Origin of the sequence: Mycoplasma sp. NEAQ87857 (genome assembly GCF_009792315.1) — a bacterium.
GTDB lineage: Bacteria > Bacillota_I > Bacilli_A > Mycoplasmatales > Metamycoplasmataceae > Mycoplasmopsis.
Genome location: NZ_CP045542.1, coordinates 173,015 through 230,685 on the forward strand (window position 1 = coordinate 173,015; position 57,671 = coordinate 230,685).

Genomic DNA, 57,671 nt, shown 5'->3' on the forward strand with positions numbered 1-57,671 from the left:
ATTAACATCTGATAGTTGTTTAACAGTATCACTTATACCTTGTCCTTCATTTCCCATAACCACTATGATTTGTTCTTTTTCAAAAGCTACATCATTTAATTTTTTAGCATTAAGATCTAATATAGTACTATAAACTTTAAAACCTTTGGTTTTTAAGCTAATTAAATAACTTGCTAAATCCTTAGTTTCAATTAAATTAAGATTAAAAAATGCACCTTGACTTGAACGAATAATTTTAGAATTATAAATATCAGTGTTTTCAACCACTACTGTATCAAATCCAAAAGCATAAGCTAAACGAATCATAGTTCCAATGTTTCCTGGATCTTGAACATTATTTAATGCTAGCACTTTATTAAGTTTATTATTAGCTTGCATTTTTTTACATCTAGCAACTATTGGTTGAGGAGTTTTGGTTGAAGAAAGCTTTTTAATAATATCTTGCGATACTTGAATAGAATCAGGATATTTTAAGCTTTCATTAGCTTCAAATATTTCTAATACAATATCTTTTTTAATCGCTTCTTCAACTAAGTGATATCCTTCAATTAAAAATTCATTAGTTAATTTACGATATTTAGTTTCTTTTAACTTAGATAATTCTTTAATTTTGCTATTTTGCTTACTTGTTAAAATCATTATCTTTTAAAAAGTACTTTCCTTTTTCAACTTCAAATTTTGATAAATCCTCAAAATCTAATTGTCTCATTACTTCAAAACCTAAAATTGAAACACAATTAGCTAAATTAATTGAACGCATTGCTGATACCATAGGAATTCTAATGCATTGATCTAAATTACCTTGGAGTATTTTTTTATCTATTCCTGTGCTTTCTCTTCCAAACATTAATCAAATCTCTTGGTTTTGTTGATATTCTTGTTTATAATCAACATCTGTATATAACTTAAGTCCATATCTTGTGACATAATTAATCTTTTTATCGTGATATTTAGCATAAAAATCTTCATATGAAGCATGTACTTCATGCTGAATATCAGATAGCATTCTTCCTGCACCATATCTTCTTAATCACTTAGGATGTAAATCAAAACCAATTGGTTTAATAATGTGTAATTTAGCCCCTAAAGCAAAACAAGTACGAATGATATTTCCTGTATTAGGACATATTTCTGGTTGATATAAAACAATATTTAACATAGTTAAATTATATTATATTACTTAATATTCAATAACGCTAATTAGATTGATCTACTGCGATCAAGTTAAATTAAAAGAGTGATAAAAATCACTCTTTTAATTTAAATTTCTAAATTTTCTCCAACTTGATCAAAAGTTAGATTTTCTTTAGCCAATTGTTGTTTTAAGATTCAATAATTAGCTAAAATTCAAAGCATCATTAATCCAATTAATGATCAAAAGATATAAACATCATATTTAATCAATCATTGATTATTAGCATATAAAATTCCACTACCACTAATTTTATTAGCATTAGTAATTAATAAATAAATATCTTTATAAAATAATTCATATCCCATAATCACCATTATAGCAACTATAGCTATAATGGTGATTGGTACAAAGAATTTAATTACTGGTTTTTTAGGATTTTTAAATTTATCAATTAAAGCTAATAACATTGTATAAGCATAAATCATAAAAAAGGTTAATACTGGAATATTAGTTGCTGTATCTAATAATGAATCACCATTAACTATAATTGAAGGAACAATTAATAAAATAAAATAAAATAAAGCTAAGATAAAATATAAAACCAATCCTCCAAGATCTTTTTTATATTTATTTAAACTATTTAATTGTTTATAAAAAATAATTTGTTTCTGTTCAACTAAACCTTGAGCACTTCTTAATGACACCATTGAAATAGAATTTACTACAAAAAATCCACCTAAAGCTATAGTTAAATAAGTTAAGATTTTTAAAGTCTTTTTAAGGTTAACATTTGCTTTTGGTACTATGCTTTCAAAAATTTGACCAATAGAACCATAACCAGTTAAACCTACTCCTATAGAAATAAAAACATATAAAATAGCAGCTATAACAATAGTTAATATTGAAATCAAAGGAATTCAAGAAGGTTTTTTAACATCTTTAGCCATATTTCCAATACTTAAAAATGCATCAAAACTAAACAAAATAGCAGGTAAAGAAATAAATAATCCACTAAGATTAAAATAATTCATTTTAGCTATTCCTATAGCACCTGGATTAATTTGATCAACATTCATACCTTTTGTACCTGTAGTTATAAAACTAATAACTACAGCTGCAAATAGCGGGATTAACTTAAAAAAGAAAGCAAAGGTTTGGATTTTAGCACTAAAATTAATTGCAAAATAGTTAATTAAACTAAAAATAATTCAAATTATTATTCCTGTAAGTACCACATATCCAATATGAATATCACTTAAGGAAATACCTTTATATTCTGCAATAGCAGCAAATAGCATCTCACAAGAAATTACAGGTAATACAATATTGATTAAAGCATAATAAAAGGTACAGTGTAATACTTTAACAATAAATCCTTGTTTTTTACCACCTAATACTTCAACTCAAGCAGCTAAACCACTTTTAGAATCTTTAGCTTTAGATATTTGGCTAAAGCTATAAGCAGTAAATAAAGCAACCATTCCACCAACAATTCAAGCAGCTATAAAGCTTCAAAAACTAAAATATCCAAAATTTGAATTAAAAATTTGATTCTTTAAAACACTTGTGTTTTTAAAGAAGATTCCGATTCCTATAACTGTGCTTATACTAATAGATAAAGCTGCAAAAAAGCCAATTTTCCTAGTAAGATTTTTCATTGTGTTATTATACAAAAAAATCACTATTCCCTTAAAAACTTATTTAAAATTGTGTTTTTACATTCTTACTTATGATTAAGTTGTTTAGTTTTACTAAGAACTAGATTTTGCCTTTAACTATTTAAGCTCCATTAAACTAAAGCTCTAAAATCATATAAAAAAACATCCTCTAAAGGATGTTTTTGTTATTTAAAAGATTATTTATCTTTCTTTTTTCTTCTTTTTATAGCAGCAATAATTCCACCAGCTACAAAAGTAAATGTACCAACAATTGAAGTAATAATTAATCACAAGTAATTTTTATGATCTTTGCCATCAAATAAATTCATTGCATCATTTAATCTATCAATTGCTTCTAGTACTTGATCTTTATCCAATGAATTACCTCTATTAGTATTACCTAATAGTTGATTATCATCAATATTGCTTAAAGCATCATTTAATGCATCTTGTTTATCACTAGTAGATTTAGCAAATAAATTACTATTAGCTAAATCTTTAGCAACTAATACTGTAGCTATTAAATCACCACTATGATCATCTAAAGATTTAGTATTTTTTACTAAATCTTTAAGATCTTGATCATCATAAAGTTTATTAGCTTGGTCAGTTAATTTATTAATAATTTCATCTTCTAAGAACTTAGATTTTTTAATTTCTTCTATTGCTTTATTGATTCTTTTATCTCAATCATTTAATAAATAATCTATTGAATCTTTAACAGCTTTAGTTGAATTAGCTAATTTTTCTCTAGTTTGATCTAATAAACTTGTATTGGCATCAGAATCTAGAACTTTCTTAGCATCTAAAATATCATTGTATAAACGATCTAGAATTTGATCAATGATATTTCTTGGTACATTTTTAAGTCTTGGATTGTTATTAATATCATTAATTAATTTTTCAGCTTGTTTAATTTGATTAATTAATTTAGCTTTAGCTAAATCTTTAATTAAACTATTAGCTAAATCATTAGTAGCTTTTGTATTATTAGTAATTGAATCTTTATTTTTAAGAGCTTTATTTAGTTTATCTTTTAAGATCTCTTTAGTATTATTATCTGTATCTTTGTTATTGATAAAATCTTTGATTTGGTTAATAACATCATCTAATTTAGCTTTAGCAATAGCATCTTTGATTTGATCTATTGTTTTATTAGTTTGATCTAATAAATTATTTAATTGATCTTCATCAATTAAATCTTTATGAATAACATTATTAATTTGATTAATTAAATCAGTAGTTTTGTTGTTCAAGTTAACTTTAGTTGATTTATCAACTAAAGAATCTATAAGATCTTTAATTGCTTCTTTAGCATTATTAATAACTTGTTTTGCCTTAGTTTTATTTATAACTTTATTTAAGTTTTTTACTGAATCATTAACCTTATTTGTATCATTATGATCTACATTATTAGCATCTTTGATAGCTTTAATTAAATTATTAATTTCTTTAATGTATTTAGGATTTTCTTGATTTAACTTTTTAATTAAATCATTTGCATCAACATTAGCTTTAGCTAATTTGCTATTAGCTAAATCATTAAGCAATTGGTCTTTTGCTTTAATTAATTGATCTAGATCTTTATTATCTTTATCTTCTAAAGCTTTATCTATTGCTTTAATAATATTATCTTTAATTGAACTATATTTTGAATCAGATAATTTATTAGCTCAATCTTTAGCATCTATTGCTTCTTTTTCTAATGCAATTCTTGCAGTATTTTTAGCAATTTCTTTAGCTAAATTAGTTTGTTTATCTCTTAGGTCTTTAGATACAGAAGCGGTATTAGCTACTTTATCTAATAAACTATTTCCTTGATCAATTAAATTATTTAATTGATCAACTAGATCTTGATATTTAGTATTATTAATCAATTTATCTCTTACAATAGTAGTTTTTTCAACTTCATTTTTAAGCATAATATTAGCTAAATCATTAGCTAATTTATTATTAGCCTTATCAATTACATCTCCGTCATCATTATTTAATACCGCTTGAGCTTGTTTAATATTATTTAATAATTGATCAATTAAACTTGATCCAGGAGTTATATTTTTAATGTAATCTTTTGCTTGTTTAATTAATTGATTAATACTATCAAGATTAGAATGTAATCTATTAGCTCTATTTTTAGCATCTATTAAAGCATTTTGTAATTTATCAAATTGATCATTTGAAGCATTATTATCATTAGTTAAATCTAATAAATGATTTAATGATTCATCAATGATAGCTGGTAAATTACCTCTAAGCACTGTTTGGTTACTTGAAGTATTATTATTTAATCAATGATTTGCTTGATTGATTAAATCTTTCAATCTATTTTTGCTTCTAGCATTAGTTAATGCATTTAGATATTGATCTTTGATAGCATTAATTTGATTTTGCTTATCATTAATTGCTTGGTTTAATTTAGCTTTAGCATCAACATCAGTTGTACTTGCATATTGCTTTTTAAGATCCAATAATTCATTTTCTAAAGCTTTAGCTTTAGTAATTTCACTATCAATAATATCTTTTAAGATTGCTTTATAACCATCATTTAACTCAGTTAAATCTTCATTAGATACTTTATCTTCATCTAAAGCAGTATTAAATAAGCTATCAATAATTTCATTACTTTTAGCAATAGTATTATTTCAACCATTTAATCCATTAGAATTATCATTATTTTCATTTAATAATGATCTTAGTTGATTGATATTATCATTAATTGCTGTTAAATTATCAATATTACCTAAATGATTAGGCATTAAACCATTATTATCTAAAACGTTATTGATCATTTGATCAATAACATCTTTAAGATTTTGATCATCTTTAGCATTAGTATTATTGATTCAATGGTTGGTATTAGCAATAATATCTTTGAGTTTTAATAAATTATTTAATTCAATATATTTATCATTTAACTCTTTTGCATGATTAACTATATCATCTACTAAAGGATTAGATTCTACAGTATTAACTTGATTAATTAATTCTTGTTTTAATTTATTAGATAAATTAGTTAAAGAATTAATTATATTAGTTGCATTAACTCTAGCTGTTTCAAGAATTTCTTCTCCATCTAATGCATTAGTTTTAGTCACTAAATCACTTGATAAATCATTTAATTCACTATTAATTGATTTAGTTTCATTGTCATTAGTATTTTCAATTCCTCCAGCAGTAAATAAATTATCATCACTTATATTAGGAATTGATATAACTAAATTATTTGGTTTATTTACTTGATCATCAACATTTTCATTAACTAAATCTTTAGTATGAGCTAAAGCATTAGCTAAACTATGATCAAAATTAATTCTATTAGTACTATCTACTATAGGATCACTTGTATAATCTTTAGCATTTAAGTAATCTACTGTGGTTTTTGCGTTATTTGCTAGATTAATTTTGTTGATTAAATTACTTGTAGTAGCGTTTAATTTATCTAAATTCAATTCAGCATTAATTAATTTTTGTTTAGAAGTGTTAAATAAATCACTTGGATCATTTTTAACTAATTCTTTAGTATTAGTTGATTTAAACGCTTCATTGATTAAATCATTAATTTTAGTTTCAATTAAATCCTTAGTTGCGTTATCAACATTTTTAATAGCTAATTTAGCTTTATTAGCTAAGTTTAATAATTCTGCTTTTTTAACAATAGATTCAATATTGTAATCTAATGATTGATCATTAGCGGTTAAATCAATATTAGCATCTTTAATTTCATTAATGAAGTTAGTAATTTCATTATCTGAAAGATATTTGAAATTATCTTTGTTGATTAAACTTGAAGCATATTCTTTAGATTCAGTATTAAATATTTCAGTTAATCTATTGTTTAATTTAGCTTTTAATCCTGGTTCTTGAAGTTTCTTGATTAAGTTAGCTTTAGCTTCTACACCAACCATATTAACACTAGTATTTCCTAAAACTTTCTTAACTTCTTTCTTAATAGCATCTTTATCATTGAAATCTGTTAAATTTAATGATTTAGCTAATTCTTTAATTCATTCTGAATCAGTATTATTGTCAATAATATTATTTGCTGATGTTTCATTAATAGTATTAGGATCTTCTGGAGTTATATCTAATACTGATTTAACTAAAGTTTTAAAGATATTGTTATCTAAAATGCTATTAGCTAATTTCGCTTTAACTTCATCAATAGTATTAGTTGAATTTAATCCTAATTTAGTTTTTAAGTTATTAAGCAATTGATCATTATCTTTAATAAGATCAATTGCTTTAGCAATATTATCTCCAATAGATAAACTATTTAATGATTTAAGTTGTTCATCATTTAAGATATCTTTTAAAGTTTCTTTTAAAGCTTTATTTTTAGCATAATCAAAAATAATATTTGATTTAACTACTTTATTAGTAGCATTAAGGTTTAAATCATTAATGCTATCTATTTTTTCATTTAATTTCTTATCAGCTAAAGTAGCTGTTGCTGCTGTAAGATCAATATTAACTTTAGAATCAAGGTTGATTTTAACTATATCATCATTTTCTAATTTAGATCCTGAACCTTGTTTTCAGTTATCAATAATCTTATCTACATTATCTTTAAGTTTAGCTATTTCATCTTTAATTTCTTTAGCAATTGAATTAAATCTATTATCTTCAAAGATAGGATTTTTATTAACAGTTTTATCTAGATCTTTAATCTTAGAATCAATAAAACTTACAGTATTAATAATACCTATTGCTTGAGATTTAGCTTCAGTAGCATTATCTCTAGTATCTGTATTTAAAATAGCTTTTTGAATATTATTTTTTAATGATTCTTTAACATCATTATCAGTAATTAATGAATCATTTAAATGATTATCAATGTTATTGATTAATCCATCTATAAATCTTTTTGATGAATCTTCTAATTTAGTTTTAGCATCTTTTAATGATGCTAAAACTCCATCAACATTAGTAATATCTAAATTGGTTCCACTATCTTTATCTAATAAATTAGTTGCATCTAATACTGCATTATCAAATGCTTGTTGTTTTTCAGAAGATGCTAGTTTATAACTAGGATCAGAATGATCTTTTAAACTATTAGATATACCATTAGTTTTATCATTGGGATCATTAGGGTTTAAAAATGCATTTAATTCAGCCATTTTATTGTTCAATTTAATAGCTTTATCTAAAATTGAACCGTCATTAGCATTAGTTATATCTTGATTTATTCCTACAATATCATCAATGAAATTACTTGTAGTAATTTCATTTTCTAAAGCAGTTTTTTGAGCGTTATTTAAGCTTGATAAAGTATTTAATTTAGCTATAGCATCAGCTTTATATTTAGCTAATCGATCTATTCCATCTAATGCATTAATTGCATTAGTTAAATCATCTAATTTAGTAGTAATATCAGTATCATCTAAACTTGTACCTAATAAATCATTAGCATTATTAACTAAGCTAATAGCTTCATTATAAGCATCTTTAACATCTGTTTGAAGTGATTTAGTAGAGTTTTTAAACAATACATCATTATTAATTGCAATATTGTAGTCTGCAATTTTATCTTTTAGACGTTTATAAAGGTTATTTAAATCATTTGCATGATTTACTATTGAATCAATATCAGCATCGCTAATAGCTTTAGCTACTTGAGCTTTTAAGTTATCTTTAACAGTATCACTTAATTGATCTAAAGCATTAATTGCTACATTAGCTTTAGCTTTTGAAGTTTCTAACTTAATAGCGATTAATTTATCTTTAATTTCTTTAGCTTTTTCTACTATAGCAACATTGTTAGTAGTGTTGTCATTGATTGAAGTATCAAAATTAGTTTTATCAGTAACTAAATCATCTAATTTAGATTTGATAGTATCAAATTCAGTATTTTTATACTTATCTAAATCATATTCACCATTAGCATTGTGTTTAGCTTTTTCGTTAGTAACTTTATTAAATTCTTGATCTAAGATTGCAACTGAAGCGTCTTTAGCTCTTTTATCTAATTTAATACTATCATTAACTAATTTGTCATATTTATCAACAGTATTAATTTCTAAAGTGATATTAGAATCATTGAATTTAGATTTATCATCTAAATCACCAATAGTTTTAAGATTTTCATTAGTATCTTTATTAGTTAATTTAGTATATAAATCATCTAAATCACTATTATTATCAAATCCATTATCCTGAATAGCTTTTTTAGTATCAAAAGCGTTTTCTAATGACTTAATAAATGTTTTTGTTGCTTTATCTACTTTATCATTACCTTCAAGATCATTTCATTTAGCTTCAATAGAATCTTTAGCACTATTCAATTTATCAATATAGTTGTTAAAGTTTGTATCATCTGTTACTACATTTTCATTCTCTGTAGTAATATTAGATTTTAAATAATCTCTTAGATCTTTAGCTAATGAAATAGAATTATCAAATTGATCTTTTTTAGATTTATCACTTAAATCATAATTAATATTATTAGTTGTTTTAAGATCTTGATATTTAGTAATTTGATCATTAAGATCTTTATCTACCATATCTAATTTATTTAACTTATCTAATGCTTTTAAAGCATTAGATAAGTTAGTAGTTGGATCTTTAATATATTCTTTAAATTTATTTAATAATATTGCAGGAACATTAGTTTTACTATTAACATCAATATCTAATTGATCATTAACAACTTGAAGTTTTTTATTTAATTCTTCAATTTTATCTTTAATATCTTGTTCATTATCTGTATTTAAAGAAGTAATTAATTCGTTTTTAGCAGTATTTAATTCATTGATCTTAGTTACTAAATCATTGTGATTTGTTGCATCAGTAATTGCTAAATTATCTGATCAATTAGTTTTATTATTAATCTTATTTAATAATTTAGCAGCGTTAGATTTAGTTTTATCTAAACTTGTACCTGATTTAAGATCATTAATGTCAGTTTTAATCTCATTAATAGTTGTTGCTTTTGATGATTTATCTTTAAGATCTTGAACTTTTTTAGCTAATGCATCAGCTTTATCATTATCACCTAAATTAGTTAATTCATCAATTACTTTCTTAGCATCATCTTCTATTTGTTTTACGTTAATATCAATGATTTTTCTATCTAGATCTTTTTTAGCTTTTATTAAAGCATCTGAATCTTCTTTAGAATTATTTAATGCTTCTTTAGCTTCATTTATAGCATTGATAATATTTGCTAAATTATCATCTTTAAGATCATTATCAGTTTTAGTACTTTCTGCAAGAGCTATAGTATCATTTAAATCTTTAACAGCTTTATCAATTTTTAATGCTTTGTCTAATTGATTTAACTTATTAGTTAAATCAGTATTATTGTCATCGATTTTTGCAATGATATCGTTTTTAACAGTTGGATCTATATTTGTTAAACCAGATATTATTTCTTTAATTTTATCTTTTGCTTTATCTACAGCGTTAGTTAATGCTGTAGATTTACTATCTATATCAGCTTTAGATGTAGAAGGATTATCTAAAGCATTAGTTAATTCTTTTTTAGCATTATTTACTTCATCAATAATGTTGTTTAACTCATTATTTGAAGGATCGGTTGATATAACATCATTTGTTCAATTGGTTTTATCACTAATTTTATTTAAAGTGCTTGCAGCATCTGCTTTTGATTTATCTAAATCAATTAAATTCTTAATTGTGGTTAAATCTGCTTCAATATCTTTAATTTCTTTAGCTATAGGTGCTTTAGTTTTTAACTCATCTAATTTAGTTTTTAAATCATTTGCTACTGTGTCTAAATTAGCATCTTTTAACTCGTCGATAACTTTGGTTACATTATCTTCAATTTGTTTTACATTGATATCGATAATTTTTCTATCTAATGCCTCTTTAGCTGTTTTTAATGCATCAGCATTATCTTTAGATCTTTCTAAAGCATCTATAGCATCATTTATAGCTGTATCAATATCTGTTAAATTAGTATCTTTTAAACCATTATCAGTTTTTGTTTTTTTAGCTAACTCAATAGTATCTTTTAAGTCTTTAAATGCTTTATCAATATCTTTTGCTTTTTCTAATTGTTTAAGTTTTGCATCAAGGTTGGTGCTTTCTTTATTGATTTCTGTTTTTATAGTTTCCTTAACATCGGTATCAATATTTGGTAAATTATTAAGCACCTTAAGAATTTCTTCTTTAACCTTTGCAACAGAATCATTTAAAGTTTTTGTTTTTGCATCAATATCAGTTTTATTAGGATTAGTATTTACAGCATCTATTACATTCTTTTTATCACTATTTAATTTCTTAATTGCTACATCTAAATCACTATGGTTAGCTTGATCTTTAATACTTAAATCATTATTAATATTTGTTTTATTATTAACTTTATTTAAAGCTTTTTCAGCTTCAATTTTAGATTTATCTAAATCTATTAAGTTTTTAACATTATCTAATTCAGATTTAATACCTTCTAAATTCTTAGCATTTTTTGCTGCTTCTTTAAGTTCTTTAAGTTTATTGTTTAATTCTGTACTTTCATTAGTTAAACCTAAACCATCTAATTCAGCAATAACTTTATTAGCTTCTTTTTCAACTTCTTTAACATTAGTATCAATGATCACTTTATTTAAATCATCATTTGCTTTAATTAATTTTGTAGCATCAGCTTTATCATTGGTTAAAGATTTGTTTGCTTCAGTAATTGCATTTTCTAAATCACTTAAATTAGTTCCTGTAAGCACATTACTATCTTTATTTTCTTTTGCTTCAGCTATAGTTGTTTTTAGATTCTTAACTGCTTCATCAATTGATTTTGCTTTTTCTAGTTCTTTTAATTTATTTGCTAAATCAGTACTTTCATCTTTAATAGTATTAATGATGTTAGTTTTAACATCATTATCAATATTAGTTAGTTTATTAACTTCATCAACTATTTTATTTTTAGCAGTTTCTAATGCATTTTTTAAAGTTTCTGTTTTGCTATTAATAGTATCTTTTGTTTTTGAACTAGAAGCAATTTCTGTTTCTAGTTCTTTTTTGGCGTTATCTACAGATTTTAAAGTGTTTTTAAGATCATTTTCTTCGGTAACAGAATCTGCAGTGTTAGTTGAAGGATTAGTAGGATTTATCTTATTAATAACATCTTTTGCATTTGCAATAGCTTTAGCCAATTCTAGTTCTTTATTTAAATCATCTTTTGCATTATCAATACTATTATTGTTAGGTGAATCAATAGTAATTAACGAATTTAAAGCATCTTTTTTCTTATTAAGTTCTGTTAAATCTACACCTTTATTAGTTAAATCGTCTCTAGCGTTTTCAGCATCTTTAATGGCTTGTTTTGCCTTAATAACTGTTAAACCTTTTTCTAAGGTATCTTTAGCATTATTCAATTCTGTTTCAATGGCATTAGATTTATTTTTTGCTGTAGTTGCTTCATTTATTTTGGTTTCTAATTCTCTTTTTAAAGTAGGATCAGTTATACCATCTTTATCTGCAGTAGCTTTTTCTATGATTTTTCTTAACTTTTCTTTAGCGATATCTATTTTAGCTTTTTCAACAGCGTTTGTTATTTCGGTTAATTTAGTTTCTAAATTAGATTTTCTAGTATCTAAAGTATTTTTATCGGTAGAACTTGTAACTGTATTAACATAATTATTAACTTCAGTTATTTTATTTGTTAAAGCAGTTTTATCATCACCTACTAAGTCATCATTATTTTTTAAAGTATTTGCCTCAGCTATTTTTTTAAGAATTTCATCTTTTAATAAAGCATCTTCAATACCTTTAGCAACTACTTCTAAAGCACTATCTTTAGTTGTTAAATCATTAACTATATTATCAGTTGATGTTGATTTAGTAGTTGTTGCATGAGATTTTAAAGTATTTAACATCGATTTAACAGAATCATCTAATGCTGGATTAGTTTCAGCTAAATGACCATCAATAATTCCATTTTGCTTGTCAAGTAAATTATTAACAAACTCATTTGCTTTTTCCTTTAATGAATTCAATTTTAGTTCAATAGAGGAATTATCTAAATTACTATAGTTATTATTAGAATTATTATTTAATTCAGTAGTAATTTCTGATAATTTATCTGAAGGATATTTTGTAGTATTGTTATTAACCTTATTTTTAATTTCTGTAACTTTAGTAATTAAAGCTTTTAAATCTTCAATTTTCTTGTATTTGATATCTGCAGCAGCTTTATCCATAGCTGCTTTTTTATTTTCTTTTTCTAATTTATCAAGTTTATCTTTTATATCAGTAACAGAACTACTATCATTCATAGTATTAGCATTACTTATTGATGTTTCAAGGTGTCTTTTGATATCGTTATAATCTTTTTTATTGTATTCATTTTTATTTAATTCAACAATAATATTATTAGCAAGTTCTTTTTGTTTGTTCAACATATCAACTAAAGCTTTTTTATAAGCTTCTTTTAGTTTAGTTGTTTTTGATTTTAAATCTTCTATATTTTCTTTGGTTCATTCACCATTTGTTTTAGAAGGTTTAGGGTTATTGCTAATAGCTTTAGTTAGTTCTGTAATAATATCGTTATATTCAGTTTTATTTTTATTAGCTTCTTTTAATTTATTAATTTCAGCTAGTGCTTTATCATATGATTTTTCAGCATCATCACCTTTAGCCTTTAATAATTCTTTTAAAGCTTTATCTACTTTATCATTTGTATCATTAACATTTGTTATAGGATTTCTAATACTTTTTAAATCATTATTTTTTGAATTTAAATCTCTTGTATCTAAATCACTATTTTCTTTATCTCTTTGGAATTTTTCAATAGCAAATTTAGCAAATTCAAGTTTAATAGAAGCAAATTCTTTTTCTAAATCATCAGAAGTTGTGTTTAATTTGTTTGCATTATTTTCATTTGTTGATCTTGAAGAAGTTCCTTTTGAAATTAAACTATCGATTTTTTTAAGAATTTCTCCATCTGGATTATTATCGGTTTTAAATTTATTTATTTCACGAAGAATTCCATCCAATCTTGCTAGAGCAGCTGTTAAACGCTTATCTCCATCTAGTGAACTTAAATATATTTCAATATTATTTTTTCTTGTTTCAAGGTTTGAAGCTATTGTTGCTAGACTTGATAATTTTATATCCTTTAAATTAGAATTCGCACTAATACCAGCACCTGATAACACACCGCTTGTCCCAAATAGTAAACTAACTTCATTGTCTAAATTATTTTTATGAGTTGCGTTTAAATAATTATTAGTATTTAAGACATCTTTATATCTTATTAAAGTAGTAATAAGGTTTGAAGTTTTGGTATCTAAATCTCTTCAGGTATAAACAACTTTGGTGGTTAAATCACCAAAATCTGGACTTTCTATATTTACATCGTATAATTGTTTTCTTGCTTCTGTTTTAACATTATCTGCTAAGTGTGTTAAATTTTCAATTTCCTGAATTTTTGATGCTAGCGGATTTAGCTTATTTCAATATTTTAAGAATGTTGATACATTGTTATTATCGCTAGCATTTCCATCAACTTTGTTTTTTCAAATTCAATCTAAAATCTCTTCATAAATAGATTTTAGTTTTTCTTTATCGCTTCTTTCTCCAATTAAGTTAGGTATTATTTTCTTTTTAGTGTCTAAATATTGTTTATAAACTTCAGTATATATATAATGATAATTATTATTAATTGAAGGTGTATCAACAGTAAAGTTAGAGCTATTCAACACAGATACAACTTTATACTTCTTGTTTAAATTTACGTTACTAAATTTTGTTTCTGATGTTGCTTCAAGTTTTCCAGCAAGTTTACTAAACGGAAGTGGTATTTGATTGGTATTAAGTATTATTTTAGTATCATCACCATTAAAATATTTAATTTTTTTATTACCAGAAATAACTTTATAAACAAATTGTGGCTTTAATCCATCATCAATTAGATTTTTAAGCTCTTTTTGATCTTGACTCTCACTGATTTCATCCGCAACCTTAGTGTAATTTACACTAATAACTCTTTCACTTGATGCTTTAACATCATATGAAGAACTAAATGTCTCACCTGGATTGTCTCTATTTATTAAGCGAGCGACTATGAAATTGTTAGGTTGTGAACCAGAGTAATAATTATCATTTATTTTTGTTTTAAATTTTAGTTGAATCCTTGCTAATTTATAGTATTCTTTTCTGTTACCATCTTCTGCAAGATCTAAGTCAAAAACTATTTTTTTATTACTTCCTCTATCTTCTTGTTGGATATTTCTTATTTTAGCTCTATCATTTCTCTGTGCTCTAAGATCATTACGTAAGTATTTTTCTCTATTGGGGTCATCAAGGTGTCCATAACTACCTGGACCTTGTGTATCTCAATATCTACCTCAGCTTCTTCCACCGTGCGGGAAGTATGATGGGTAAGAGTTATCTCAAACTCCATCATCACCAAAGTTTATATAGTTACCACCTCTTGTAGCACCAATAAAACCATCGTTTTGGCGTCCTGGTATATCGTGAAAATTACTTGCTCCATCATATATGTATTTTTTAGATGCTTTATTATAAGTAAATTTTAGGTTATCATTTTGATGATCTCCACCCCATTTGGAAACCCCTGAAATATCTGGTCAATTTTCATATATTGAATTTACACTAAAATATATCGGATCATCATCAGAAAATGAAATTGGTAAATCTTTTGGTATTTCTACTTCTATTTTTAATCTAGTAGCTGTAATAAGTCCGCTATCTTTATCTGCTAGATTAGTTAATTTTTTTCCCATTGTATTATTGATAGTAACAGACCAATCTTGTTTTGCATTGGTTAACTTATATTCTCTTTTTTGATCAATATCCGCATCTCATTCTTTATACATTTGTCAATGGAAAGGTGTTAAGTTAATAATGTTTGCGTATGCTCTTTTATCAGGAATCGGACTAGTATCGTTTGATCTTGTATTGTTATTATGTGTTAGATCTATATATTCATAATCACTTTTTTGTTTGACTTCACTTGTACCATTAGTAGAAATACCTATTAAAGGAATAGTCGCTGGAGCAACTATTAGTAATCTCTTTAGATGTTTTTTCATGAGTACTCCTTCATATCAATAAGTTACTCATATATTTCTAACCTAATTTGCAAAGTGTATAAAATCTTAAACTTTTCACAGTTTAAGATTTTGTATATTACGTATGAAAAGTTAATAATTAATAAAAAAAGAACAGTACACATACACACATATATAGGCAAACCTATATATATATATATATATATATCGTTCATAGTAAAATAATCTAATAGATAATTATTAAATTCTCTTAGTTTTTATTGTTAATTATTATTTGTTAAATGAATTAATTGCATATTCTACTAAAGTAGCAATTAATTCCCCTTGAGGTTCACCATCTTTGTCTGCAGTTCCTGCAACATCACAGTGAATAAAATCAGTGTCTTTAGTGAATTCTTTTAAAAACATAGCTGCTTGAGAAGAATCAGGTCTAACTTTTGAACTTCAATTGGCTAAATCAGCAACTTTAGAACCTTTATTCCCTTTATTATAGTCCTCGTGTAAAGGCATTCTTCATACCTTTTCCATTGCTTGTTTAGCACTGTTATTAAACACTTGATATTTATCATCATTAGTTGATCAAATACCTGTATAGCTATTCCCTAAAGCTACAAGCATTGATCCAGTTAATGTTGCAACATCGATAATAGTTGTTGCATTTAATTTATCTGCAGCATAGTAAATACCATCAGCTAAAACTAATCTTCCTTCAGCATCTGTATCAACTACTTCTACTCATTTACCACTCATTGATTGATATACATTTTCTGGTAAAGAAGCATCGTTATTAATTCTATTGTCAGTAATACACATTACACAAGCAACATTTACTTTAGCATTTATCATTGCTAAAGATTTTACTGCATAAGCTGCAATTACTGATCCAGACATATCATATTTCATTCCTTCCATATGATATCCTTTAGTATTAACTCCTCCAGTATCAAAAGTAATACCTTTACCTACAATAACAATTTTTTCTTTGCTTGAAGGATCTCCAAGGTATTGTGCAATAACTACTCTTGGTTCATGTGTTGAACCTTGATTAACTGAAAGTAGTAATCCCATATTTAAATTAGTTATTTCTTTTTTGGTTAATACTGTAAGTTTTAAATTATTAATACCAGCAAAGTCATTAACGATGTTTGAAGCTAGGTTTTCAGAATTTAAGAAATTCTCTGGCATAATTTGAAAATTTCTTGCTTTGTTTATTGCGTTAGCTACTATATTAAGTTTAGTAATTAAATCTAATATGTCTTGTGAATCATTGTTTAAGTATAATGAAATTTCTTTGTCTTTTTCTTGTTCTTCTTCAATAGTTTTTTTGAATAATTTCGCTTGAGCAAAGCTAATTTTAGTAATTAAGATTCTAAGAACTTGTTCTAAAGAGAAATGTTCATTAACAAAACTTTCTACGTCTATTTGGTAATCATAGTTTGCACCAGATACCAAATTTATTATCATTTGTTGTAATTCATCAATGGTTTGATGTTTTTTATCGATGTAAATATATGCGATATTTTGTTCAAAATAATGACTAATATATCCATTTTTTTTAGCTATTTGTTTATCATTGCTATCTTGTTCATACACAGCAGTTAATAACATAGCTGTATTTCTGCTGTTATCTACTTTTATCATCTACACCTCCTTAATTATTTAAATGGTTTTTGTCTTAATAAATGTTTACATATTTTAAAATAAATCATATTTTTTGATATTCTATCAAAATAATTAAATATTGTAAATCAATATTTAATTATTCAAGGTAATTATTAAAAAGTAATAAAAATAAGTTAAATTAAAGTTATATACGAATCTTTTGTTTTTATAGTTTTGAGATAAAATATAATCTCACTTATATTATAAAATTATTTTTATAATATAGAACTTTTAAATTCACAAATTCAAACAAAATTTTATATTCTTGATTCCTTAAATAGTTTAAATGATAGATTTTTCATTCTTAACTCTATATCCTTTAATAAATAAATTTAATTTCAACCCTAATATATTGACTATAGATATATAAAAACATGAATCTTTAGATTCATGTTTAATATTAATTATCTTTTTCGTTTAAGTATCTTTTAACTTCTAAAGCACAATCATCAATAACTTGTTCAACTAAGTCAAATGAATCAATAATAGCTCCTGAAGCTCGTTCATGACCTCCACCATTTCATTTAACTGCAACATTACGAACAATCGGTCCATTAGATCTAAATTCCACTCTAATTCTGCCATCTTCTTCTTCGGTAAATTGAACTCAAATTGGATATCCTTGGATATTAGCAATTGAGTTTACTCTTACTGAAGATTGAGCAGTTTTACCTAGTTGTTTAGTAGTAGCTAAATCGTTTTGGATATAAGCTACTCCATCTCTAGTTTTTAAGGTTGATAATAATCAAGATTGGTATTTTAAATCATCTAAAGAAATAGCTGCAAGATTAGTATGAATAAAATCACTATCTAGTCCTGCATCATATAATTTAGCAGCAATATTTAAGGTTCTACTAGTAGTATTATTAAATAAGAATCTACCACTATCAGTGTTAATTCCTAAATAAAGTAAATTAGCAGCTTTAGGAGTAATAATTCAGTTATTTTTAATAGCTATTTCAGCAATCATTTCATCTGCTGCTACATAAGAGCTATCTACTCATCTAACTGTATTTGCTGGTAGATCATCATCATTTGGATGATGATCAATTCTAATTACTTGATCAAATAGATTTTTATCTAATACTTCTTTAAATTCAATTCTTTCTTTAAAGTTAGCATCAACTACTACCCCTAGAGATTTAGCTAAAACTTCATCACTAGGAACAGTATCCATTTGTAAGTTTAAAAAGCTAAAAGAACCTTTAGAATCTCCTATAGCATAAACTTTTTTATTAGGAAAATTAGTTTCTAATAATTCCTTTAGTCCAAATTGAGATCCTAAACAATCTCCATCAGGACGAATGTGGTGAAAAATAACAATGCTGTCGTATTTAATAAGTTCTTTAGTAACTAATTCTAAATTACCTATTTGCATTCATACTCCTTAATTGCTTGGTTTAAATCAGCTAAAACACTTGGAACCATATCTCAAGAAGCTACGGTAATTCCTGCAGCATTATCATGTCCTCCACCATTGTATTTTTTAGCAACAATGTTAACTAAAGGACCATTACTTCTTAATCTTCCTCTAACAGTTCCATCTTCTAATTGAATAAATAAAGCTCAACAAGAGTTATCTTCAATGTTAGCTAATTCATTTACATACATAGCAGCAGTAAATGAATCCATATCATATTCTTTTAAGATTTCTGGAGTAATTTCATAATATAAAACTCTTCCTTCTTTTTTGAATTCACTTAAGATCTTTCCAATGAATTTAATATCTTTAAGAGATCTTTTTGAAAGTTCTCTTAAGATATTTGCTGGATGAAATCCATTTTCCATTAAAAAAGCTACTAATTTGTGAGTTCTTGCAGAAGTATCTGGATATAAGAATCTACCACTATCAGTGTTAATTCCTAAATAAATATGACTACTTGCTTTTTGAGTTACTGTTCAATTTGCATCATAAGCAATTTGAGCAATCATTTCAGCTGCAGCTACATAATGTTCATCAATTCAGTTGTAGTCATAATCAATATCTGCACCATTAGGATGGTGATCAATTCTTAATTTAGCAGTAGTTTTGTTTTGATAAAGTATATCTGCACATTCGATTCTATCTCCACTAGAAGCATCTACTACAATAGCTAATGAATCATTGTAATCTATTTGATCTTCTGGAGTAAATTCATATCCCATAAAGTCAAATAAACCAATGTTATTACCTACAGTATATACTTTTTTATTTGGGTAGTTAGTTCTAATTAACTCAGCTAAACCTGCTTGAGATCCTAAACAATCTCCATCAGGACGAATGTGGTGAAAAATAACGATGTTATTATATTTTTCGATTGCTTCTATTGCTGTTTGTGAATTTCCTATTTTCATAATATTTTCCTTTCTTAATTATTAATATAGTTATTGTATTCTTGATCAATTTTAATTTTTAAATCATTTGGAAAATTAAAATTGATCTTTGAGATTTTATTATCTAAAAATTGGTTAACAGTATCTATTGTGGTATTTAAATGATCTAAGATTAAATCATAAGTTTCAGTTGAATAAATTAAATTAAATTGAAATTTAATGTAGTAACTTTGTTTAACTTGTTGATAAATCTTAATTAAATAATTTAAATAATCTTGATACTCTTGTTGTTGGTTGGTATTTAATTTGGTAAATAGTTGTTCTTTTAAATCTACTAAAGCTTGAATTTTATTACCTAATTCTAAATAATTAGAATTATTTAGAATTTCATCCGAATCTTGGATATATGAATATATCTCTAAAGCATTATTAGATTTATATAATAATGGGTTTTGTTTAATTGCTTGCATTAACACTCTAGCTGCAGAAATTCTACCTTCTATTGCAGTAGTTAATGGTAAATAAGTGTTTTGGCCTGAAAGGTTATGATCTTTATCTACTTGAATATCAATTTGTTTGATAACAAATTGATATTGTTCTAATGCTTTAATTAAATAAACATAATATCCTTTTGTTTCTTTTGGATAATTGTTTAATTCAATAATCAAATTGTTTAATTGATTAACTTTTTGATTATATTGTTCTTTATAAGTTTGAATTGAACAGCTAGATAGCATTATTGGTGTTAAAGCTAAGTTTGAAAATAAAAATAGTTTAAATTTGTTGAATTTCATAATCTAAAAATGAATAAAAAGGCCAAAAGCCTTTTTATTTTACTTAACATGAGCTACATCTAAATAATTTTCATCAAGTTCATAGTTAGCTGGTAAGCTAGTAAATAACTCATTAGCAAAGTTATAATTACTTAATTCACTTGAAGGATAAATATTTTGCTCGATATTAGGTCTTTGAGCTAAATATGATTTTAAAGTGTCAAACATATATCATTTGTTATCTTTGGTATCAAAGAATTCAATTCAATATGTTGCTTTTTTAACATCATTATTTGTTACATAACCTTTAATAATTTGGGTTTTAAAAGCACCTAAACCAAAAATAGAAACAGCATATAATTTAGCTAATTGTTGTATGTTAGTTTTACTTTCAGCAACTGCTTTTTTAAGGATTGTTAAAGCTTTTTGGTAAGCAGAATTAAAGTATTTTTTAGCTAAAGCGATCATTTGATTCATATTTTGTTCTAATAAAGTTTCTTTATTAGAATCATTAGATTTAACAATTTCATCTCTTTTGTTAGCTAACTCTATTAATTCTTGTTGATGTTGTTCAATAGTTTTTAATTGGTTTTGATATGTTGCTATACTTTTTTGTAAAAATTCTATTTTTTTAACTTCATTAGGTTTAGCTACTTTTAATAATGATTTTTGATTCTCTAAATCTCTTTTAATTTTAAATACTTCTGGTAAGTATAATAATTCTAAATTACTATTAAAGAACTGAATTGGATTTTTCAAAAAAGCTTCTTCTTGTTCAGGAGAAAATTCATAATCACGAGCAAAAATAGTAAATGCATCATCTTGTTTATCAGTGTTGATATTTTTACCATAAAGGATGTTTAATGGACCAAATCCTAAGAAAATTCCATTATCGTTTATTAATTGATTTAAATCAACATTAAAACTACGTTCTTTAAAATCATTTAGAAAAATTTCTAAAATTTTCTTAGTGTCTTTTTTAGCTTGAGTAATTGAACCAAATCTTTTTTTAACTTCTTGATATAAACTAGTAAACATTGAATAAGGAATAGCTCCAAAAATCTCATTGTTTTTACTTAAGTTAAATGTTCATTTACCTTCTTTTTTAGTTAAAAGTCTTTTTTCAGGATCTTTATCATTTTGATAACGAATGTATTTTTGATAAAAAGGAGTATCAATTAAAAAGTTTTTTACAACCGCTTCAACTTTTTGATCATCAATTACTAATTTAGGATTAGAGTAATCTAAATAAGTGGTGGTTGAAATTGTATCAATATCTTTATGAATAACAGTTTCTTTCTTTAAATACTCTGGAGTGCTGTTAACTATATCATTGTAATTAGTATTAGCAATTTGTTCTAAGGTTCTAATTTTAATTTTGTTTTTATTTTCATCTTTAGCATTGTAGTCATTTACATATGCAACATATTCTTTATAACTTTGGTTAATTCTGTTAATTGCATTACTGATGAATTTACTTAAAGAATCATAATCAGGATCAGTTTTAAGATCTTTGATCTTATCAAGGTTAGTTTGATTAATTTTAATTTCAATACCTTGTTTATTAAAATCGTATAATTTACCAACTTGCTTAGTTAAGTTTCTTTTTAAATGATCATTATCTATTGAAATAGCTTTGGTTAGACCATAATTATAAAGTGTAAATGAATAAGTTAATAATTCATTATTATAAAATTGATTTTCAAAAGCTTGTAAAGCAGGAATTTTTAAATCATCTTGTGTGTAAGTGATTTTTTCTTTTTGGGTATAAGGATTATCTTGAACAAAAGAATTAGCATATTCTACAGTAGGATTATTTCTGTATAAACAAGACACAGCTGTCATAGGAGTAATAGCTAAAGTAGCTATTGCACTAAAAAATAATAATTTTTGTTTTTTGAGTTTTCTCATTCTATATAAACATTTCTGAATATCTTCAAGATTTAAAGCCTGAATATGAAATCACACTTCCCATCAAGAATAATAAGCAAGATAATGCTAAACCTCCTATTGAATATGATTTGATAAAGTAATAACTGTCAGTGATTGATCGATCTAATCTAATTGTTTTCCATTGCTCTAAACTAGTATTAATGGTTCAAATTAAAACTGAAAGACCAATCATAGCTATAAAAGCTAAAATAGCAATGATAAATCATATAATGACTTTTCGTTTGTAATTTCTCATAATTATCCTTTAATTGTTGATCCTTGTCTACTAATTGCAGCCATAATTCTTTTTCTAAATAATAAATATACTCCAAACATAGGTAAAATAGCAATTAAAGCAGCTGCTAATTTTACGTTTTGTTGTACGTTTGCTCCAGATTCTGGATCGTTTGGATCTACTCCTGCTTTGAATAATCACACTGAAAGAACTTCAAATTTTTGATCTCCAATAGTTGAAATAATATTTGGTCATAAATATGCATTTCATGAAGCTAATGAAGTTAAAATTACAATTGTTAATGTAGTAGGTACTACCATTGGAAAAGCTACTTTAAACAAGTATTTTACTCCTCCTGCACCATCAATTAAAGAAACTTCTTTAATTCTTCCTGGAATAGCTTCAAAAGCATTTTTGTACATCAAGGTATTAATAATACTTGCAGAAAACGGAAAAGCTACCCCTAAAAGGAACCCAAAATAAGTTAAAGTTAATTTACTATCTAAAATAACTTTATATTGTCCTGATAATAAAGCAACTTCTGGTAATACTAAAAGTGCTAAAGCTAAAAATCAAATAATATTTTTTCCTCTTCAATTTCTTAATGAAAAGGCATATCCCATAAAGAAGGTGATAAAGATTTTTAACGTTACTGAAATTACAACATTTAATGAAGTTAAAGCTAATGCAGATCAATATCCTGTAGAAGCTGCTTTTTTGTATGTGTTAGCAACTACATCTTTTCAAGCGTGAAGCTCAAAACCACTATCTTCTTTTCCTTTACTTACATAAGTAAGACCTTCACCAAAATCTGGAATTAAAGTAAAGTGTTCTTTTACTTGGATATCATTCATTAATGAGATTGAGATCATTAAAATGAATGGAAATAAGATTATTACTCCAAAAAGAGTTAAAAGAAATAATTTCAATAAACCTGTAAATAATATTGTGGTTGGATTGTTATCTTTTACTTGGGATGAAACACGTTCTTGATTTTTTCTAAGTTGTCTTTTGTTTCAAATCTTTTGAAGCATTAACTTTAACTCAAACATTTCTCTCTCCTAAAGTATTTAATGATAGCTGGATCATAAAGAATCCACCTCTAACCAATGATGAATAAATTACCCCAATCACAAAAAGAAGTAAGCTTGCTGCTCCAGCTTTTTGTCAATGTCCATCCACGGTTGATTTATACACATAAAGCATTATGGTTGCTCCACCATTATTAAATGCAATATCAGGTTTATTTTCAAAAAGAGCAAGTGGGAATACTTTTAACCCTCCAATTATTCCTAAAGTAACTAAGAAGTTAATAGTTCCTTTAATACTTGGAAGTGTAATTGTGAAAAATTGTTTTACCCCTGAAGCTCCATCAATTGAAGCTGATCTATATAAGTTTTTATCTACTCCTAACATAGCAGTAGTAAAGATTAAAATATTAAACGCAAGTCCATTTCAAATCCCATTAATTACCATTGCTACTAAAGCATTAAAGGTAAATTTATCATTTGATTGTAATCAAGGTACTTTAGCACCTATGATTTGATTAAAAAGACCATTAATTTGGAAAATTTGAATAAATGCTAATGAAACAGCAACTGCATTAGTAATATAAGGCATGAAGAAGATTGTTTGTCAAAATCCTCTAGCATGCTTACGATAAATTTTTGCTATAACAGATGAAATAATTAAAGAAATCATAATAACAAATGGTAAAACAAACATACCATAAATAAATGAATTTCTTACTCCTACAGCAAATTCAGGATCAGTTAGAATATTTGCATAGTTTCTAACTGTAAATGCATCTGTTTGCTTATCACTAAAAGAGTTAATGATGTTTAAAACCATTGGCACAATTGTGAATGATGTTATTAATATTAAACCCGGAAGGATTAATAACATCGGTATTCAAAATGGTGTTTTCTTATCTAAAATAGATTGAGATGTATTTCTTTTTTTGCTTGATTGTTTTCTTAGTGATCAATCAAAAAGAAAAGGAATATTGTTAGCTATAAAGGCATGAATTTTATTAACGTAATTCATAATTTAACCTGTTTTCAGTAACCGCATCAAAAATATGAAGTTTATTTAATGGTAAATCAAAGTAAATTTTGTCTCCTACTTGATAATTGTAATCATTTTCAAGTAAGAAATTAATTCTACCTGTTCCTTCAACTTCAACAACTAACTTACTTTCCTTACCAAAATTCTCTTGAACTAATACAACACCTTCAAAATCAAAGTCATCATTTTCGTTTCTAATAATAAAGTCCTCAGATCTAACTCCAACATTAATTGAAGTTGAATTTTGATCTAAAATACTTACTTTGTCAAATAGTTTATTAGAAATATATAATTTTCCATCATCAACTTTTGAACTAAATAATCCCATTTCAGGCATACCTAAGAATCTAGCAACAAATTGATTTTTAGGTTTTGAATATAGTTCCATTGGTGATCCCATTTGTTGAACTTTTGCTGTAGACATACACACAATAATGTCACTAATTGACATAGCTTCTTCTTGGTCGTGAGTAACAAATACTGTGGTAATACCTAATGATTGTTGGATTTCTCTAATTCATTGTCTTGTTGAAATACGTAATTTTGCATCTAAGTTTGATAAAGGTTCATCCATTAATAAGATTTCAGGTTTTTTAACAATTGCACGAGCAATAGAAACACGTTGTTGTTGTCCCCCTGAAAGTCTAGTTGGTTTCTTTTGAAGAATTTTCACAATTTCAACTCTTTGAGCAACTTCCATAACTTCTCTATGAATTGCTTGTCTTAGAGAAATATTAAATTTAGAATATTCTTTAAATTTCTCAATATCTTCATTTTTTAAGATTGAAACTCCAGATCTTTTTTCATTAGCTAAAGCTTCTTTATAGTTATATTTCTTTTCTAATTCAGCTACGATGTTATTAAAGTTCTTTTTAGCAATTAAAGGTAATATTTTAATATCTTTAATTAATTGTTTATATTCTTCATCAGTCTTTAACGCTGCTTTAAATGCTTGTTTTTCAGCTAAATATCTTTCTTTAGTTTCTTGTTTAAGAACTGTATATTTTTCGACAATCCTTTTCTGTTTTAAAACATATTTGTATCTTGTAATTAACTTAATAACTTTTTCTTCTGTTTTTACAATCTTAATTCTTGAATTTAAAGTCAAATTATCAAATTCTACATTTAATAATTTAACAGCAATTTCTTGTAGTTCATTAATTTTGGCTTCAATTTCTTCTTCTGAGTTTAATTTAACAAATTTTAATGACTCTTTAGCAATAGAGTTTAATAAATCGCTTTCTACTAAAGTGGTAGGTAATAAATTATTTTTAAGATTAAATTGATATTTAGTTTTTATATCATGAATTTTGAATTTGCTATCTTTGCTTGTTTTTTTATTAGTTTTTAAAACGTTTTTAGTTAATAAAGAAATTTCAGAAGTTTCATAAACCATAGCTAATTTGTACTCAGTATGTGCTTTTTCGTACTTTTCAACTAATTTAGCATATGTTTCATTTAATTTATGAGTAGCTTCTTCTGAAATAATTGAAAAAACTTTTAAAGCTTCTTTTAAAATGTTTATCTCTTCTTCTGAAGCACCAAGTTCTTTCAAATATAACATTCTAATATTATTTAAAGCTTCTAATTTTTCTAATTCTTTCTTTCTTTGTCAATTAGAATCGTTTTTTAACGGGAAAGCAATATTAGCATACACACTCATATGTGGATATAATGCATAGTTTTGAAACACAAATCCTATTTTTCTTCTTTGAGGTGTAAAATCTGTTACATCTTTACCTTTAAATAAAATTTTCCCAGAAGTAACAGTTAATAATCCTGCGATTGCGTTTAATGTTGTAGTTTTACCACTACCTGAAGGTCCAAGTAAAGTTACTAACTTACCATCAGGTATTTTAAAACTTACATTATCAACAGCTAAAGTTTCACCAAAATCAATATTTAAATTCTTCAGTTCAATTGCCGGCACTAGTTCTTTATTAATTTCTTCAAACTCTTTAGCATATTTATTTAGTTTTTCTAAAGAATCACTGTCAACCTTAACAATAGATTCTTTAATCATACTAATTAATTTATTGAAAATTTTCATTAATTTCCTTTCGTTATTCTTAATAAATCAACCAAATAAAAGCTTTATTTGATTGATTTATTTGTGCTGTTAAATTATACTATATATATATATATAGTATAGTTATTTGTCCATAGGTTGTCAAAACGCACTATAGTTATTGTTTGGTTTTGCATCATACACATAAGTTGAAATATATATTGGATTATCAAAATAATGGAAGAATCCTGAATGCTTTTCAATTGCTTCATTTAATGCTTCTTTAATTTTTGGATAAATTAAATTCTCATAAGTAAATGGAATGTTTTGATTTACTTCTCAAGAACTGTTTTGTAAAGGTAATGTATATCCTGCACGAACTATTTCTGTATTGTATGAATATTCAAAATTTTGTCCAAAAAAGACATCAGCTGTAACTCTTTCATAAGTATCTTTACCTGTAATAAATCCAATTCTTACTATTGGAAATGCTTTTTCATTCTCTGAAGTTTCAGTTCATTTAAATAAATCCTTAATCTTAAATAATCTTTCTGCAAAATGAGTTGACATTAAAGCAAAAGAATATTCAAATGGATTAGATAATGTAGCTTTGTTACCACTACCTACTGCTTTTTCAGGGGTATCTATACCTGAAAGTCTAATTTTTCTAGCTTGATCAGTTGTTTTAAATGATATTTCTGCTGCTGTTTTATTTTCAATTGGAACAAATGAAAAGGTATCACCATCACTTACATCTACTAATTTAGCATCAACGTATTGAACCTTGGTTCAATCAACATTAATTGGTTTCATTTGTTCTTTATTAGGCATTAAATCATTATTAAATACTTTAAATGTAGGTTTTATTGCTGAAGTAGTTGTTTTATAATCACTATCTAAAGTGATTTTTCTACCTCTTTTAAGATAAAGTATTTGGTTATTGTAGTAAATTCCAAATGAAATTTTGTATTTTAAATTTAATGATTCTAAGGTTAATGCAGATTCTTGAATTTTATGATCTTTGCTTCTATCACCATATTCACCACCTTTAATAATTTGTGGTAAAGATTTGTCTAAATCAGTAAATTTTAATGTTAAAACTTTATCTAAAACTTTGATTTGAGTTTCGTTAGGAATATCTTGTTTTAACTTTCTTTTGTTTGTAATTAAATAATCTGATACTTGATCAGTTAATTCATTGTTAGTTCAATATTTATTAATTGCTCATTTTTTAATACTATCAACAATTAAATTTCTTTGATCATCTTTCATATCAATGAAATTACTACTTACTCTTTTGTTTCCATCTTGATAAGAATATGTTCCAATTTTTAATTCTTTTAATGTTGGATCATCAATAGTAACAACTTCTGCAGATGGTTGGCTATTGATTGGTTTTGCTGGAGTTTCTGTGCCTGGATTTTGTGTTCCTGGATTATTTTTTTGATCTTTTGAACCACAAGCAACAGCTGCTAATGATGTAGAAATGGTTGCTATAGTGGTTGAAGCAAGTAATAAGCTTTTGTATATTTTTTTCATTTTATTGCCCTCTTTATTTTTTTGTGGTTATTAAATAACAAAAACAATATAACTATTGTTATATTGTTTTTTTGAATATATTTTCAATTATATTATTAAGATTCTGTTGGTTGTTTTAAGTTTTCAACAAATTTCTCAAATGATTGAGCATTTGATCCGTTTGAAGTTTGAATTGTTGTTTGTAATCCGTCTAATGAAGCTTGTAAACTATCTCTAAATGCGTTTGAGAATGTTGATCCTGGTTCTTCGTATATTACTGTATTTTCACCTTTATTAGCATCTTTAAATGCTTTTAATGTAACTTCAAGGTATTTATTTTTACCAAAGAAATCATCATTTAATGAGGTGATGTTTCTTGTAGGGATAATGTAATTCATTTCTTTTTGAATGAAATCTGCTGGAGTTTGAGGTTCTCTCATAGTTTTTTCATCATCACCATCTTTTTTGAATGTGAATTTATCTTTTGAGAATAATCAACTTACAAATAATTTTGTAGCTTTATCACCTTTCTCGTTTGAGTGAATCCCCATAATTGATGGACCTTGTGAATAAACTACTTTTTTAGGATCAGTTTTTTCTCATTTTGTAGGTGCGATTAATGGTAGTAATTCACTTTCTTCTAAAAGACTTGATAATTCTGTTTTATTTGAAACAAATCCAAGTTTTGCAATTTCAGCATCAAATCCTGCAGCAAGTTTTCTACTTTTGCTACTGTATTTACCTGTATAAGCATTAGCAAATACAAATGAAACATATTTATCTCTTTTATTTGCATCTAAATCAGCGCTATAAAGATATCCACCAAAGTTGTTTGATTCTTTAGCTTTAGCTACTAATTTATCAATATATGTTTTTTGTTCCGCTGAAGCTTTGCTAATGTTAAATAATAACATTATTCCATCTTGTAAGTTCATTGCTTTTGTTAATAAAGCATCATCTTCTGCACTTGCAGATTTATATTGGTGTCCTGAGAAGTATTTTTGTTGATTTGCTGTTGTAGAGTAATCAAATGTTGATTTATAGATAGGATTTTCATATCTTGATATAAATCCTAAAACATCACCTGAAGTAATTAAATCTTTGAATTTTTTATATGTTTTTGATTTACCATTAACTTCTTCTGATAGTTTTTCCATTGAAACTATAAATTTACTATTATTTGATTCGAAATCGTTATCAATGGTGAATAATTTAGAAATTGAAGAATATCCTTCAACACTTTTGTTTAATTCAATGGTTGATGTTCCTTTTGTTACAAAGTTATGGTTATACCCTGCTGATGAACCAATTGAAAACGCATATTTATGTTTTGTTTGGTCATTTGAAGCAAATTGTCCACCAGTTAATAATTTAAGTCCTCCTGATTTTGCCGCTTCAGAAATTGCATCATAAATTATTTTAGCTTCTCTATATGTTTCAGTTTGTGGGCTGTGAATTGATGAGAATGAAATACTTACTTTACCATCAACTGTTGAAGGAGTAATTATCATTTTGCTATTATCAGCACCTAATTTTGCATATAGTGCTTGCACAAATAATGCTACTGGTCCATCAATTCCAAAAGCTCTAATTTCTGAAGCTACAGGATTCCCATTATTGTATGCTCCTACAAATGATTTTTGAATTTTAGTTGCAAATTCAAGTAAATCTTTGTAATTTTCAAAAATAGATTTTGAAATTACATAATCTTTAAATTGATTATTTGCTTCAGAAGTTGCTGCACCTCATAATTCAGTTACTTTTGCAAGGTCGCTATCATTATTGTTTGCTCTTTCTAATTCTTCAAAAAACTTTGTTGATTCTTCATCAGTTGCTTTAGTTGCTCCGTGTTCTACTGCAACTTTAATAATATAGTGTAAAACGGGTCCATTAATTGATAAAACGTTTGTTGATTTTAATAAAGGTAAGATATATGATGATGCATTATTAATATTTTCTGTTTGTGAATTGATTTTTGTAAATCCTGGAACGAATCTTGTTAAGTCAGTGTTTAAACTTGGTTCTTCTGAGTTGAAACTAATTCCCATATTATAACTAGCTAAATTAGCTGCTACTGGTGCATAGTTAATTATTAAATTATAGAATGAATTTTTATTTTTAGCTGTAAGGTCGTTATTAACTTTAGTAGCTCCTGTTGGGTATCCTGAACCTAAATTTTTTAGTTCAACAGGCATAAACCCTTCTTTGTCTTTTTGGGTTTCATTATATGTATTAATTAATGCTGTTAAAGCTTTTCCTTGTGTTCCACCTTCTGAGAATGTGTGACCTATCTTAATAGAATTTGATTCATCTTGATCGAATTTTTTTGCATCTGCACTAGGGTTTGGTCCAACAAATGAGTTGTTAATTCTCTCTGTTTCACTACTTCCGTATGCTTCGATAGAAGCTTCACTATCTCCATCATTAACTTTTGATTCACCATCTCCCGGGGTTTCTGATCCTGGATTTTGTGTACCTGGGTTTTGTGTCCCTGGGTTTTGTGTCCCCGGATTTTCTGATCCTGGGGTTTCTGTTCCTGGAGCTTTATTTCCTGGATTTTCTGATCCTGGGGTTTCTGTTCCTGGAGCTTTATTTCCTGGATTTTATGTGCTTGGATTTTCAGTACCTGGAGCTTTATTTCCTGGATTATTTTTTTGATCTTTTGAACCACAAGCAACAGCTGCTAATGATGATGCTACTGTTGTCATTCCTGCTAATGCTAGTAAAATGTTTTTAAACTTCATAATTTCTCCTATTTTGATAAAAATTCTGCTTAAATATCTAAATAATGCATTAAATTAAATACATTTTAATGCTAAGATTCAACTTTTATACTATAAAATTATATATTTTTTTTAATTTAATAATAAATATTGCTATCTAATTTTCATTAAATCGCTTAAAAATAGAAAAACAAGGCACACTTACCTTGTTTTAATAATTATTATTCGCACGATTATAGTTTTCTTGATTTTTTGCATAGTATGCATTAAAAAGTTCGGTGTATGAAAAACCAAGGATCTTAAAAGTTCCCAAAGCAATTTCAAACACATTAGTTATAGTTTCTTTATTTATATTTTTCATCATATTAACAATTGAAATGAATAATTCTCTAAGTTGTTGATTAATGTCAGTAAAAACTATCTTAGGTGTAATTTCGCTACTTACACCATAAGAATTACTAAAATTCACCAAAAAGTGTAAAAGATCAACAAACTCTTCTTTAATTTTAGAATTTGAAATATTTTTATTTTCTTTTCAATATTTAAAACTTTGTACTTCATTAACGAATTCAGCAGCTTCTACAATTAAAGCTAATTGTTTTTGTACTTCTAAGTCTTTTTCACTTAAACTAGGGTTAATTTTCTTTCTTTTTTCTGCAATTGTAATATCTAATTTTCTTTGCATTTCAAATATTTCAGCTAAATTCATATGTATATTATAGTAATAATTCACCATTATAAAAACAATTATTTTAAATAATCTTATTTATTAAAAAATAATGCAAAATAATCAAATTTATATATTGCTATTTCTTTATAATAATTGTAATTATTAACTAAGATAAATCATTTTAAAATTTAAAACGATTAAAAAATGGATTAAATATGAATCAAAAATATTATGTACATTTAGCTAAGAAACATTTTGCAGAATTAGTGTTTAATACTGCGTATATTGAAGGTGTTGATGTCACTTTATCTCAAACACAAACCATTATAGATCAAGGTAGTGTTGAAAACGTTAGCAATTCAGACATTCAAACTGTTTTAAACCTTAAAGACGCTTGAAAATATATGATCAAAAACGTAGATCAAGATTTAACTTTGGAATATATTTGCAAAATTAATCAATTTGTTTCAAGAAACGAGAGTTTAGATTGAGGTGTTTTAAGATACGGAAACATAGGAATTAGTGGCACAAATTATAAACCCAATATCCCTAATAAAGAAGATGTGATAAATCAAATTGACAAATTAAACCAAATACCTGATCAAAAACTTAAAGCACTAAAATTCTTTGGTTATATTGTGAGAAATCAATTATTTTGAGACGGTAATAAAAGAACCGCAACAATTATTGCAGCTAAAGTATTAATCCAAAATGGTTTAGGAATATTAACTATAGGTAAATCTAATGCATTGAATTTCAATGAATCATTATTAAATTACTATAATACCAATGATGATTCAATGCTATTAGAATGTTTAAACAACTGCATTAAAACAGAATAAAAAATAGATAGAGTTTTTTACTCTATCTATTTTAATTAAGTTTAAATATTATTAATTATAGTAATTCAATACCTTTTTTAAATACTTCTTTGCGATATTTTTCAGGTCAATAACTTGCTTGAACTTCACCAATATGTGCTTTTTCTAATAAGAACATACTTAAACGACTTTGACCAATTCCTCCACCAATAGTTAAAGGTAGTTTGTTTTTAATAACAGCTTTATGATATGGAGAAATATTAGCTACTTGTTCTTTGGTTAATCCACTTTGTTTCACAATTGAAACATCATTTACTCTAATTCCCATTGATGATAATTCAATTGCTTGATTTAATACATTAGAATAAACAATTAAATCACCATTTAATTTTCAATCATCATAGTCAAAAGCTCTTAAAGAATGAATAATATTTGATTCTAAAGGATAACCGATTTTATAAATAAAAACTGTTCCTTTTTCTTTTGCTATTGCTGTTTCACGGTCTTTAACACTTAATTCTGGAAATCTATTTTCTAAATCTTGAGCACTAATAAAATACACTTCTTTAGCTAAGTCATTAGTTAAAACAGGAAACATTTTAACTAATTTTTCTTTAGTGGTATAGATCGCATCATAAATTTGATTTACTGTTAATTTTAAAAAGTCTAAATTTCTATCTTTTTCTAAAATAACTTTTTCTCAATCTCATTGATCAACATAATATGAATGTAATTCATCTAATTCTTCTTCACGTCTAACTGCATTCATATCAGTATATAAACCTTCATATGGTGCAAAATGATATTGCATTAAAGCGTGTCTTTTTCATTTAGCTAATGAATGTACCACTTCTAATCTGGTTTTACTATCTCTTGGTAAAAATCATACAGGTTCTTCACCGTTTAATCCATCGTTTAACCCTGATTCTTTAGATACAAATAAAGGTGCTGTAGCACGAGTTAAATTTAAATTTTTCTTAAGTTCTTCTTGAAAAATTTTCTTTAAATCTTGAATTGCACTTTGTGTTTGTCTAATACTTAATTTTGGTATATACATAATTCTCCTTTGTTTAATATAAAAAAATTGTACTATTTTTTGTATTAAACAAAATTTATATATTAATTAGATTTATTAACTTATATAATTGATTTATGAATCAACAAACTAGCAAATATTCACGAAAAAGAATTAAAAATAATGTTTTAATATTTGGTTTTTTACACAAAATAACTTCTGCTAAAGGAAGATTATTAACTATTACCATTATTGGAATTATAATGGGATTATTTGGGGTTTTATTACTTCAAAATACTGGATTATATGCTTTAGGTTTAGAATCATTTGGCCAAGGATTAGGTAATTTGGCTTATTATTTAATTCAAGATAAAAGAATTGCTTACATAGTTTTTAACTTATGCTTTTGATTAATTTATTTTATTTTAAATATTCCTTTATTAATCTTATCTTGAAAGAAAATATCCAAAACTTTTACTTGATATACATGTTATTATTTATTAATTTTTACTGTTGCAGGAATTAGTTTTGGTTTTGTTCCTTCAATTAATAAAGTCTATTTATTTAGTGATTTATTACATAATACACCTGCTATTTTTCAAAAAGATAGTGTAAGAATCATTTTATGAAACTATGATAAAGATAGTTTTAAACATATTGCGGTGTTTCTTTATTCAATTTGTTGAGGATTACTTCAAGGATTAGCTGCAGTTAGTGTGATTATCCTTGCAGGATCTACTGGTGGATTTGATATTTTAGGTATGTATATTGCTAAAGTTAAATTAAGAGATATCGGGTCTATTTTCTTTATTTTAAATATTTTAACTTTAACTTTTGCTAATATCATTGGTACTTTTTTACCTGCTTCATTATCAATTAAGCACGGAATGGTAGATCATAATTTTTTAGAACTTAATAAGCCTTTTAGTGCTAACATATTTTTTAGTCCTAACTTTGTTTCAGGATTTTTTATGTTGCTTATGCATGCTTTTATTGTTAATTTTGCTTATCCTAAGTATAAATTAGTTCAAATTCAAATCTTTTGTACTAGACCATTTGAATTAATCAACATCATTAATGAAAAATCTCAAAGACAATTTACTTTCTCAGTAATAGAAGTATGAGGAGCTTATTCAAGAAAGAAACAATTTATGATCACAACTAATGCTCAATATTTTGATATTGCTTATTTATTTGAATTAGTAAGAAAAATTGAACCACAATTATTTATGAGTTTAATTGATATTAAAAAAGGTGATGGATATATGTTTGTTGAAGAATAAATATAACTTAAATCAAACACATTTGTGTTTGATTTTTTTATTTAGTAAAACAAAAGTAGTAGAATACTTTAAATCATAAATTAATTAACTCACAAAAGAATATAATTAAATTAGAGGAAACTATGAAAACAAAAACTAAAAAAATATTAATTACAGGTGCTACTTTGATACCTATTATAGGTTTTGGTGTAGTTAGTTGTGCTAAAACCAAATCAAATAACAACTACAATCAAGCAAAAGACACTTTAGATAAATTAAAACAATTAGAATCTAAGATTTCTAATCAACCAGAATTTAACGATATCAAACAAGAAATTAATCATTTTATTGAAACTAATTATTTTAATGAAAATACTCAAGATGATAAACTAGTTTCAATAATTAGTCAAATGAAACATTTATATCAAAAATTAGAATTGAAAATGAAACAAAATGAGACAAATGTCGATCCTAATCAAGCTTTAAAAGAACAATTAAAAAATCAAATCCAAACCAAATTACAAGAATTACAACAATTAAAAACTACAAAAAAGATTACTAATGATAGTAATTTAGATTCATTACTTAATACCCAATATTCTAATGATGATGTAGCAAAATTACAAGAATTATTAAATAATATTAATTCTAAAATTACAGAGTTGAATAATATAACCGTTCCAAAAAACCCTGATACTAAATTACCAGAAAAAAACAAAGATAAAGAGCCTTCAAATACTAGTTCAACTGAAACATTAATTGCAGAAAAATCTAATGAAATCAAAACATTCATTAATGGTTTAGATACCTTAGCATCAACATCAAATGATACGATTAAAAGTGGTTTAGAGCATGTTAAAAAGAACACTCAAGAACAAGCAGATGCTTTAGAATATCGAACTACATTTTTAAAAAATACAAATCAATATGATGATTATGCTCAAAAACAACTTCTTAATGATTACCAAGTAACTTTAGATGATGCTAAAACTAAAAAGAATTTAGTTTTAAGTAAAAATGATGCTGGTAATGCACCATTAAATCCAAATAAAAAATACTATAGATATGATAATGAACAAGATATTAAAGATTTAATGGATATGTTTGACACTATTGTTAAAGAACAACAAATAGGAACTATTTCATTTGGTGATGTTCAAATTGAAGCTCAAGCAATGTCAAAAGCTTACTATCGTTGAATTAGAGAAAGATGGAGAGATTATCCTTGATTAGGATTTAATAATGGAGTATTTTTCTTCCGTATTAAGGGTAATGAAAACCTTACATTCCCTAATGATGTAGAACATGTATTAAATAAAACTTATTATGTTGAATCAATAGTTAATGGTATTTATGCAAGCGATTGACTTTCAGATAATCAATATCGTGATAATTTTAAATACATTATTAACGAAGTTAATAGCTTGATTAAAGATGGAATGAGCGATTTAGAAAAAGCTGCAGCTTTATACTGATATGTTTTAGAAAAATCTGGTTATGACTATAAATTCTCAAATCCTGCAAGATCTTACTTTAATAATGGTGGAGTTTGTGCTGATTTTGGTTCATTTTATGCTTTTATTTTAAATATGGTAGGAATTGAAGCTTTACCACATAACACTGGAAGTATTGATGGAATTGATTACAATAAATTAATTGAAGCTAATTTAACTAAAGATACTGGTCAAGAACTTCATGAATTAGTATGAATGAGATTAAAAAATCCTGATAATGGTAAATACTACTGATTTAGAAGTGATCCTACTTGAGGTGATAGTATGGATGACAAATGAGATAAAGATCCTCATGCTAAAACTGGTATTGGTTGAAATATGGATCAATTTATTTCACCTTTGGGATTATCTGCTTGAAAACCTTTTAGTAATGAAGATGGTGATAGAACTCAATTTGATTACAATAACTTTTGAGGTTTACCTTTAAGAGAACATATAATACCTAACGCTGAAACTCCAGGTTACTATTCAACACGTGATGAATTTGTATTTAAACATAATTTATTCCAAGATGAAGTTAAACCTGGACAAAAAATATCTAAACCATTTTTCTATGATGGTAAATGATTCTATATGCAAAAAAACTTTGATGAAAAAGATTTAAGAGTTAAACCAACTTTTTCATTTAGATATAGAAACTTCTTAAATGATACAAGTAAAGATGTCTTTAGTTCAACTGATCCTGCAGCTAAAAAAATAGCTGATGCTTTAATGAGTTTTAAAAGTGAATTATTAGGTAATAGTCAATATTCATATCCTTTAACTTTTGAAAGAAATAACAAAGTTATCTTTGTTATTAAAAACTTTAACTATTTAGAAAATCATAAACAAAATAAACCATCACAATTAGTAATTCTAGATTTAGATACTTTACAAACTCAAACAGTTACTTTACCTTTAGTAGGTCCTGATAGAACTAGTCAAAGATGAGTTGAAAACTTCTACTTTGATGCAGAAGGCAATTTATTTGTTAAGTTTAACAAAGAAGATATATTTGATGGAAATGTCTATCCAAGACACTTTAAGGTAGATATTCCTGATAGTTTAAAACATTATTTAGCTTCTACTGCTCCTTCAAAAGCTGAAGCGTTAAATTGAATTAATAGAGTTAGAGATTATTCATCAATTTATCTTGAAGATGGTTCAATTGGTAATTTACCTAAAATAACCAATAATCATTCATTAAAACAAGAATTATTAAATAATTTTAACACTATTAAAACATCAATTGAAAATAATACAGATACCAATTATGCAGCTATAATTACCAAAATTAAAGATTTATACAATACTTTCTTAAGTCATAAAATAATGTCTAAAAATCCTTTATTTATTGAAAAACAATTAAATGAATATTATGAATTTTCAAAATCTAAATATGAAGGAGAATCATTTAGAGGATTAACTAACTTCAATGTTATTCAAGATCCAGATGATATTTTTTCAAGAAATGAAGCTATTTTATATGATGTATATTACTCAACTACAAAAGATGGTAATTATACAAAAATTAAATCAAATGCATATATAGATAATTTAACTATCTCAAAACAAGAGCAACCAAATCTTGAAGGATATTACTATGTTATTGCTCATGATATCAATGATCCTAATAGAACTGTAAAATCTGATATAACACATGTGGTATATGTAATAAATAATAAAAATCATAAAGAAGAATATGCTTTACACCCAAATTTAAGTGGGTTAAAAGTTGGGTTTAACTGAGGAACAACTGTCCAAACATCAAATATTCAACTTAATGTTATTCCTGGAGTTGAACAAATTAACAACCAAAAAATGTCACACTTATACTTCCATTGATTCCAATTAACATTGCAAATTCCAGGATTTGCATTAAACCTTAAAAACTTCTCTAATGCAAGTTTTAAAGTTTACTTTATTCCATTTAATGATATCAATGCTAAAAAAGTTGTTTGACAAAAAGATTTAACAGCTAATGATTATTATTTTAGGGATACTAATATTGATATAAGTGCTAAAGAACCAGGAATTTATTATTCTGAAGTTTCTTATACATATAACAATCAAAATTACAAAGCATTTTCAGAAATTAGTACTATCTTTGGTAGTTTAGATAACTATAAAGAAACATTAGTTAAATTCTTTAACGATATGAACCTTGCTCATAAAAGTTATAATGATTAAATACAAAAGACCTAGTTTACTAGGTCTTTTTTGTGCTTAATTAAGCTTAATATCATATAGCTAACTCATACATTTCCCACTTTATACCTAAAATAAAAATTTATTTTAATTTTAATTGCTCCCACTAGTCAAGAAATAAGATAATATCTAAATATTGATATGGAAATATATGCTTAAAATAATATAATTAAATTAGAGGTAAATATGAAGTCAAAAACCAAAAAAATAATCATTACTAATGCTACATTGATTCCAATGATTGGATTTAGTGTAATTAGTTGTGCTAATAATAAATCTGATAACAGTTATAATCAAGCAAAAAATATGCTTGCTAAGCTAGAACAAATTAAAAAAACTATACCTAGTGATGCAAAATTTGATGCTATTAGGCAAGAAATTAATATTTTTATTTCAAATAATTATTTCAATGAAAATACTCAAAAAGAGAAATTAGTTTCTTTAGTTAATCAAATGAATACTCTATATCACAAAGTCCAGAGTATGATGAGCAGCAAAAACAATAATCAAGAAGAATATAAAGCTCAATTATTAGTTTTAAAAAATATAACTAATAATCATAGATATAGTAATTTAAATAATCAAATTAATGATTTTATTAATGACTATCAAAATAAAGAATTAAATCAAATTAAAGCTTTTGTTGATGATATAAATTCAAGATTTAATACCTTAAGTATTAATATCAAACAAAAAGAAAATGAATTTAACAACACAATTCAAGAATTAAAAAGCTTACTAGCTCAAGTTAATAAAGAACTAAATGAAGAACAAAGTAATCTAATCAACACTAATATAAATGATTTAAATTTTGATGAATTAACTATGTTAATTCAAAAAGTACAAAGTGAAAAACAAAAAATTCAAACTGAAATCAATGCTATTGATAATAACGAAACTTTAAGATTTGCAAAACTTGAACAAACTAAAACTACAAGAACAAACTTAGAAAGCTTATCAAATTCATTAACTTCAGCTCAATATCAATCATTAAAAAATAAAATAACTACATTTTTAGCTGATTCAAACAATTTAATTAATGATAATTTAACAATTAATCAACTTGAATCACTTATTTCCAAATATTCTAACTTCTATAATGAATGTTCTAGAGAAAAAGAATCAATTGAAAACGCACATACTGCTGAACAAAATCTAAAAGCTAATTTAAAAAGAGAAATAAAAACTTTTTTAACAACAATTGATCAACATAAATTTGCTACCTTATATCAAAAGGTTAATAATTTTGTTTCTCAATCTCTTGAATCTCAAACTTCTAGTCAAATACAATCATTTTTAACAACTGTTAAAAATGAAAAAAGAGATTTAGAAGCTAGATTATCAACCAAAGTACAACAAGTTCAAACTAAATTACAAGAATTAAAAAGAAAAATTAATGAGAAAAATGTTACTGTAGATGCAACTTTAAGCGATCTTATTAATACAGTATTATCAAATAAAAATTCCAATGAACTTGATTCTTTATTATTAAGAATTAATCAAAAAATTCAAGAAGTTAATAATATTATTGTACAACCAACAACACCACCTTCTAATAATGGAGAAGTTGATAATAATGAAAATAGAACAGATACTCCTGTTACAGAACCTAAAAGACCTACTGAACCTGTACAACCTGATCCAGTAGTACCTACTAGACCAGAAAATCCTACTGATCGTGTTGAACGAGAACCTGAACCTATAATGCCGCCAACTATAAATCCAGTTGATCCAGTTAGACCTGAACCTATAATACCACCAACAACAGTACATCCCGTTGAACCTCAGCCAGTTCAACCAACTCATCCAACTCAACCTGAAACACCAGTTGCTCCAGGTAATACAACTGCATTAATTGAAGAAAAATCAAGAGAAATTAATACTTTTAGAGATACTTTAGCAACCGCTCCAAATAATGATGCAGAAATTCAAAAATGATTTGATCACGTTAAAAAGAATTTAGATGAACAAGTTGAAGGATTAAAATATAAAACTCAACGTTTAATTAGTGAAGGTGCATATGATGAATATGCTAAGAAAACTATGCTAGATGACTATAAAGTTATTTTAGAAGATGCTAAGATCAAGAAACAATTAGTATTAAGTAAAAAAGATGCTGGTAATGCACCTTTAGATCCAACTAAAAAACTTTATAGTTATGATAGCGAAGAAGATATTAAAGCTTTAATGGATATGATGGACAAAATTGTTCTAAACCAACAAATAGGAACTATTTCATTTGGTGATGTTCAAATTGAAGCTCAAGCAATGTCTAAAGCTTACTACCGTTGAATTAGAGAAAGATGAAGAGATTATCCTTGATTAGGATTTAATAATGGAGTATTTTTCTTCCGTCTTAAAGATAACCCAAATCTTACATTTCCTAACACTGAAGATAATGTATTGAAAAAAACTTATTATGTTGAGTCAATAGTAAATGGTATTTATGCAAGTGATTGACTTTCAGATAACCAATATAGAGATAATTTCAAATATATTATTGACGAAGTAACTAGTTTAATTAAAGAAGGAATGACTGATTTAGAAAAAGCTGCAGCTTTATACTGATACGTTCTAGAAAAATCAGGTTATGACTATAAATTCTCTAATCCTGCTAGATCTTACTTTAATAATGGTGGAGTTTGTGCTGATTTTGGTTCATTTTATGCTTTTATTTTAAATATGGTTGGAATAGAAGCTTTACCACATAATGCAGGAAGTCTTGATAGTGAAGATTATGCAAAACTAGTTGAAGCTAGATTAACCAATGACAGAGGTCAAGAGCTTCATGAATTGGTATGAATGAGATTAAAAAATCCTGAAGATGATAAATACTACTGATTCAGAAGTGATCCCACTTGAGGAGATAGTAGCAAAGGCGATAGATGAGATAAAGACCCACATGCCAAAGGTGGAATTGGCTGAAATATGGATCAATTCATTGCACCATTAGGTTTATCACCTTGAAAACCATTTAGTAATCAAGATGGCGATAGAACACAGTTTGATTATAATAACCTTTGAGGATTACCTTTAAGAGAACATATTCTTGAAAATGCTGAAACTCCTGGCTACTACAAAACTTATGATGAAAAATTTGTATTCTATAGAAATCTATTCCGTGAAAAATTAAAAGAGGGAACAGGTTATAAAATTTCAAAACCATTCTTCTTAGATGGATATTGATTCTTTATAGAAAAAACACCAGCTGGTCAATTTACATTTAAATATAGAAAATTTTTAAACGACACAAGCCACAACCTTTTCCAACCAGATCAATATGAAGATGTACCACAAGTTGCTAAAAATTTAAAACAAGCACTAGAGCCATACAAAAATGAATTATTACAAAATAGTAGATATTCATCTCCTTTATCTTTCGAAAGAAATAATAAAGTTATGTTCGTGCTTAACAACTATAATGATGTAGATTATAACGAAACATTAAAGAACGGTCACTCAACTATCTTATTTATTGACCTTGATGATTTAACAAATGTTAAAAAAATTGAACTACCTGTAGTTGCACCTGATAGAAAAGGTAGAAGACACGTGGATAACTTCTATTTTGATGCAAAAGGTGATGTATTTGTTAAATTCAAACACGAAGGTGGTAAAGATGATTCTAATGTTTACCCAAGACACTATAAACTTGAAATTAATGATGATTTAAGAAGTTTCTTAACAAAAGTGACACCTACAAAAACTGAGGCTTTAAATTGAGCAGAAAGAATAAGAGATTATGTTTCTATTTATCTTGAAGATGGAAGCATAGGAAATATGCCTAAACCAGTTAATGGTAAATCTTTAAAACAAGAATTATTAAAAAATATTAAAGATATTAAGACATCTATAGAGAATGAAACTTCACCACAAAATTATCAACAATTGATTGATAAAATGAAGAGTTTATATAATGCATTCATGCAAAATAAAATCACTTCTAAAAATCAATTATTTGTTTCTAAACAATTAAATGAATATTATCAATTCCCTGCTAAAAAATGAGGAAATGATGAATTTAGAGGTTTCTTAGATTTTAGAGTTATTCAAAATGCTGATGATATTTTCACAAGAAACGAATACGTTCTTTATGATATTTATTACTCACAAACCAAAAATGGAGATTTCAAAAAAATTAAATCAGATGCGTATGCAGATAATTTAACTCTTACTAAACAAGAACATAGTAATTTACAAGGATATTACTACATTATTGCTCATGATCTAAATGATTCAAGTAAAACCGTACAATCTAATACCACATATATTGAAGTTGTTGATCAAGAATACTCTCAACATCCTAATTTAGGTGGGTTAAAAGTTGGATTTAACGATGGATTTACAGTTCAAAACTCTAACATCCAACTTAATGTTATTCCTGGAGTTGAGCAAATTAATAATCAAAAAGTATCCCACTTATACTTTAATTGATTTAAATTAACTCTTAAAATTCCTGGAGCAGCAATTAATTTACCTAATTTCTCAAACGCTAGTTATAAAGTTTACTTTATACCATTTGATAATGTAAATCAAAAAGAAGTTGTGTTTACAAAACAATTAACACCAACTGAAACATGATTTAAAGAACAATCAATTAATATAAGTGCTTCTAAACCTGGTATTTACTATGCTGAATTAGTTTATACCTACAATGGAACCACTTATAAAGCATTCTCTGAAGTAAGTACAATCTTTAGTCAATTAGAAGGATTTAAAGACACCTTAATTAAATTCTTTAAAGATATGAAAGATGCTAACAAAAGTTATAATAGTTAAAACAAAAGACCTAGTTTAAAACTAGGTCTTTTTCTTATGCTAAAGGATCTCAAGGCTCTAATAATACTACAGGATTTGATTCATCTAAATATTTATTATCTAAATATTTAGCATCAACAATTGCTGAAAAGTTATATTCATCAAATCACTGATCTGACATTGAAAAAATTCCATCTTTTCCACAATCTTTTCCTCAAGAGTTTTCTACTTTTCAAGTAATTGGATTGCCTTGTTCATCTAAATTAACTCCTACAAATGCCATTGCATGAGTTAATGTGGAGTTATAAAAGTTGATACGATCAACTTTGGTTAATCTTTCTTGAAGATTAAAAGCATTGTCATATTGATAAAGATTAACATCCATAATACCAGTAGCATTATCTTTAAAAGGATCTACATCACAACCAAATCAAACTACATTACCATCTTTTAATGAGTTAATAATTGCAGTTTTAATATCTTTAAGATCAACATTAATCATTTTAACTTCTTGATCTTCGTAAACACTTTTTTGGTATTTTAAAGTATATTTAGCTCCTAAAGGATAGATGTTTCTTGGGTCGTGAATAATATCAACTTTATCATTAAATTCTGATCCTACATATTGATTAAAGAATTCACTAGGAGTAATATTGGCTATCTTTTGATATTTGTCGTCTTTATCATGATATTCATAACTAAATGATTTAGGTGGTACACCTAAACATTTAGCAACTATATCATAAACACTGGTTAAAGCTTGCTCTTTAATTGCTTGTACATCTTTGGGATTGTTTCTCATTGCTTTAACTGCTTTTAATAATTCTAAGCTAATTAAATGGTTCATTTCAGTAGTATTACCTGAATGGAAAGTTTCTTCCATAATACTTTTTGGTACTGCACCATATTTTTTAATTAAACCATTAAATCATTCATAATATCCACCATCAGGTGCAGGATGAGTGATAAATGAATGAACTAATCTATCATTTAGAGGTTTATCTAAATGATTAGACATATTATTTAAAAATGAATTAGCTTTTTCTAATTTATCATAAAAAGCTAAATAGTTTTGAGAAAACTCAAACTCTTTAACGTTTAATTTTTCCATTGCTCTAACTCTTGCCATATTTAATGAAGCAAAAATTCAACATCTACCACTATTTTTTTGACTAGTGATGTTTCCTTTTTTAGTTTCAACATTAAATACATAGTTATGTTTAGCTTTGGTAGCATTATCAAAAACTGTGTTTCTAATTCCATTTTTAATTACACTATTTTGAATTAAAGAATTAGAATTATTAGTTTGATAATTCTCTTGTAATTTGTTTAATAATTCGTTGGTAAGTTTCATCTTATTTCCTATTCTAATCCGTTTTTGTTTTTAAACTGTAATTTAATTGGACAACCTTTGAAATTAAATGATTGTCTAAGTTGATTTTCTAAAAATCTTTCATATGAAAAGTGTAAGAATTTCTTGTTATTAACAAAGAAAGTAAATGTTGGTATCTTTCTTTTTTCTTGTCTTACATAATAAACATTTAATCTACCACCATTATATGGTTGAGCAGGTTGGATTAATTGAGTTTCAATAACTAAGTTTGATAATAATGAAGGTTTAATATCTCTTTCAAGATTATTTCTAACTTCTTTTAAGGTATCAAATAGTTTGTTCATTCTTTGGTTATATTTAGCAGAAATAAATACAAAAGGAACTCAAGGTACAAAGTGGAATTTTCTACGCATTCTTTTTTCATATTCTGCCATTGTATTGGTTTCTTTTTCAACTAAGTCTCATTTATTAATTACCATAATTATTGGTTTTTCATTATCTAATGCATAACCAATAATTCTAGAATCAAAGTGACTAAATTCTTTTTGAGTAGCATCAATCACTATAATTGATAAATCTGCTTCACTTAAAGAATTCATAGCTCTCATAAGTGCATAATGATCAACACTTTCAACCAATTTAGATTTTTTAGTAATTCCTGCAGTGTCAATAATGTTATATTTTTGTCCATCGATTTCAACAATTGAACTAACACTATCTCTAGTGGTTCCTGCAATTTCAGAAACTATAGATCTATTTTCTTTAGCTAAATTATTTAATAATGAAGATTTTCCAGCATTAGGTTTCCCAATAATTGCTAAGTTAAATAAATCTTCTTGTTCTGCATCTTCAAAATCTAAATATTGAACACATTTATCTAAAACTTCCCCAATACCTTCTCCATGAAGAGCTGAAATTGGATAAATATGATCTACTCCTAATTTATATCAAGCATAATCAAATTCTTGATTATTTTCTAATTTGTTAGCTACAGCAATAATAGGTTTATTGCTTTTACGTAAGATATTCATAATGAATAAATCATCATTGGTAATTTCATTTTTACCATCAAATAAGAAGATAATAACATCAGCTTCTTCAATTGCAATTTTAGCTTGAATTTGAATTTGTTCTTGGAAAGGACGATTTTCAATTTCAATCCCTCCAGTATCAATGATTTTTAATTCATGCCCAGTTCACTGAATTTTCTCATATAATCTATCTCTAGTAACTCCTGGTTGATCATGTACTATTGAAACTTTTTTTCCAATTAAACGGTTAAAAAAAGTACTTTTTCCAACATTAGGTTTACCTATAATAGCAATAGTATTACGCATTATCACCTCCTGCTTTTTTAACTAAATTAATAATTTCATCAATTACTTCTTCTTGTGTTAAATTTGTACAATCAATTAAGATAGAATCTTTGGTTTTATGTAACGGGTCTACTTCACGATTCATATCTTGAGCATCACGTTTTTTAACATCATATAAAACTTCTTCATAATTAGTATGACAACCCATTTCATTATTTTGCATTTGTCTTCTGCGTGCTCTTTCTTCAGGTTCAGCTCATAAAAAGATTTTTACTTCAGCATGAGGCATTAGTTTGAAAGTTGTATCTCTTCCATCAATAATAAAACCTTTGTCTTTATTAGTGATATGTTGGACAAAATCTACCACATAGTTTCTAACTTCAGGTATTTTAGCAATTGTTGGGGTAATTTGAGAGATGTATTCTGCTCTAATTTTTTTACTTATATCTTCATTATTTAACAAAATTCGATCATTAGCTTCTAAAGTTATCATATCGTGTCTTAATGATTGAATAATAGCTTGCGAATCATTGCTTTCAATACCTAATTTTAGTGCATTATAAGCAATAGCACGATAAATACTTCCACTATTAATAAAAGTGTAATTTAATCGTGAAGCTATTTCTTTAGCAACAGTGGACTTACCTGCTCCACAAGGTCCATCAATGGCAATATTTACTTTTTTCATATTTTCTCCATTTTCATAATAAAAAAACACCAGACCTATATGTCTAATTTGTTGACAATGACTCTAGTGGTTTTTTCATTTTCTAAAATTCTATTATTATTTTGATTATTTTGGTCAATTAAAGAAAGAAGTCATTCGGCTTCATTTTGTTCAAATTTATAATCGTCCATAAAACAACCTTTATTTTTCAATAATTCGGTCTTTAAAGTATCAAACTCATTGCTAAGTTTGATTAATTCTTGATCTTGATATTGACTAATATCGAAATTAATCCATTTTTTATGTCCAATATTCTCTTCTTGATTAACTTCAATAAAAGAATTAGGAACTAATTTTTTAACAAATTCAATTTCTTTTTGTAGTTCATTATTATTAGCAATTGATATTTCACAAAGCTGATCAAATGACATTTTATTATTTAAAGCTTTCTCACTTTTTTCCATAAAATTATTTTACTTTAAAACTATTATTTATAAAACTTATTTTAATAATATTTGGTGTAAAATTAAATATTTAGTCATTAAATAAAACAATTAATAAAAATAGACAGTTAATAACTGTCTATTAATTTAATTATTAATAATCTTCAGTGAAATCTGAATCAAATTCCGCTGAATCTAAATCAAATTCTTCACTTTCATTTTCATAATATGCTTCATTATTTAGAATATCAAAATCAAGGTTTAAATCATCATCTGAAATAACCATATCAATTGATGGATCGTATTTATCTTTAAAGTATGATTTTGGATCACGGATATCGTATTTTCCTTTTAGTTCATAATTAGAATTAGTTCCTGCAGGAATTTTGTGTCCTAAAATAATGTTTTCTTTAAGACCTTCTAAGTGATCTACTCTTTTACCAATTGATGAGTTAACTAAAATCTTAGCTGTTTCTTGGTATGATGCAGCAGCAAGGAATGAATCAGATAATAAAGGAGTTTGTTTTGCCCCTCTAATTTTTACTTCTCCATAAGCTGGTTTTTTACCTTGAGCTAATAATTTTCCATTTTCTCTTTGGTATACAAAAGTATCCACTAAGCTTCCTGTGAAGAAATGAGAATCTCCAGGATCGGTAATCATAATTTTTGAAAGCATTTGACGGATGATAATTTCAATATATTTATCTGAAATGGTAATACCTTGTAAACGGTAAAGTCTTTGTACTTCTTTTAATAAGTAGTTTTGTACCGCTCTAGTATCAGCAGCTTCAAGTAATTCATTTAAGATAATTGGACCTTCAAAGATTTTTTGACCAGGAACCACAAAATCACCAACTTTAACTCTTAGTTTTTGTGAAACTTTACCACTTTCATAAATAATTTCAGTCATATTATCCATGTTTTTAGTTTCAATTCCAACTAATAATACATCAGTGTCTTTTCCTGATTTATCTTTTGAAGGAGCTATAGAAACAATAGTTCCATAAACTTTAGAAATAACTGCAGGTCTACCTCAAGGGAAATCATAAGCATCGATTAACTCGATCAATCTACCAAATCCACCTGTAATATCTTCTCCACCAGCAACCCCTCCGGTATGGAATGTACGCATGGTAAGCTGAGTTCCAGGTTCCCCGATTGATTGAGCTGCTACTACCCCAACAGCTTCACCAATATTAACGATTCTATTTGAAGCTAAATCTTTTCCATAACAACGTTTACATACTCCGTTTTTAGTATGACAAGATAATACTGAACGAATTTCTACTTTATCTAAACCGTGTTTATTTACTAATAAATCAGCAATTTTAGGAGTAATTAAAGTGTTAGCTTTAACAATAAGGTTATGATCTTTGTCAAAGATATCATTGTTGGTAAATCTACCTTCAATTCTTTCCATTAATGATTCAATAACTGTATCAGTTTTGGTATCTTTAATGTCTTTAACAATAAATCCAAAGTCACTTCCACAATCTTCTTCTCTAACAACAATCCCTTGAGCCACATCAACTAATCTACGAGTTAAGTACCCTGATTTAGCAGTGTTAAGAGCAGTATCTGTAAGTCCTTTTCTGGCCCCGTGGGTTGATGAATAAAACTCATAGGCACTAAGCCCATCAAGGAATGAAGATTTAACAGGAATTTCAACTGTTGATCTAACTACCCGGTCGTTTTCAGCATCGGCTTTAAGAACTTTGGTGTTGTTGTTCATTAAACCACGCATACCAGCAAGCTGGGTAAAGTTAGATGAGTTCCCTCTAGCTCCAGAGGTAAACATCATAAATAATGGGTTATCAATGTCAGTTTTTGTAACTTCTTTAAGATCTTGCTCGATTGAGTCTTTAACTTTAGATCATTTTTGAATTACTAAACTATAACGCTCATCATCAGTTAAAAATCCATCTTCAAAGTATTGTTTTAATTGATCAGTATGGATTTCACCTTCTTTAATTTTCTCTTTAGTTGTATCTAAAGTAGTAATATCGTTCATTGAGATTGTAGTTCCTGAAATAGTTGAGAACTTAAATCCTAAGTTTTTGATTTTATCTAAGATGCTTGCAACATAGTTTGTATATTTAAATCAAACATTGTTTAATACTTTTGTATAGTGACTAATATCTCATCTAAGTCCATTAGGCTGAGATTCTTTTGGCATATTGAAGCTAATTTCTTCAAATTCATCTTTTAAGAAATTATTAATAATATGTGCATGAGAATCAGCGATTAATTCACCTTTGTAATCAATTAATTCTTTACATTCGTTTAATTTATCAGTGTAATTGATTTGGTTAGTATTATTAATAATTGCAGCAATATCTTCCATTGTAACAACTGCTACATATTCTTCATAAACTTTACGGATGATTTTAGCTATATCTTTTTTGGTTAATGCAACATTAACACCCATATTTTCAATAGCTTCTTTGAAGTTAGTTCCATATTCAAAAGTATATCTATCTAAATCATCAGTTGATGTATGAATAGTTTCTTTTTCTATAACTTTTTCACTTCCATCAGGATTTAATTTATATTGTTTTGATACATATTTACCAAAAATAAATTCAAAATCACTTGGGAAAGCTTTATTTAAAATGAACTTACCAACTGTTGAAACAATATAAGGTCTATTAGTGTTTAATGAAATAGATTTTTTATCTAAAGCACTAATTGGTAATACAACTCTTGTATGAAGTGTAATAACATTGTTTTCATACGCTAATAACATATCATCATAAGTTGCATAGAAATTCCCTTCACCTTTAGCATTTTCTTTTTCAATAGTTAAGTAGTATAACCCAAGAATCATATCCTGTGAAGGGTTGATAATAGGTTCCCCATCTTTAGGTCCAAGAATGTTTTTTGAAGCTAACATAAGTTCTTTAGCTTCTCTAACGGCTTGATCAGAAATAGGAACATGGACAGCCATCTGGTCCCCATCGAAGTCAGCGTTAAACGCTGTAGTTACTAATGGGTGAAGTTTAATAGCTTTACCTCTAATTAATACTGGTTGGAATGCTTGGATACTTAAACGGTGCAATGTAGGAGCACGGTTTAATAGTACTGGTCTTCCTTCAATAGCTTTTTCTACATATGGTCAAATAATTGGGTTTAAGTTTTCAATTAATTTTTTAGCAGATTTAACACTAGTAATACTATCTTCACCTTTAATTAATTCTTTAATAATTCAAGGTTCAAATAATTTAGCGGCCATATCTCTAGGAATACCAACTTCATGCATTTTTAAAGTAGGTCCAACAACAATAACACTTCTTCCTGAGTAATCAACACGTTTTCCTAAAAGGTTTTGTCTAAAACGACCTTTTTTACCTGTTAAAGCATCTGAAATAGATTTTAATGGGTGAGCATCTTTCGAAGTAACTGGTGATGGTTTTTTTCTTGCGTTATCAATTAAAGCATCAACAGCTTCTTGGATCATACGGTACTCGTTTTGTTTAATTAACATTGGAGCATCTGATTCATTTCATTTTGATAAACGATTATTTCTAATAATAATTCTACGGTATAACTCATTAACATCACTAGTTGAGTGTCTTCCACCATCTAATTGAACTAAAGGTCTTAAATCAGCTGGAATAACTGGTAAGTTGTAAATTAACATATTAGTTGGTTTTTGACCTGATTTAATGAATGAGTTAATAATAGTTAAACGTTTGTAAAGTTTTTGACGTTCTTGTTCTTTAGAACTTGTTAATCCTTCTTCTGAGTTATTATTGATGTAGTCAATTTCTGCTTGAACTTCAGCAGCTTCTTTTTCTAAATCAATATGAGTTAATAAGTATTCAATTGCTTGAGAACCTGTACCAATTTTAGCTTCAGAATATTCGTGAATAATGTCATTGTATTGATAGAAATCAATCCCAAAGTCTTTTCCGATTTTTGAAACCGCATATTCTCTAAGTTCATTTAAAGCTAATTCAATATCTTCATATTCTTCAGAATCTGGATCATAGTGGTCTAACATTTCAACTAATGCAGCTTCATAAATGGTAGCAGCATCATTAATGTCAATAATTGTATTTTTCTTTAATGATTCTAAGTTTCCACTTTCTAAAACCATATGTGATTTATAGTAAATAAGTTTTTCTAAATCAGCTTTAGTAACTGGTTTATTAGCATCACTAACTCTTAATCCTAATAATTTAGAAATGATTGAGTGATCGATTTTAAAGAATCAAAAGTGAACCACTGGGTTGTGTAATTTAATGTGTCCCATTCTACTTCTACGTGTAATTTTAGGTAAAATTTGTGGTTTATACTTTTCACAAGCAGGAGTTTTTGAACAAATTGAATTTTCGTCACTTTTTTTGTATTTGGTTCCACAAACTGGACATTTGTAGTCAGTTGTTGGACCAAAAATTAATTCATCAAATAAACCATCTTTTTCTGGTTTATATGATTTATAGTTAATGGTTTCAGGTTTAGTAACTTCACCATTTGATCAACTTAAAATATCTTCATCTGTTGCAAGAGAAAGAGTAATTTTATTGATTGCATTATTTAAATCTTTTTCGTTATCAAAATTATTCATAATGTCCTCCATCTCCTTCTAAGTATTGTAATGGTTCATCATCTTCACTATCATCGGCTGAAGATTCTGAAACTTCTAATTTCATTCCTAATCCTTTAAGCTCATAGCTTAAAACGTTAAATGATTCAGGAATACCAGGTTGAGGTAATTCTTTATTAGTTACTAAAGCACTATATAAAGCATTTCTTCCTGCAATATCATCTGATTTATAAGTAAGAATTTCTTGTAGCACATTGGTTGCTCCATAAGATTCAATAGCTCAGGTTTCCATTTCTCCAAATCTTTGTCCCCCGTTTTGAGATTTTCCTCCAAGAGGTTGTTGGGTAATTAATGAATAAGGTCCTACACTACGAGCATGCATTTTGTCATCAACCATGTGGTTAAGTTTAAGCATGTACATAACTCCTACAGAAATAGGTTTATCAAATTTTCTACCTGTGATAGGATCAATTAAAACTTGTTTTCCAGATTTACTTAATCCAGCTTCTTCTAAAGCACCTTCAATGTCAGTTTTCTTAACCCCATCAAATGAAGGAGTTACGAATTTAACACCTAATTTTCTAGCAGCCATACCAAGGTGAAGCTCAAGAACCTGTCCGATGTTCATACGTGAAGGAACCCCTTGAGGGTTAAGCATAATGTCTAATGGTGTTCCATCTTCTAAATATGGCATATCTTCTTCAGGAAGCACAATAGAGATAACCCCTTTGTTTCCATGACGTCCAGCCATCTTATCCCCAACTTTGATTTTACGTTTTTGAGCGATAGAAACTTTAACAATTTTGTCAATCCCTTCTTCTAAAACATCACCTTTTTCTCTTGAAATAACTTCAACATGGATAACAGTACCACTATGTCCATTTTTAACTTTTAATGAAGTATCTTTAACTGATTGAGGTCTTTGTTGTAAGATAGCCATTAAAAGTTTTTCTTCTTGAGAAGGGTTATCTTCACCTTTTGGCGAAACTCTACCAACTAAAATATCTCCAGGAGTAACTTCAGATCCAACTCTAACAATTCCGTTTTCATCTAAGTGTCTAATTGCGTGTTTTGAAACGTTAGGAATATTAGTTGTAAGTTCATCATCTCCAGCTCTTGAACTTCTAAATTGAATAGTTTGTTCTTCAATGTGAATTGATGTATAAACATCATCTTTAACTAAACGTTCATTAATAATAACAGCATCCTCATAGTTATATCCATTTCAAGTAGTAAATCCTACTAAAACGTTTTTACCTAATGCCATTTCTCCATCTTTAAATGAAGATCCATCTACTAATAAATCACCTTTTTCAACCACTTGTCCAACTTTAACAATTGGTTTTTGTTGAATAATGGTTCCTTGGTTACTTCTTTCAAAGTTTCTTAATGAATATTTATCAGTAGTTCCTTTATCATTCTTAATGTGAATTTTGCTTCCATCAACAAAAGTAATGGTTCCAGGATTTTTTGCTACTAAGTTATATGAAGAATATTTAGCAATATCAGCTTCAATACCTGTAGCTACTAAAGGAGCTTCTGCTTCAAGCAATGGAACTGCTTGACGTTGCATGTTTGATCCCATAAGTGCCCGGTTAGCATCGTCGTTTTCTAAGAAAGGAATAGCAGCAGCAGCTACTGAAACAATTTGTTTAGATGAAACCTCAATAAAGTCTACATCTTGTGGTGTTCCAATAATATAGTTATAATCACGTCTAACTGTTAAAGTAGGTGAAATAATTTTGTTTGTATCATCTACTTTAACTGATGATTGAGCAAATGAATAACCAATTTCTTCTGCAGCTGTTAAGTATCTTACATCGTTGTAATCTACAATACCATCATTAACTTTGAAATATGGAGTTTTTAAGAATCCTAGTTCATTAACTTTAGCAAAAGTTGCATAGTTAAGAATAAGTCCGATGTTTGGTCCTTCAGGTGTTTCAATTGGACAAATTCTTCCATAGTGAGTTGAATGAACGTCCCGAACCTCAAATTGAGCTGTATCTCTGTTTAATCCCCCAGGTCCTAATGATGTAACTCTACGTTTATTTGAAACTTCAGCTAATGGGTTAATTTGGTCCATAAATTGTGAAAGTTTTGATGAGTTAAAGAATGTTTTCATTTGGTTAGTAATTAACTTGTTGTTAGTTACGTTTTTAGCTGTAACTTTTTCAGGCTCTTTAGCTCCCATTCTTTCTCTAGTTGTTTTTTCTAATTTAGATAAAGCAACACTTAATTGTCCTTCAAGTAATTCTCCAACTGAAACAATTCTCTTGTTAGTTAATGAATCTGGATCATCATCTTGTCCAATACCTACAGTTAAATTGAAGTAGTAATTAATTGCAGCAATAATATCTGAAATTAATAAATGTGGTTCGATTGATTTTGGATCATTACCAATTACAAGTACTGGTTGTTTTTCTTCATCATCCATTCATTTTTTAGAAGGGAATACTTTAATTTTGATAATTTTGGTTCTTTTGGCAAGGTTTTTATTAGAGTTAATAACTTTGTGATAAACCAATTGTGGATCAATACCTGGAATATTTTCTCTTTCACAAACACCTAATTCAAAATATTCTTGAATTTGTTTTGCTACTTTTAAATCAATAAATTTACCTGCTTGTAATAAAACTTCTCCATCTTTTGAAAGTAAATCTTCTGCTAAATATGTATTAGTAATACGATCAACTAAAGAAAGTTTTTTATTAAGCATGTATCTACCAGTTACTGATAAGTTATAACGTTTTTTATCGAATAAAATACCTGGAATTAATGATCTTTTAGCTTCTTCAGAAACCCTATCACCTTTTCTTAACCCTCTAAAGATTTCTTCTTGACAAGCATCAACGATTTCATCGTGACTTAATTCTTTATTTAAGATTAATTTATCTTTTCTTAAAGTTTCTTCTAATAAATCACCATCTCAGAATAATTCTCTAATGTTATCTGCACTTAAACCAAATGCTCCTAAGAAAGTTGAAAGGTTGATGTTTTTGTTTTTATCAACTTTAACCTTAACTGAGTCAATGTTTGATGAGGTAACTTTATGTGATACTTCTAATCAACTACCAATACGAGGTAAGATTTCTAATTTGTTGAAAAGGTCATCAGATTGTTTATTTCTAACTCCTAATCCAAAGTAAGCCCCAGGAGAACGAATTAACTGTGAAACAATAACTTTTTCACTACCGTTGATGATAAAACTTCCTCCAGAAGTCATATAAGGAATTTCTCCTAATAAAACTTCATCAAGTTTAACTTCCCCAGTTTCTGTAATTTCTCTTTTTAAGGTAATGTAAATTTTTACGCTAAAGTTAATTCCTTTAGCTTTACATTTTTTAATTTCTTCACTTTCGCTAGTTAATTTTTTAAATGGTAATTCAGTTCTTAAAGAACCTTTTACATAGTCTAATCTAACTTGTTTGTTTGCTGCTTCAATTGGATAAACTTCAAGTAAGCATTCTTGAATTTTATTTTTGATAAAAAGTTCAAAACTTTCTTTACTTGTTGCTAAAATATCAAATAGTGATAATGAATGTTTAGTAACAGAGTAATCTCTTCTTTCGGTAATAGGACCGAATTTACGAACTTTATATTTTTTTTGCTCCATAATTTTCCTTTCCAGAATAATATGTTTATAATAAATGCATATACAATTAAAAATATTAAAAAATATTAAATTATATATGCATAATAAGTGTATTTATTTTATCATAAAACTCGTTTTTTATATAGTATAAAAATTAATATTTTTTAAAGGTATATATAAATTAGTTGTGTTAATAACAAAAACAAGAAAAAACCAATAAAAACAACCGTTTTTATTGGTTTTTGTTTTTTATAAGTTTTAATTTAACTTTTGAAAAATATGTAAAAATGGTATTTTTTAGCAATAAAATTCATTGATTAACTACCGCTAAATAAATTAATTCAAACAAAATAAAAAGTAAATAAGCAGGTAAAATCAATGGAATGATTTTACCAAATTGATTTTCTTGTTGATATTTATTAATAATTAAATCTAATCCTGAACCCACAAAAACACTATAGGTCATAGCGTTTCTGAATGAATTTTCAAACTCAAAAAATAGGATAATAAATAGTTTAAAAATAGCTTCTTTTAAGATAAATTTATAGTAAATTATGAAGTTATTTATTCTTTTTCCTTTTAAGAAATCTATTTTTGATTGAGTTAATGAATTAACTAATTCATTTAAATGTTTAGTTATTTTTCTAAAAGAACTAAACGATAAAGCTAAAACTAATGCAAAACTTGTAGAAAATAACGGATTAAGTAGTTTAAAAATTAATATAGTAGGCAACGCTTTTAAAATGCTTAATATTAATTTTCAAAAGATAATATTAAATGGTTTATTTAATTTATTATTCATTACAAAAACATAAATAATAGCACTAAATAACGCAATATAAATAGCACAATATACTTGCATAAAAATAGTAATATAAATTAAATAAATATCAGGATTATTGTTAATAGAACTAAAATCTAAAATAAAAAATCTTTTAAAAAATATTTCTAAAGCCTTAATATTTATATTTGGATTATTGCTATTAATTAAATTTAAAATTAAATCAATTAATAAATAAATTAAAAAAATTGATAACAAAAATATTATTAATATTTTTGTTATTTTTTTAATATTTGGATAAATTGTTTGTTTTTTAGTTTTAATTTGAGCTCCTTTATTTAAATAATTATTAATAAAATAAAGTAATAATTCAAAACTAAAAATAGTAATCATAATATATAAAATACTAATCCCTAAATATTGAAAATCATCATATTGAAAATAAAATCCAATACCATTAATACCAACATAAATTAAAATAGTACTTCATCTTAAATTTGATTCTAAACTATAGAAAAATAGCATAATATAGCGATTAATATTAGGTAAAATAATGGTATTTTTAATACTTTTAACAAATGAATTTCCTAAATATCTAAAGTGTCAATATTTTGTTATGGAGCTTGTATTAATAATATCGTTTAAATTTCTTAAAATAAATAATCAAGTAAATCAAAAATAAATAATAAATGCTTTTAAATGATTATTTACAATAAATCATTTAAAAAATAATAGCATTACAATTACAGGAAAAGCTCTTAATAATAGACTAATAGTTCTTGTAATTCAACTAAGATATGGTTTTTTGAATAAAATACTAGCATTTAAAAACGAAATAAATAGAGCGAAAATAAATGCTACACTAGTAGCTAAAAGAATATTTTTAATACTAGTTCATAGTAATTTCAAGTTAAATAATCATAAATTTTGACCTGGTAGTTCATTATCAAATGAACCAAAACTAAACAACTGCTTAACTTTTAGTCAAAATTCCTTGTAATTACTATCTACTAAGTTAAAAACATTTAATCGATATAAAAAATAAATAAAAATAATAAATAATAACAATATTAAGCTTAATTTAAAAAATTTATTAAATAAAATTCTTTGATAAAAACCGGTTTTAGTCAAAATATTTAATTAAATCCTCTTGATTAAAATCATTTTTATTTATTATTGCTTGAACTTTATTATCTTTAATTGCAACTAATGTATCACAATATTCTAAAGCTAAATTTAAATCATGAATAGCTAAAATTATGTATTTATTTATTTTTAAGGAATTTAATTTTTGCATAACTAAATTAGCATTATTGATATCTAATGCACTAGTTGGTTCATCTAAAATCAAAATATCAAACTGATTAAATAAAGCTTTAATTAAAATAGCTCTTTGTTTTTGACCCTGAGAAAGATCTTTGAATTTTTTAAATGCAAATTCTTTAATATTTAATTCATCTAATAATTCTAATAATTGACCAACTTGTTTTTTAGATAAAATCTTTAATATTTTATAAAAAACATTGTTGTAATTATTAAATGTTAATAATACATTTGAAACTAAATCATATTCTTCAAGCATAAAATCGTCATTAGAAACAACTTGAACTGATTTTAATAACTTATTAATTTGTTTTTTAGAACTCTTTTTAATATTTAAATTATCAAAAAGAATCTCGCCATCTAAAATTAAATTGTGATTATATAAACTTTTTAATAAAGTGGTTTTTCCACAACCACTTTT

At 26.3% G+C, this 57,671-nt stretch carries 29 protein-coding genes (2 of these 29 running past the window's edge); 5 read left to right on the forward strand and 24 right to left on the reverse strand.

From position 1 onward, the window contains the following. The 14 genes from GE118_RS00730 to GE118_RS00795 form a co-directional block, all read right to left on the reverse strand. Positions 1-639: the 5' portion of an RNA methyltransferase gene (locus GE118_RS00730; protein WP_158763555.1), read on the reverse strand. 81 nt of this gene lie to the left of the window's left edge; only the first 639 of its 720 coding nucleotides appear in the window; the start codon lies at positions 637-639; its stop codon lies beyond the left edge, outside the window. Then, positions 623-1,159, reverse strand: coding sequence for a tRNA (cytidine(34)-2'-O)-methyltransferase (locus GE118_RS00735; RefSeq protein WP_158763556.1), 537 nt, complete (start codon positions 1,157-1,159; stop codon positions 623-625). Before GE118_RS00735 ends, GE118_RS00730 begins: the two co-directional genes overlap by 17 nt. A gap of 101 nt (positions 1,160-1,260) precedes the next feature. Then, entirely contained in the window at positions 1,261-2,793 is a 1,533-nt protein-coding gene (locus tag GE118_RS00740) for an APC family permease (protein WP_158763557.1), read from the reverse strand. A 197-nt stretch (positions 2,794-2,990) separates the two neighbouring features. Next, positions 2,991-15,806 (reverse strand): FIVAR domain-containing protein, encoded by a 12,816-nt coding sequence (locus GE118_RS00745; RefSeq protein WP_158763558.1) that lies wholly within the window; start codon positions 15,804-15,806, stop codon positions 2,991-2,993. A gap of 249 nt (positions 15,807-16,055) precedes the next feature. Then, positions 16,056-17,426, reverse strand: coding sequence for a M17 family metallopeptidase (locus GE118_RS00750; RefSeq protein WP_158763559.1), 1,371 nt, complete (start codon positions 17,424-17,426; stop codon positions 16,056-16,058). A gap of 421 nt (positions 17,427-17,847) precedes the next feature. Further along, positions 17,848-18,825 (reverse strand): bifunctional oligoribonuclease/PAP phosphatase NrnA, encoded by a 978-nt coding sequence (locus GE118_RS00755; RefSeq protein ID WP_158763560.1) that lies wholly within the window; start codon positions 18,823-18,825, stop codon positions 17,848-17,850. Then, a complete protein-coding gene (locus GE118_RS00760) occupies positions 18,816-19,781 on the reverse strand; it encodes a bifunctional oligoribonuclease/PAP phosphatase NrnA (protein WP_158763561.1) in 966 nt (321 codons plus the stop codon). The genes GE118_RS00755 and GE118_RS00760 overlap by 10 nt, the downstream gene beginning before the upstream one ends. Before the next feature lie 14 nt (positions 19,782-19,795). Then, the gene (locus tag GE118_RS00765; RefSeq protein WP_158763562.1) at positions 19,796-20,554 is read right to left on the reverse strand and encodes a hypothetical protein; all 759 of its coding nucleotides are present in this window, start codon (positions 20,552-20,554) and stop codon (positions 19,796-19,798) included. 39 nt (positions 20,555-20,593) lie between these two features. Continuing rightward, positions 20,594-22,444: a hypothetical protein gene (locus tag GE118_RS00770; protein ID WP_158763563.1), complete on the reverse strand. Its 1,851-nt coding sequence runs from the start codon at positions 22,442-22,444 to the stop codon at positions 20,594-20,596. 279 nt (positions 22,445-22,723) lie between these two features. Further along, complete coding sequence (locus GE118_RS00775) at positions 22,724-23,752, reverse strand: carbohydrate ABC transporter permease (RefSeq protein WP_158763564.1); 1,029 nt, start codon at positions 23,750-23,752, stop codon at positions 22,724-22,726. After that, complete coding sequence (locus GE118_RS00780) at positions 23,700-24,746, reverse strand: carbohydrate ABC transporter permease (RefSeq protein WP_158763565.1); 1,047 nt, start codon at positions 24,744-24,746, stop codon at positions 23,700-23,702. Before GE118_RS00780 ends, GE118_RS00775 begins: the two co-directional genes overlap by 53 nt. After that, the gene (locus tag GE118_RS00785; RefSeq protein WP_158763566.1) at positions 24,733-26,817 is read right to left on the reverse strand and encodes an ATP-binding cassette domain-containing protein; all 2,085 of its coding nucleotides are present in this window, start codon (positions 26,815-26,817) and stop codon (positions 24,733-24,735) included. The genes GE118_RS00780 and GE118_RS00785 overlap by 14 nt, the downstream gene beginning before the upstream one ends. 102 nt (positions 26,818-26,919) lie before the next feature. Further along, positions 26,920-28,314 (reverse strand): thermonuclease family protein, encoded by a 1,395-nt coding sequence (locus tag GE118_RS00790; protein ID WP_158763567.1) that lies wholly within the window; start codon positions 28,312-28,314, stop codon positions 26,920-26,922. Positions 28,315-28,409: 95 nt separating this feature from the next. Next, positions 28,410-30,590 carry a P68 family surface lipoprotein gene (locus GE118_RS00795; RefSeq protein WP_370452053.1) on the reverse strand — a complete coding sequence of 727 codons (2,181 nt, stop codon included), beginning with the start codon at positions 30,588-30,590 and terminating at the stop codon, positions 28,410-28,412. Between GE118_RS00795 and GE118_RS00800 the strand changes: the two genes are divergently transcribed. After that, positions 30,499-31,095 (forward strand): hypothetical protein, encoded by a 597-nt coding sequence (locus GE118_RS00800; protein ID WP_158763569.1) that lies wholly within the window; start codon positions 30,499-30,501, stop codon positions 31,093-31,095. The two genes, GE118_RS00795 and GE118_RS00800, sit on opposite strands and share 92 nt — an antisense overlap. Before the next feature lie 132 nt (positions 31,096-31,227). Here GE118_RS00800 and GE118_RS00805 read toward each other — a convergent pair whose 3' ends face one another. After that, complete coding sequence (locus GE118_RS00805; RefSeq protein WP_158763570.1) at positions 31,228-31,725, reverse strand: dUTP diphosphatase; 498 nt, start codon at positions 31,723-31,725, stop codon at positions 31,228-31,230. A 176-nt stretch (positions 31,726-31,901) separates the two neighbouring features. On the opposite strand from GE118_RS00805, the gene GE118_RS00810 reads away from it, so the two are divergent. Beyond that, positions 31,902-32,528, forward strand: coding sequence for a Fic family protein (locus GE118_RS00810; RefSeq protein WP_158763571.1), 627 nt, complete (start codon positions 31,902-31,904; stop codon positions 32,526-32,528). 55 nt (positions 32,529-32,583) lie between these two features. On the opposite strand, the gene asnA is transcribed toward GE118_RS00810, so the two are convergent. Continuing rightward, positions 32,584-33,564, reverse strand: coding sequence for an aspartate--ammonia ligase (asnA, locus tag GE118_RS00815; RefSeq protein ID WP_158763572.1), 981 nt, complete (start codon positions 33,562-33,564; stop codon positions 32,584-32,586). A 95-nt stretch (positions 33,565-33,659) separates the two neighbouring features. Here asnA and GE118_RS00820 point away from each other — a divergent pair, with 95 nt between their 5' ends. From GE118_RS00820 to GE118_RS00830, 3 genes are all read left to right on the forward strand, one after another. Continuing rightward, on the forward strand, positions 33,660-34,805 hold the full coding sequence (locus tag GE118_RS00820) for a YitT family protein (RefSeq protein WP_158763573.1): 1,146 nt from the start codon (positions 33,660-33,662) through the stop codon (positions 34,803-34,805). Positions 34,806-34,927: 122 nt separating this feature from the next. After that, positions 34,928-38,467: a transglutaminase-like domain-containing protein gene (locus GE118_RS00825; protein ID WP_158763574.1), complete on the forward strand. Its 3,540-nt coding sequence runs from the start codon at positions 34,928-34,930 to the stop codon at positions 38,465-38,467. Between the two features lie 204 nt (positions 38,468-38,671). Then, positions 38,672-43,264: a hypothetical protein gene (locus GE118_RS00830; RefSeq protein ID WP_158763575.1), complete on the forward strand. Its 4,593-nt coding sequence runs from the start codon at positions 38,672-38,674 to the stop codon at positions 43,262-43,264. 34 nt (positions 43,265-43,298) lie between these two features. Here the strand turns inward: GE118_RS00830 and GE118_RS00835 are convergent, their stop codons facing one another. The 8 genes from GE118_RS00835 to GE118_RS00870 form a co-directional block, all read right to left on the reverse strand. Beyond that, the gene (locus GE118_RS00835; protein WP_158763576.1) at positions 43,299-44,597 is read right to left on the reverse strand and encodes an aminopeptidase C; all 1,299 of its coding nucleotides are present in this window, start codon (positions 44,595-44,597) and stop codon (positions 43,299-43,301) included. Between the two features lie 8 nt (positions 44,598-44,605). Next, positions 44,606-45,913, reverse strand: coding sequence for a ribosome biogenesis GTPase Der (gene der, locus GE118_RS00840; protein WP_158763577.1), 1,308 nt, complete (start codon positions 45,911-45,913; stop codon positions 44,606-44,608). Next, a complete protein-coding gene (gene cmk / locus GE118_RS00845) occupies positions 45,906-46,580 on the reverse strand; it encodes a (d)CMP kinase (RefSeq protein ID WP_158763578.1) in 675 nt (224 codons plus the stop codon). The genes der and cmk overlap by 8 nt, the downstream gene beginning before the upstream one ends. A gap of 35 nt (positions 46,581-46,615) precedes the next feature. Beyond that, positions 46,616-47,023, reverse strand: coding sequence for a hypothetical protein (locus tag GE118_RS00850; RefSeq protein ID WP_158763579.1), 408 nt, complete (start codon positions 47,021-47,023; stop codon positions 46,616-46,618). A 133-nt stretch (positions 47,024-47,156) separates the two neighbouring features. Further along, positions 47,157-51,572 carry a DNA-directed RNA polymerase subunit beta' gene (locus tag GE118_RS00855; RefSeq protein ID WP_158763580.1) on the reverse strand — a complete coding sequence of 1,472 codons (4,416 nt, stop codon included), beginning with the start codon at positions 51,570-51,572 and terminating at the stop codon, positions 47,157-47,159. Next, a complete protein-coding gene (locus GE118_RS00860; protein ID WP_158763581.1) occupies positions 51,565-55,167 on the reverse strand; it encodes a DNA-directed RNA polymerase subunit beta in 3,603 nt (1,200 codons plus the stop codon). Before GE118_RS00860 ends, GE118_RS00855 begins: the two co-directional genes overlap by 8 nt. Positions 55,168-55,378: 211 nt before the next feature. Beyond that, complete coding sequence (locus GE118_RS00865; RefSeq protein ID WP_158763582.1) at positions 55,379-57,058, reverse strand: hypothetical protein; 1,680 nt, start codon at positions 57,056-57,058, stop codon at positions 55,379-55,381. Next, positions 57,051-57,671 carry the 3' portion of an ABC transporter ATP-binding protein gene (locus GE118_RS00870; RefSeq protein ID WP_158763583.1) on the reverse strand. It continues 102 nt past the right edge of the window, so the window shows 621 of its 723 coding nt (coding positions 103-723); the start codon falls outside the window, past its right edge — the gene reads right to left on this strand; its stop codon occupies positions 57,051-57,053. Before GE118_RS00870 ends, GE118_RS00865 begins: the two co-directional genes overlap by 8 nt.